Origin of the sequence: Arthrobacter sp. AL12 (assembly GCF_029960645.1) — a bacterium.
Taxonomy (GTDB): Bacteria; Actinomycetota; Actinomycetes; order Actinomycetales; family Micrococcaceae; genus Arthrobacter.
On the sequence record NZ_JASBQY010000003.1, the window covers coordinates 111,312 to 168,388 of the forward strand.

A 57,077-nucleotide genomic window follows, 5' to 3' on the forward strand; every position below is an offset into this window, starting at 1 on the left:
CGGCTCCCGACGCGGTCTTGTCGATCGAGGTGCTGTCCAAATAGCCTTCCGGGGAAGGGACTTGCGTGGCCTGGATGGTCTGGCATCCGAGGTGTCGGGGGCCGTTGGATAGTGGCGAGACGGCGATGCCGTAGGAGCAGACGTTGTAGGTGCCAGGTTGTGTGATGGGTATGGCGGCGGTGTAGCCGTGGTTGCCGGTGATTCGGAAGGCTGCGTTGACGTCGGACCGCAGTTGGTCTGCGGTGAAGGCGTAGCCCTGGGTTTTGCCATCGGGTGCTGTGACGTAGATGTGGACGGGGTTGGAGGTGCTGGTACTCCCCGGGTCAAAGGTCCATCCGCGGGCGGTTATGGCGGCTCCCGACGCGGTCTTGTCGATCGAGGTGCTGTCCAAATAGCCTTCCGGGGAGGGAGTACCGACAACGCTCACCGACTTGCAGCCGAGCTCAGGATTTGCGTATCGCCCAATTGCGTAAACGCAAGCCTTATAACTGCCGGCAGTTTCTGCCTTGAACGCCTGACGGAAGCCGTGGTTTGGGCCAACCTTGAATACGTCGTCCACATCTGTCCGCAATTCGTTGGCAGGAACGGCATAGCCTGTTGTGGACCCGTCGGGCCTGGTGATGTAGACATGCACCTGCGAGGCCACGGTCGGTTCCGACATGTCCACCGCCCATCCTGCAACCTGCAGCGAAGCCCCCGTGTCCGAACGGCTCACGGTGAGGGAGTCATAATTCCCCTTCGGGATCTGGAGCGCATCGATGGTGACTCCGGCAGCGGAACCCGAGATCCAGTCAATGGTCACCCGCGTGCCGGCGTGCGTAGTGAACGTCTGGCCGGCTTGCCATGCCTGGTTGTTGCTGTAGTAGCCGCTGAACGTCGTGGTGCTGGGCTGCAGGGCGATGGAACCTGCGCCTTGAGCCTGGACAACCTTGACCCCGCGGTTGCCGCCCACGGCCGTTGCTAGGTCGTTGCCCACTGGAAGGCGCAGCTCAAGGAAGTAGGTCTCCCCGCTGACGTTATCGGTGAACTTGACGGCGCGGTTCGCGTCGGCGCTGCCCCAGGCCTTCAACTCGTAGGAGTTCCTGCCGACCGCCCTCCCCAGGTTTCTGACCTCGGCGCCGGCGCCGAAGCCGCCGAACTCGTAGATGGGGGAGCTGACCACCGGCTGGCTGAGCTGTGAGACGCCCATCAGGTCCAGGTTGTCCTTGTACTCCTCGATGCCGCAAGTGGCGTTGGCAAACGTCCCGTCCGCGTTGCTGGCGGTGTCAACGGCCCCGTTTCCACAACGGAGCCGGTTGGCATGCATCAGTCCCAGAACGTGCCCGAATTCGTGGGTCAGCACGCTTTTGGTCAGGGTTGCCGGGAGCGGCATGAGGACGCGTCCGCTAGTTCCGTTGTAGCTCCAGCCGGCGCCATAAGCACCGTCGGACAACGTGGGAGTGGACACGAACACCACGAGTGCCGTAAAGGAACTGGGCACCCACCCGATTTCTGCGGCGATCGTATTCATCATGGAGGAGTAGCTCTGGGTGGAGGTTGCAGCGCTCGACCTGTTTTCGACAGTGGCGACGCTCATGGACAGCCGGCCGTTCGACATGGCCTGCCAATACTGGCTGCTGGTCTGGATTGCCGCCCGGGCGTCAGCCTCCGGGATGGTCGCTTTCTTGTCCGCCAGCTGGACCATGACGAGCTTCACTTTGATGTCGCCGCTCCGGGCCATGGAATAGGCCTCGGTCGCTGCCGTGTGCTGATCGGCACCCTTGGGCCCGTGTGCCTCTGTCCCGTGGCTGGAGGTGGGATTGCTGCCGCCGATGACCTCCGTGAACAACGGCTCCGGAGTCGTCAGAGTCTGCGACTCCACCGTTGCCGGAGACGCCGTTGTCGCTGCCGGACCTGGTGCCGGTACGGGCACCGTCGCCGTCGGCACCGTCGCCGTCGCCGTCGCCGTCGGCACGGGCGTCGGCGTAGCCGAAGGTGCCGTCGAAGTCGGGGCGGGCATGGCTGACGCCGTCGGCGTGGGTGGCGCCGCCGGATCGGCGAGAGCCGGCGGGAGCGCCACAGCGGTGAGCGAGCCAAGAGTAACGAGAAACGCTGTCAGCAGCGCCGTCGTCTTCCGTATTGAGTTCACGTTTTGTCTTTCATGAGGCCGCCGCCCCACTCAATGCTCAGCAGGACGGCCGGGAGACCGGGAAGTGAGGTCAGTCTATGAACGGCGCGCCACCAGATACGGAAACCTGCAACAATCCTTCGTCTTCAGTGGCGAATCGTTGCCCAATCCTGAGCAATGCCGGCGCTCGGCGCCAAAACAGTGTGCCCCGGCATGCGGCGGGCCCTACCGCGCGAGCTTCAGCTCCGGCGCGTTCGCCTCGACGTAGTCCAGGGCATGCCGGACGGCGCCGACGGTGACGATCGCATCGCCCAGGGGGGAGACCGTCACGCGCGGGGGAGTCGCCGTGAACCGGGGGAGCAGGGCCGTGATGCCCGGCAGGAGCGCGCCGGCGGATTCGGCCACCGCCCCGCCGATCACCACCTGCTCCGGGTTCATGAAGCTCGCCACGGACGCGATCACCCGTGCCATCCGGTCCGAGATGCGCGCCAGGATGGCCAGCGCGGCTGGATCCCCGGCTGCGGCATCCTCGAACACGCGGCGGGCGCTCGCCGCACCGCCCGCGGCGGGGCCGCCGCCGGCTGCGGACCACTGCCGGGCGAGGCTGGCGATGCCGTCGCTGGAGCCGACACCCTCGACCAGGTCCAGGTACCCCATTTCGCCGGCCGCGCCGCCGCGGCCGTGCAGCAGCCGCCCGGACTCCATCACCCCGGCGCACAGCCGTTCGCCGGCCAGCAGCACCACGAGATCGTCGACGCCGGCGCCGGAGCCCCGCCAGCGTTCGCCCAGGGCGGCCAGGTTCGCGTCGTTCTCCAGCAGCACTGTCCAGCCGTGCAGCTCCTTCAGTGCCGCGCGGAGCCCGACGTCGAACAGGCTCCAGAAATGCTGGGTGACCAGCACGTTGCCGGCACGGTTCACCGGAGCGGCGATGCCCGCACCGACGGCCAGGACCTTGTCCGGGCCGGTCCCGGCCGCGGACAGGGCCCGGCGGCAGGCACGGTCGACGACGTCGATGCGCTCCTCCGCGGGGATGTCGGTGGCCCGGAAGCTCTCGCTGGATCGTCCGAGGATGGTGCCGCGGAGGTCCGCGACCGCCGCGGTGGTGGTGGCCGCGCCGATGTCCAGGCCCAGCACATACCCGGCGCCGCTGTTGAGCTCGAAGCGCCGGGCCGGGCGCCCCTTGCGCGCGCTTCCGGGCTGTTCCTCGTCGCGCGCCTCCAGTTCACGGATCCAGCCGCGCCGGATCAGGTCCTCGCAGACGGCGATCACCGATGCCCGCGTCAGCCCGGTCCGGGCCATCAGTTCGGTCCCGGTGGCCACCTCCGTGGTCCGGATGACGCCGAGCACGGAGCGGGCGTTGACCCGGCGCAGCAGCTGGGGGGTGGCGGCGGCTGCGTGCGGCATCGGAATCTTGACCTCCCCATAACTACGGACCCATACTTGATCCGACAATATATTTAGCTTGTATCTAAATTATCAGAAGCACCGCTCCGAAACCGAAGGATCACCCCTTGACCAACACCGCCACGCTGGCAACCCTGTCCGGTTCCGATCGCGCCGCCGACCCCAACTGGTGGCGCCAGGCTTCCGTGTACCAGATCTACCCGCGCAGCTTCTCCGACTCCAACGGCGACGGACTCGGTGACATCAAGGGCATCACGGCGAAGGTCCCCTACCTGCAGCGGCTCGGGATCGACGCCGTCTGGCTGAGCCCGTTCTACCCCTCGGCCCTCGCCGACGGCGGCTACGACGTCGATGACTACCGCGACGTCGACCCCAAGCTCGGAACGCTGGAGAATTTCGATGAGATGTCCGCCGCCCTGCACGCCGCCGGCATCAAACTGATCGCCGACATCGTCCCCAATCACTCCTCGAACCGCCACGTCTGGTTCCAGGAAGCCCTCGCGTCCCCGCGCGGCTCCGACGCGCGGGAGCGCTACATCTTCCGTGACGGCAAGGGCGAGAACGGTGAGCTCCCGCCCTCGGACTGGGAATCCGTGTTCGGCGGCCCGGCCTGGGAACGCATCACCGAACCGGACGGCACTCCCGGCCAGTGGTACATGCACATCTTCGCCAAGGAACAGCCGGACCTGAACTGGTCCAACCGGGAGATCCGCGACGACTTCCTCAAGACCCTGCGCTTCTGGTCCGACCGCGGCGTGGACGGCTTCCGGGTCGACGTCGCGCACGCCCTGACCAAGGACCTCACCGAGCCGCTGCTGTCCAAGGTCGAGCTCAGCGAGGCCAACAGCGGCACCGACGGCTTCGACGACGGCTCGCACCCGTTCTGGGACCGCGACGAGGTCCACGAGATCTACGTCGAGTGGCGCGAAGTCTTCAACGAATACAACCCGCCGCGCACCGCCGTCGCCGAAGCCTGGGTCCACGCCAGCCGCCGCGGCCGCTACGCGAGCCCGCGCGGCCTGGGCCAGGCGTTCAACTTCGATCTCCTGCAGGCCGACTTCGACGCCGACGAGTTCCGCGAAATCATCACCCGGAACCTCGCCGAGGCCACCGAGTCCGGCGCCTCCTCCACCTGGGTGTTCTCCAACCACGACGTCGTCCGCCACGCCACGCGCTACGGGCTGCCCAAGGGCGGCGGCAAGCACGCCAAGGGCCAGGACGGGAAGGGCTGGCTGCTGGCCGGCGCCCCGCCCGAGGAGCTCGACGTCGACCTCGGACTGCGCCGTGCCCGCGCGGCCACGCAGCTGATGCTGGCGCTGCCGGGGTCCGCGTACCTCTACCAGGGTGAGGAACTGGGGCTCCAGGAAGTCGCGGACATCCCCGACTCCGAACGCCAGGATCCGACTTTCTTCCGCAACAAGGGCGTGGAGATCGGCCGGGACGGCTGCCGGGTGCCGCTGCCCTGGGCCGCCGAGGGCAGCTCCTTCGGCTTCGGCGACGGCGGGGCGCACCTGCCGCAGCCGGCGTGGTTCGGCCGCTACGCCGTCGCCGCCGAGGACGGCGTGGAGGGCTCCACGCTGGAGTTCTACCGCCAGGCGCTGAAGCTGCGCCGGGAACTGCAGACCTCGGAGGAACTGCAGTGGCACACCACGGCCAGCCCCGCGGTGCTGCACTTCAGCCGCCCCGGCGGCTGGCAGACCGTGACCAATTTCGGTGACGAACCCGTCGAGCTGCCCGCCGGAACCGTGCTGCTCAGCAGCGGACCGCTGGAGCACAACCTCCTGCCGGGCAGCACCACCGTCTGGCTGCGGTGAGTTCCCCGGCCGGCAGCGAGCCAGCCGAACAGCCAGCCGGTCGGCCCGCCAGCGCGGCGGTCCAACAGCCGGCCGCACGGCCCGGCCAGGAGCTGATTTACGGCTGCATGGGCCTGGGCGGCAGCTGGTCGCCGGAGCCGCATTCGTCCGCACACGTGTACGAGGCGGCTGCCGCCGTCGACGCCGCCCTGGCGGCCGGCATCACCCTGTTCGACCACGCCGACATCTACCGCGGCGGCAAGTCCGAGGCCGTGTTCGGCGAGGTGCTGGCGCAGACCCCGGGGCTGCGCGAACGCATCCGGCTGCAGACCAAGTGCGGCATCCGGCTCAATGAACAGGGCCTGGAGGGCTACTACGACCTGAGCCGGGACGCCATCCTGGCCCGGGTCAACGAGAGCCTGGCCCGGCTCCGCACGGACTACGTGGACGTGCTGATGCTCCACCGCCCCGACCCGCTGATGGACCCCGCGGAGGTGGCCTCCGCCGTCGGGCAGCTGATGGCCGAAGGCAAGGTCCGGGCGCTGGGCGTGTCCAACATGTCCGGGGCGCAGATCGAGCTGCTGCAGGACCGGCTCGAGACGCCGGTGGTCGCCAACCAGCTGGAGATGAGCCTGTTCAAACGCGCCTGGCTGGAGAGCGCGGTGCTGGTCAACCATGCCGAGGGGACGGACTACAGCTTCCCGCACGGCACCGTGGAGCACTGCGTCCGGCACGGCATCACTCTGCAGGCCTACGGCTCCCTGGCCCGGGGCCTTTACACCGGGGCGCCGGCGGCGGCGCCGTCGGCCGCGGAGGAGGCGACCGCCAGGCTCGTCGCGGAGCTGGCCGCGGAGAAAAAGACGACCGGGGAATCGGTCGTGCTGGGCTGGCTGATGAAGCACCCGGCGGGCATCGCCCCCGTGATCGGCACCGCCAGGCCGGACCGGATCCGCGCCTGCGCCGACGCCTCTGCAGTGGCTGCATCCACGACCCGGGCCGAGTGGTACCGGCTCTGGGTGAGCGCGCGGGGCAGCAACATCCCGTAGCCGCCCCGCCGTCATGCCCCCACCCAAGTAGCTCGCAGCAGGGGCCGTTCTGACAGCCGAGAACGGCCCCTGCTGCCCGTCAGATGGGCGGGGACGTGATTTTGGTCGTAATGGTCGCCCCCGAGGGCCGGATCGCTTAACCGCAAACGCCCCCGGGCGGATAGCGTAGATACATGACTTCCACCACCACTGCCGGGACCCTCCGGACCCAACGCAACATCCCCGCCGAAATCGCCCGTTCCTGGCTGCTGGTCAATGCCATGAAGACCGAGCTCTTCGACCAGTCGTCCGTCTCCCGCGCGGACGCCATCATCCTGGACATCGAGGACGCGGTGGACCCCTCGCAAAAGGACCAGGCCCGCGGACACGTCGTGGACTGGCTGACCGCCGGCGGCAGCGCCTGGGTCCGGATCAACGACGCCACGAGCCCCTTCTGGGCCGATGACCTTGCCGGGCTCCGCGGCACCCCGGGCCTGCTCGGCGTGATGCTGGCCAAGACCGAGTCCGCAGACCAGGTCACCGAGAGCTTTCACCGCATGGACGGCAAGACCCCCGTCATCCCGCTGGTCGAGTCCGCCGTCGGCATCGAGGAAGCCAACCACATCGCCAGGGCCCAGGGCGCGTTCCGGCTCGCCTTCGGCTCGGGTGACTTCCGCCGCGACACCGGCATGGCGGCCACCCCCGAGGCCATGGCGTACCCGCGCGCCAAGCTCGTCGTCGCCAGCCGCGTCGGGAACCTGCCGGGCCCCATCGACGGCCCCACCGTCGGCACCAACCACCCGATCCTGCGCGAGCAGACCGGGATCACCGTGATGATGGGCATGACCGGCAAGCTCTGCCTCGCGATCGACCAGACCCACGTCATCAACGAGGTCATCAGCCCCACGCCGTCCGACGTCGCCTGGGCCACCGACTTCATGGCCGACTTCGAGGCCAACGGCCGCGTCATCCGCGACGGCTCCGACCTGCCCCGCCTGGGCCGCGCCGAGAAGATCATGAAGCTCGCGGTAGCCTTTGGCGTGCAGCCGGCCCTGTAGCCGCCCCGAACCAAGGAGACCCCGTGACCGATACCTGCTATCTGGTCCACGGGGTCTTTTGGGATGCCGGACCGGCGCGGTCGTCGGACTCTGCCGTGCCCGACGGCGGGCGGCCGGCGATGCGCCTGCAGGACCCCGACGGCGGCTTCACCGACCTGCCGCTCGACGCCGGAACCCGGCTCGGCTTCCGGCTCGCCGCCGCGGGTAAGACCTGCCTCGGGCACCACTTGGTCCACGGGCCCGCCGACCGCGATCACGTCCTGTGCCCGGACCGGGCGCCAGCAGTGAAGGGCAGCCAGTGCGAGCGGTGCTTCGTCGTGGACGACTCGCGGCTCATCCACGACTTCCACCGCGGCGGGCGTGTGCCGCCCGGGCTGCGGGCCTACCTGATGCAGCCGCACTGGCTGTACATCGCCACCTTCGCCAACGGTGCCAGCAAGGTGGGCACCGCCGCGAACCTGCGCAAATGGCAGCGACTTGCCGAACAGGGCGCCGTCGCCGCCCGCTACGTCGCCCGCGCCGACGACGGCCGGGTGGTCAGGAACCTCGAGGACCTGGTGACCCGCGACGCCGGCATCCCTCAGCAGATGCGCTCCGCCGCCAAAGCCGCAGCCCTGGCCGGGCCGGCGCCTGCGGCCGAACTGGATGCCCGGAACAGCCGGCTGGCCGCGGACGTCCGCGCGCTGCTGGCCGGTGCCGGGGGCGGCGGCTTCGCCGTCGTGGATGAACAGTGGCAGCGGCCGGGCCTCTCGGATGCGGTCTGCGCGCCGGCTGCCCGGCACGCCTACCCGCATGAGCTCGGCACCGGAGCCCACGGATTCCGGATCGACTCGGTGAGCGGCAGCGTCGCGCTGGCCCGGCTGGACGGCGCGGATCTCGAATTCGTCGTCAACCTGGGGCAGCTGAAGGGGCGGACGATTGCGCTCGGGGACCATGGCTCGGGCGTCCCGGCCGTGCAGGAGGCCCTGTTCTGAGCTGCCACGACTTGCGGCTCGCAGGGTTGCCGGTGGTCCCCAGTAGACTGGCACGGTGCTGAAAGAATTCTGGGACTCCGCGCCAACCACCTACAAGGTGCTCGTTTTCAGTGCCATGGGCCTGCTCGGCGTCGGCATCGTGCTGAACCTGGTCGGCAACAGCTCCGGCAACCAGGACCTGGCGGTCGCGTCCCTGGCCGTGATCGGACTCGGCCTGGTCCTGCACATTGCCGGGATTGTGGTCCGCGGCCAGACGATCCGCAAAAACCTCAAACGTTAGCGGCGGCGTTCCGGAGCACATGGCTGCGGGCGTGCGCGACGGCCTCGGGCAGGGTCGTGAACAGGTGTTTGTGGTGCCGCAGGGAGCGGATCACCCCGACGTTGGTCACGAGCTCCAGGTGCTGCGGCTGGACACCCTTCAACAGGACCGTCACACCGCGCAGCTCCAGCGCCGAGATGACCTCCACCAGCGTGTGGGCCCCCGTTGCGTCGAGCATCCGCACCTGTGAGAGCCGGATGATGGCCACCTGGATGTCCTTGACCTGGCTGATTTCCTGCAGGACCCGTTCCGCAGCGCCGAAGAACATGGCCCCGTCCAGCCGGAAGATGGCGATGTGCTCATCCCCCTCCTCGCGCGGTCCCGGAATCTCCTCGCGCTTGACCCCGCTGAGCGAGGCGAATTTCCGCAGCGTGAAGATGGCCGCGGCGACCAGCCCGATCTCGATGGCCACAATCAGGTCGAAGGCCACGGTGATCAGCGCCGTCAGGACAAACACGAACGCGTCGGCGCGGGTGGAGCCCATAATGGCGCTGACCGTGCGCCGGGACACCATGCGTGTGGCCGTGACCATCAGGATCCCGGCCAGGACGGCCAGCGGGATCTTCCCGACCAGGCCCGCCGCCAGGTAGATGATGGCCAGCAGGACCAGGGCGTGCACAATCGCGGAGAGCCGGGTCTTGGCTCCGGAACGGACGTTGACCGCCGTCCGGGCGATCGCGCCCGTGGCCGGCATGCCGCCAAAGAACCCCGCGGCCACCGAGGCGAGTCCCTGCCCCATCAGCTCCCGGTCCGGGCTGTACGCCCCTGAGGGCCTCCCGTCGGGGCCGACCATGCCGGCGGCCACACGCGCGGAGAGCAGGGACTCGATGGCGGCCAGCATCGCGATGGACACCGCCGGCATCAGCAGCCCGCCGAGCAGAGCCGGATCCAGGGACGGGACCGACGGTGCGGACAGGGAATGCGGCAGGTCGCCGATCCGGGGAACGTCCAGCTGCAGCAGCTCGGCGGCCACTGTGGCCAGCAGCACCGCGACCAGGCTCGCGGGCAGGGCCTTGTTCAGCTTCGGGAGCAGCAGCATCACGGCCGCCACCCCGGCGACGACGCCGAGCGTCTGAAGAACGGTGGGCAGGGTGGCCTGGGAGGCGCTCTCGACGGCGGCCAGCAGGGTGTTGTGGCCCGGCACTGCCTCGGTGCCGGTGGCCAGGGGCACCTGCTGGAGAAAGATGATCGCGGCGATGCCGAGCGTGAAGCCCTCCACCACCGGCCACGGGATGAAGGCCACGGCCCGGCCCAGCCCGCTGATGCCCAGGATGACCACCAGCAGACCGGCCATCAGGGAGACCAGCGCGATGCTGCCGACCCCGTGGGCGGCGACGACCGGGGCCAGCACCACCACCATTGCGCCGGTGGGGCCGGAGACCTGGACGTGCGAGCCGCCCATGATGGCAGCAACCAGCCCGGCCACGACGGCGGTGATGAGTCCCGCTTCGGCGCCGACCCCGGAACTCACGCCGAAGGCCAGCGCCAGCGGCAGCGCCACAATCCCCACGGTGATTCCCGCCAGCAGATCCGTTTTCCAGGATGAGCGCAGCCCATCGTAGTCACGGCGCGACGGCAGGAAACGGGTGAGGGTGCCCAGAGCTGCACTCACAAGGCGGAACCCTGCAGATGCTCGCTGGGGAGTCCCTGGGCGAGTTTGAGCTGTTCGTTGGAATCGGACAGCGTGTCCAGGAGGAAGGTCCGGGCGATGGCCAGCAGCTCGGCGATCTTCGGATGGGCCAGCCGGTAGGTCACGGCGTTGGCGGTCCGGGACGAGGTCACCACCCCGTGCCGCCGCAGGGTGGCGAGGTGCTGGGACAGGTGGGATGCCTCGAGGCCCGTCTCGGCCAGCAGGTAGCTGACCGGCGCGGCGTTGTCCGGCGCTGCGGACAGCAGCTCAAGCACGCGGATCCGCGCCGGGTGGGCGAGGGCCTTGAACAGGTTCGCCTTGATCTCGTACAGAGGCGTTTGGGCTGGGGAAATCATCGCTGCCTGGGCTTTCTCGGCACTGCGGATCCGGAAACCCGCAGTGAATTGATGAAATGATGTTTTCATCATACCGCATGGCCGTCATCCTGTATCGTCCGCTGTCATCGGCGCGGGCGCCCGGAGGCCTGCCGTTAGGCTGGAACCCATGACTATCAATCCGGATCTGCAGGGGAACAGCTACCCTGCCAAAGAGGTGTACGACGTCGGCCGCGAGAAAATCCGCGAGTTCGCCCGCGCGGTCAAGGCCACCCACCCCGCCCACTTCGACGTGGAGGCGGCGAGGGCTCTGGGGCACAGTGACCTCGTGGCACCCCCGACCTTCGCCATCATCGTGGCGCAAAGGGCCGACGCCCAGTTGATCGAGGACCCCGCCGCGGGCATCGACTTCTCCCGCGTGGTGCACGCCGACCAGCGGTTCATCCACCACCGGCCCATCGTCGCCGGGGACCGGCTCGTTGCTGAACTGCACGTCGACGGCGTCCGGGCGATGGGCGGGGGAGCCATGATCACCACTCGCTCGGAGATCTTCGCCCTGCCCGCCGGTACCGACGCCGGTACCGCAGAGGACGCCGGGCGCGAGCCCGTCGCCACCGCCACTTCGTCCCTCCTGGTCCGCGGAGAGGGACAGTAGCCATGACACCCACACTTTCGGACCTCGCCGTCGGCCAGGACATCGGCAGCAGCACCGTCGTCGTCACCCGCACGGACCTCGTCAAGTACGCCGGCGCCTCCGGCGACTTCAACCCCATCCACTGGAACGAAACCTTCGCCACCAGCGTGGGGCTGCCCGGCGTGATCGCGCACGGCATGTTCACTATGGGCTCCGCCGTCCAGCTCGTCACCGACTGGGCCGGCGACCCGGCCGCCGTCGTTGACTTCCAGACCCGCTTCACGAAACCGGTCCCGGTGTCCGACACCACGGGAACGGCCGAGGCCGGCGCCGTGATCGAGGTCAGCGGCGCCATCGGAGCGATCGACGCCGACAAAGGGACCGCCCGGGTGGACCTGACCGTCACCTGCGCCGGCCTGAAGGTGCTTATGAAGGCGCAGGCCGTCGTCAGGCTGGCCTAGCCGCATGGCGATGCTGTGAGCGTAAGCACCGGCGAGGGCACGGAGGTCACGCACTGGCGGAACGCCGTCGTGGCCGCCTACGCGTTCAGCGGCATCGCCTTCGCCACCTGGGTCTCCCGGCTGCCGGCCATCCGCGACGGGCTGGACCTCACGCCCGGCAACGTCGGGCTGTTGCTGCTGTGCATGGCCCTGGGCTCCTTCATTTCGGTCTCGGCGTCCGGGCTGATTGTGCTGCGGTTCGGATCAAAGCGGACCATCCGGATCGGCAGCATCACGGTGGGCGCGGGGCTGGTCCTCACCGGACTGGGAACCTCGGTCCTGGTCAACCCGCTCGCCGTCGCCGCGGGGCTGGCCGTCATAGGCCTGGGCACGGCCAGTTGGAACACGGCCTCCAACGTCGAGGGGGCCGCGGTGGAACGCGCCGTCCGCCGGCACATCATGCCGCGGCTGCACGGATCCTTCAGCCTGGGCACGGTCGCCGGCGCAGCGGCGGGCGCCTGGGCCGCCGGGGCCGGTGTTCCCGTGTTCGGGCACTTCGCCGTGGTGGGGCTGCTGGTCGCAGGCTCCGTGGCCACCGCCGCCGCCTGGTTCCGTGCGGACATCACCCCGGTGGAGGCCGGGCCGGGCTTCCGGCCGGCCGGGCCCGACACCTTCGAGGACCCCTCCACCGGGCCCATCCCGATCATCGGGCCGCCCACGGACCGGCCCGAGGCCCCGCTGGACAACAAACGCCAGATCGCCGCGGCCTGGCGGGACCGCCGGACGCTCCTGCTGGGTGTGCTGGTGCTGGGGCTGGCCCTCGCCGAGGGAGCCGCGGGGGACTGGGTGGCCCTGGCGCTCGCCGACGGCCACGGCCAGTCCGACGCCGCGGGCGCCGCCGGGTACGGGCTCTTCGTCACGTTCATGACCGTGGGCCGCTTCGCCGGCACCGTGGTGCTGGACCGCTTCGGCCGGGTCCCGGTGATGCGCTGGTGCGCGGCCCTGGCCGTGCTGGGCCTGGGCCTGTTCGTCTTCGCCCCGGTGCCGTGGGTCGCGTACGTAGCCCTCGCGGTCTGGGGGCTCGGTGCCTCGCTGGGTTTCCCGGTGGGCATGTCCGCCGCCGCCGACGATCCGCTCAAGGCCGCCGCCCGGGTCTCCGTGGTCTCCACGATCGGCTACGGCGCGTTCCTCTGCGGACCGCCCCTGCTGGGCCTGCTGGCGGAGCACGTCGGCATCCTGCACTCCCTGCTGGCGGTGATGGTGATGCTCGTGGTCAGCTTCCTGCTCTCCCCGGTTGCCCGGAAAACCGGGTAGCCCGCGGCCCCGCTTAGGGGAGTCCGGCGTTACCCGGCTAGGCTGGTCGGGTGACCCAGACACTGCTTTCCGCCCTGACCACGGCCGCCGTCGGCGGCCCCGCCGGCCGCTTCATCGAAGCCCGCACCGAGGCAGAGATCATCGAGGCGGTCCGCTCGGCGGACGCCGCCGGTGAGCCCCTGCTGATCATCGGCGGCGGCTCCAACCTGCTGGTGTCCGACGACGGGTTCCCCGGCACCGTGCTGAAAATCGCCTCGGAGGGGTTCACTGTCAACGCGGAGGACTCCTGCGGCGGCGTTGCTGTCGTGGTCCAGGCCGGCCACAACTGGGACGCCCTGGTCGAGCACGCCGTGCGGCACGCCTGGTCGGGCATCGAGGCGCTCTCCGGGATTCCCGGCGCAACGGGCGGCACCCCGGTCCAGAACGTGGGGGCGTACGGCTCGGACGTTTCCCAGACCATCGCCGCCGTGCGGACCTGGGACCGGCAGCGCAACGCCGTGCAGACCTTCACCAGTTCGGAGCTGAAGTTCGGCTACCGCGATTCGATCCTCAAGCAGACCACCGTCAACGGCTCCCCGCGCTACGTCGTGCTCACGGTCGAGTTCCAGCTGCCGCTGGGCCGGATGAGCGCCCCCATCCGCTACGCCGAACTGGCCCGCGTACTGGGCGTCGACGCCGGCCAGCGCGCCTACTCCAACGAAGTCCGGCGTGAGGTGCTCCGGCTCCGGGCGTCCAAGGGCATGGTGTGGGACGCCGCGGACCGGGACACCTACTCCACCGGCTCCTTCTTCACCAATCCGATCGTGCCGGCAGCCGTGGCCGCCGGGCTGCCCGAGGACGCGCCGCGCTACCCGGCCGGCGCGGAGGGGCTGACAAAGCTCTCGGCGGCCTGGCTGATCGACCAGGCCGGCTACGGCAAGGGATTCGGGCTCGAGCCGGGCAGCGTCGCCGGCGGCCGGGCCTCGCTGTCCACCAAACACACGCTGGCCATCACCAACCGGGGAAACGCCAGCACCGCGGACATGCTGGCAGTCGCGCGGGAGGTGCGCCGCGGCGTCGTCGAACGCTTCGGGATTGAACTGCACCCGGAACCGTTGCTGATCGGCGTCGAGCTCTAGGGAACGGCGGGTCAGTTCCCGCCGCGGTGTCCAACGACCCTGCTGAAGAGCATAAACGTGAAGCCGGACGCGGCGGCGCCCAGGAAGAAGACCTGGCAAAACGCCACGGACTGGGCGCTGGGTCCGCTGCGGAGCACCAGGCCGGCGAGGGCGAAGACGACCGCCCCGGCCAGCAGGGCGACGGAGCCGAGCAGGAAACTCTGCACGGTGTCCGGGAACTCCCCGGGATCCCGGCGGTCTGGCGCCTCAGGTGCGTCAGCGGCGCCCCGCACTGGAGGACGCGGCTGCACCGAGGTGGCCGCGACGAAACTGGTCATCGCCACGGCCATCGACGCCACCGCCACGAGTTGCAGGGTGCTCATCATGGGCGACAGCCGCGTCCCGCTGGCAATGGCGACGGCGAGCCCGGCGCCCATGCCGGCGGCGCTGGAGGCCCAGCCCAGCAGGGCCAGTCTCCGGCTCAGCGGCCGCAGCTGCGGCCACATCTCACTCAAGGTCATCCATCAAGGGTAGGGAGTCCGGCTGGACGGCGGCTGGGAACGACCCGCCAGGAGTTCTAGCATGGGTGCATGGCAGCAACGGCGCGTGCCCGGCTCAGCCGGGGGATCCTGGGCCGGCTGCGGCTGGTCTCGCAGGGGCTGGCCGGGGCCGGATTCGGCAGCGTCCCGGCGGCTGTGCGCTGGATGACGGCGATGCAGGCGCAGGATCTGCCGTCGGCCCTCTGGGCTGTCGGCCAGCGGGTGCCGGGATCCCGCGTCGGCGATGTCCGCAGCGCCATTGACCGCGGGGAAATCGTCCGCTCCTGGCCGATGCGCGGCACGCTGCACCTGCTGGCACCCGAAGACCTCAAATGGATGCTGGCCATCACCTCCGATCGGCTGATCCGGGGCCTGGCCGGCCGCCACCGGGAACTTGGCATCACTCCCGCGGACGTCGACGCCGCAGCGGGAACCGCGCTGCAGCTGGTCGCGGGCGGGGCAGCGGCCAGCCGGGCGGAGCTGTTCCAAGCCTTCGAACGGGCCGGCCAGTCCGCGGCGGGCCAGCGCGGCATCCACCTGCTGGGGGTCCTGTGCCAGCGGGGTCTGCTGGTGCAGGGCCCGCTGGCCGGCAACCAGCAGCTCGTGGTGGCCTTCGACGACTGGATCACGGGGTCGCGGATCCTGGACCGTGCGGAGGGCACCGCCGAATGGCTGCTGCGGTATTTGCGCAGCCACGGGCCCGCGACGGAGCGTGACTTTTCCTGGTGGTCCGGCATTCCCCTGACGGAGGTCCGCACGGCCCTGGCCCGGGTGAAGGACCAGCTGGCTGAACTGACGTTCGAGCGGACCAGCTACTGGATGTCCCCGGAGACGGCGGCGCTGCTCGACGAGGGCGTCCCCGCGGGGCGCCTGGTGCTGGCACTGCCCGGCTTCGATGAGTTCCTGCTCGGCTACACTGACCGGTCGCTTGTGCTGCCGCCGGAGCATGCGGACAAGATCGTCCCCGCCGGCAACGGGTTCTTCCGGAAAACGATTGTTGCCGGCGGCCAAATCGTGGGCACCTGGGAGGCCTCGCGCAGCGGTAAGTCCGCGCTGGTGGTGCCTGAGCCCTTCGACGAGGTTAACGGGCTAAGGCCTGCCGCGCAAAGATCCTTTGAGCTGCAGGCCGCCAAGTACCGGCGATTTATCGGCACCTGAACGGGGGCGGTGAAGCCCCGTGTGGTTCCCTAAAGGTTCCCGGTGGCGATGTTGAGCATCCGGCGCAGCGGTTCGGCCGCACCCCACAGGAGCTGGTCGCCCACGGTGAAGGCGCTGATGTACTCCGGCCCCATCTCCAGCTTGCGGATACGCCCGACCGGGATGTCCAGGGTGCCGGAGGCCGCCACCGGCGTGAGGTTCGCCATGGAGTCCTCCTTGGTGTTGGGCACCACCGTGGCCCACTCGTTGTCCGCGTCCAGCAGCTTCTCGATCTCGGCGACGGAGAGGTCCTCGCGGAGCTTGAGCGTGAGCGCCTGGGAGTGGGACCGCATGGCGCCGATCCGGATACACAGCCCGTCCATGATGATGTGCTCATCACCGGAGGTGCCGAGGATCTTGTTGGTCTCCACCCCGGCCTTCCATTCCTCCTTGGACTGGCCGTTGCCGAGGTCCGCGTCGATCCAGGGGATCAGCGACCCGGCCAGCGGCACGCCGAACTGGGTGGCGTCGATGTCGGCGCGTTGGTGGGCCAGGACCTTGCGGTCGATTTCCAGGATGGCCGACGCCGGGTCGTCCAGTTCCGTGCTGACCTGGGCGTTGAGCGTCCCGAACTGGCTCAGCAGTTCGCGCATGTGCCGGGCGCCGCCGCCGGAGGCCGCCTGGTAGGTCATCGAGGTGCCCCATTCGACGAGGCCGTTCTTGAACAGCCCGCCCAGGCCCATCAGCATGCAGGAGACGGTGCAGTTGCCGCCGATGAAATCCTTGGTGCCGTTGGCCAGGCCCTTGTCGATCACGTCGCGGTTGATCGGGTCCAGCACGATGATCGAATCGTCATTCATCCGCAGGGTCGACGCGGCGTCGATCCAGAGGCCGTCCCAGCCGCGGCTGCGCAGCTCGCCGTGGACCCGTTTGGTGTAGTCCCCGCCCTGGGCGGTGACGATGACCGGCAGCTTCGCGAGCGTCTCGACGTCGAACGCGTCCTCGAGCCTGCCCGCCCCTGCAGCGAACGCCGGGGCGGCACCTCCTGCGTTCGAGGTGGAGAAAAATACCGGGTTGATGGTGGCGAAGTCGCCCTCGGCCTGCATGCGCTGCATCAGGACGGAGCCGACCATGCCACGCCAACCGACCAGTCCAACGGACGGAGTAGCTGCTGTAGTCATGGGCCCAGTTTAGACTTTGCTGGCTCCGGAGCGCAGACGGTTACGTCGCCGCTCAGTTCAGTTGCCGCGGGCTGGGAGCCGGAACGCCGCGTTCACGGCGGATCCGTCGCGCCCGGAACTCGGACCGCGCCAGCCGCACGGCGTAGACCAGGCCGGCGATCCCGCCGATGGTCAGCACGAGGGCTCCCCACAGCGGGTCCTGGCCGTTGGCCGCGGGAGCGGCGATCAGGAAGATCGAGAATGCCGTTACCGCGGCGAAAAAGAGGCCGAGCAGCAGCATTCCCGGTGCGGTGGTGACGATCGGTCCCGAGCCGGCCCGGGCAAAGCCGATCTCATCCGCGGCGTAGCTGTGCAGCCGGCCGCCGTCGACGGTCCGGGTCAGGAGGCGCTTCTCACCGGCGGCCACCGCCTGTTCGTGCTGGGCCCGGGTCTGTTCGTCCTCGCTGCGGCGGGCTGCGTCATTGTCCATCGTGTTCAGTCTTTCCGGATTGAGCGGATGCGGTCGAGCACCTGGTCGTCGGCGAGTCCGGAGATCTCCTGGATCGCGCCGGTGCCCGGGCCGCTGTAGCCGACGCTCCACGTGCCGCCGGCGCGCTTGAGCAGCAACTGCCCGCCGTCCGGGTCTTCGAGGCGCTTGAGGGTGGCCCCGCCGTCGGGGTGGTCTTCCAGGTGCTTGCGCATGATGAAGAAGTTGGCCTCAGCGGCGGATATTTCCGGGTCCTGCGCCATCGCGAACCAGCTCAGGTAGGCGCGGGGCTGCAGCAGGATCCGGAAATCCGGCGATTCCACCGTGAGGACGCTGTCTGCGGATTCCGGCGTCAACAACGTGATCTGCATGCGGCGATCGGCCGAGGTCAGGGCCCGGGTCACGGCAGCGACCGGGCCGCTGACGGACAGCGTTCCGTCGGACTCCACGGTGGCCGCTCCGCGGGCCACCAGTGAGGAGGCGCCAGCTGAAAGGATCATTGGATCCTTGAGTTCCCCGGCGACGCGGAGGGCTTCGGCGCTGGCGGTAGCCGCCGGCCCGTGCTGCAGGTTCAGCAGGGCAATCAGTTCGGCGAAGCCGAAGCCGATGGCGTCCGGGTAGACCTCCTGCCCGGGAGCGGGGGCAGTGCTTGTCTCAGTCACGTTGTGAATCTCCTCGTTGTTAGAAGCCAAAGAAATCGCCGACAGCCTCGGCGCTGTCGCTCACGGTGTCGGCCACGGCTTCGGCGCTGTCGCTCACGGAATCGGCCACGGCGCCGGCGCCGTCGGCGATTTGGCCACCGACATAGTTCACCGCGTCGTGGACGACCGGGACGTTGTCATATATGGCCAGTCCGGCGCTGGCGACCATGCAGACCGTCCCGGCGGGCGGCGGCAGGAACGAGCCGGCACCGATCAGCGCCTTGGCCCCGGAGTAGGCAGCTGAACCGTATTCGCCGTCTTTGGCCGCGTTGACGGCATCCAGGCTGTCCAGTCCCACGCCGAGGACGCCCAAACCCTTGCCGAGGCCGTCGAAGGCCTGGAATGCCTTGGTGCCCTCGGTGAGGTTGAAGGCTTCATGCCATTTTCCCTCGAACAACTGGTTCGAGACGTTGAAGAACTTGCTGAACTCGTTGGAGTTCTGAAAGCTGCGCCAGGCGCTGGCGTCTAGGAAGGCGCCAATTCTGGACTTATGCAGCATTGCGCCGATGTCGAACAGCCCGGAACGGAGATTGGGCAGCGCCTTGACCAGGTTGTAGATGTCCCAGCCGCCGCGGAACGGGGAGTCCGTGCCGGCCAGCCAGTCCGGACCCCAGGGGCCGTTGCGGGTGCCCTGTCCGCCCGGTCCCCCCGGAGTACCCGGCGCTCCGGGACCTCCGGGACTGCCCGAACCGGAGGCGTTGTTGCTGGCCTTCTCCTGCTGGTCGGCGTGGGTCATCAGCCGTTTGGATTCGGCTTTGAGCGCATGCGCGGTCTTCTGGATCAGGGCGCGGTGGCTGCTGTTCCACTCGGATGTGAAGCGGGCGCCGTCGGCACCCTTCCAGGACGCGTTGTTGTTGATCGCCGACGTCAGCGTGGTCGACTGCTGCAGCAGCGTCTCGGACGTCTTGCCGAACTGTTGCGCGAGTGTGCGCAGCTGGGCGACGTCGGCGCCCCACAAATTTCCTGCCATAGCGGCAATCCCCCTTGTACGTGCATCAGCCTAACCGGCTGCGGCGCTGACCTCGTGCATTCCGGCGTAAATGCCGAACGGCCACCAATCTAGCCGCAACCGCTAAAGCCCGCGATGGGTCGATCTCCCCATCCGCCCCCGGTCCAGGGCAGGCGCAGCGTCGGCTATTCGCCGCGGTGCTCCGTGAGCAGCGCGTGCTTCCGCTTCCGGAGGGCGTAGAAGGACCCGAAGGCACAGGCCTGGGTGACGACCACGAGCACGATGGCGCCGACGATCTTGTTGCCGCCCAGGATCATGGTCAGCCCCACGATCGCGGACAGCAGCGCCAGCAGCGGAAGCAGCATGTAGCCAAGGACAAATAGGGTTTCGGGTTTCTGAAGCATTCTTCTAGCCCTCCGTCCGGCGCCACACGTTGACGCGGTAGCGGGTGCCGTCGTCGGCGGTTTGCCAGCCGTCCGCCGGCAGGCTCGCGCCCATGGTCCAGTCGTAGCCCAGGTCCGGGGCGAAAGTGTCGCCCTCCGTCGTGGCGTCGATCGTGGTGATCACGGCGACGTTGGCGAGGTCCATGGACTGCGCATAGATGTTGCCGCCGCCGATGATCCAGACCATTTCGTTGCCCGGCGCGAACTGGGACTCCAGCAGCGCGTCGTCCAGGGACTTGACCGCGATGGCGCCTTCCGCCGCCGGTGTCCCGCCCCACTCCTCCTGCCGGGTGATGACGATGTTCGTCCGTCCGGGCAGGGGGCGGTACTGGTCGGGGAAGGATTCCCAGGTCCTGCGGCCCATGATCACCGGGTGGCCTGTGGTGAGCCGGGTGAAGTGGCGCATGTCCTCGGGCAGGCGCCACGGCATCCCGCCGTCCTTGCCGATGACACCGGTGCTGGTCTGGGCCCAGACGACGCCGAGCCCGGTCAGGGTGTCGAGCGTGTCGGAGAAGTCGGCGGGCTGTGCGCCCTGGAGGTCGTCGTTGCTCATACGGCTATTGGGGCCTTAATCGTCGGGTGGTGCTGGTATCCGACCACCTCGAAGTCATCGAGGGTGTAGTCGAAGATGGAGGCAGGCTTGCGGGTGATCCTCAGCTGCGGGTACTCGTAGGGCTCGCGGGCGAGCTGTTTGAGGACCTGGTCCATGTGGTTGTCATAAATGTGGACATCGCCGCCGGTCCAGACGAATTCGCCCGGTTCCAGGCCGGTCTGCTGGGCGACCATGCAGGTCAGCAGGGCGTAGGAGGCGATGTTGAACGGCACGCCCAGGAAGGTGTCCGCGGAACGCTGGTAGAGCTGGCAGGAGAGCTTGCCGTCGGCCACGTAGAACTGGAAGAACGCATGGCACGGCGGCAGGGCCATGTCCTTGAGCTCGGCGACGTTCCAGGCCGAGACGATGTGCCGGCGGGAGTCCGGGTTGCTCTTGAGGTTATCGATCAGCTCGGCGATCTGGTCGATGTGGCCGCCGTCGGGGGTCGGCCAGGAGCGCCACTGGACGCCGTAGACCGGGCCAAGTTCGCCGTCGGCGTCGGCCCATTCGTTCCAGATGGTGACACCCTGGTCCTGCATCCATTTCACGTTCGTGTCCCCGCGGAGGAACCAGAGCAGCTCCACGGCGACGGACTTGAAGTGCACGCGTTTGGTGGTGACCAGGGGGAAGCTCTTGCTGAGATCGAACCGCAGCTGGCGGCCGAACACACTCAGGGTCCCCGTCCCGGTCCGGTCTGATTTGTGCGTGCCGTGGTCCAGGACGTCGCGCAGCAGGTCTTCATAGGGCGTTGGAATGCTCACGGTCCCAGTCTACTGAGAAGTGGCGGCCGCTCCTTATCCGTCTTGCTGGCTGGGCGCGGCTCAGTCGTCGAAGGGCCTGAAGCGCTCGACCGCGACCACCTTGTTCTTGCTGTGGTGCGCCACATGGCACACGACGATCTCACCGGGGGCAAGGAACGGGTCGGAGTCAGGGAGCAGGGCCCGCAGCCGGGACCCCATGTGCTTGCCGAGCTGGGCGAACACGGTGGGGAGGGCCGGGCGGTGCGTGCACAGCGCCACGGCCCGCTGCTTGTCGAAGAGGCCCTCGACGGCGGCGGCCGTCTTGTGCGGGTGGCGGCCGTGCCGGTGCTCGGTGAGGGCTTCATTCAGCTTCACCTTTGCATCGGATGCCTTGGCGTACGGGGCGATGGTGGCAACACACCTCAGCCACGGGCTGGAAACGATGCGCATGGGCTTCCAGGCCTGCAGCAGCCGCCCCACTGCTTGCGCCTGCCGCAACCCGGTGACAGCCAGGGGCCGGTCCCCTTCTGCCTTGGACCAGGAGGAACGCGGCTTGGCCTTGGCATGGCGGACGATCACGAGCGGCCATGTCTTCAGTTCGCCGCGGGCGTGGGCGGCCGCCAGGTGCTCCAGCGGGACCACGTCGCTGGGGTTGGTGAGCAGGCGCTCGGCCTTCTCCGGCGAGCACCACATGACGCTGTCCACTTCCTTGCCGTCGGGCAGGAGGGCGGCCCCGTCGACGTCGACCGCCCAGTAATGGACGACCTTTAGCCCGACGGGGACGCGGTAATGGATGGCCGGCAGCGGGATGCCCAGGGGCGCCGTCAGCCCGATTTCCTCTGCGACCTCGCGGGCGGCACATTCGGGCACCGTCTCGCCGGGGTCGATCTTGCCCTTGGGCCAGGACCAGTCGTCATACCGCGGGCGGTGGATCAGCAGGACCTCGATCTGTTCCTTGTCGCCCGGGGCAACGCGCCACGGCACGGCCCCGGCGGCCACCACCACGACGGCTTCGCCGGCGTGGTCTGTCTGGTCGGCAACCAGTGAATCGCTACTCAATGCCAGAGCCCCTACCGCAGACCGGCGGATCGCTGCCGCGAGCGGGAGTTGAGCAGCCAGGACTGGATGTCCTCGAGCTCCTGCCCGTCTTCGGCGACGTGGTGGCGGGTCCATACCGCCTGGTTGTCCAGGTGCCAGCTGGCGGTGCCCGGATCCATATAGCGGCGCAGCAGGTCCATCACATACGTCGTGTCGTCCCCGCTGGTGAGCTGGACGAGGGCCTCCACCCGGCGGTCCAGGTTGCGGTGCATCATATCCGCCGAACCGATGTACACCACCGGGTCCCCGGCGTTGGCGAAGGCGAAGACGCGGGAGTGCTCCAGGAACCGGCCCAGCACGGAGCGCACCGTGATGTTCTCGCTGAGCCCGGGCACGCCCGGGCGCAGGGAGCAGATGCCGCGGACGATGATGTCCACGGGAACGCCGGCCTGGGACGCACGGTAGAGGGAATCGATGATGGCTTCGTCCACCATCGAGTTGACCTTGATCTGGACCCGGGCGGTGAGGCCTGCACGGGCGTTCCGGATCTCGGTTTCGATCCGGTCGATGAGTCCCGACCGCACCGAGCGGGGCGCCACCAGGAGCCGCTTGAAGGTCGACTTCGGGGCGTAGCCGGAGAGCTGGTTGAAGAGCCTGGAGAGGTCCTCGCCTACCTGCTCGTTGGCCGTGAGCAGGCCCAGGTCCTCGTAGTAGCGGGCCGTGCGTGGGTGGTAGTTGCCGGTGCCGATGTGGCAGTAACGGCGCAGGCCGTCCACTTCCTGGCGCACCACGAGGGAGAGCTTGCAGTGTGTCTTGAGGCCCACGATGCCGTAGACCACGTGGACGCCGGCCTGCTCCAGCTTCCGGGCCCAGGAGATGTTGGCCTGCTCATCGAAGCGGGCCTTGATTTCGACCAGGGCCAGGACCTGCTTGCCGGCCTCGGCGGCGTCGATCAGGGCGTCGACGATCGGGGAGTCGCCCGAGGTGCGGTACAGCGTCTGCTTGATGGCCTGGACCTTCGGGTCTGAGGCCGCCTGCTCCAGGAACGCCTGCACCGAGGTGGAGAACGAGTCATAGGGGTGGTGCAGCAGGATGTCCCGGCGCCGCATGGCCGCAAAGACATTCGCCGCCTTGGACGTTTCTGACTCGTTGAGGTGCCGGGAGGTGTGCGGGACGTGCTTGGGGTAATGCAGGTCGGCCCGGTCGATCCCGGCGATGACGGAGAGCCCCCGCAGATCCAGCGGTGCCGGGACCGAGTAGACCTCGGATTCCTCGACGCCGAGCTCTCGGATCAGCAGCGCCCGGATGTTCGGGTTGATGTCATTCGTGACCTCGAGCCGGACCGGCGGGCCGAAGCGGCGGCGCAGCAGTTCCTTCTCGAGGGCCTGCAGCAGGTTCTCGGCGTCGTCCTCTTCGACCTCGAGGTCCTCGTTGCGGGTGACGCGGAAGGTGTGGTGCTCCAGCACCTCCATCCCGGCGAAGAGCTGGTCCAGGTGGACGGCGATGACTTCCTCGAGGGCGATGAAGCGTGCCACGCGGCCCGGCACGGAGCCGGCGCGCGGGCCGTCGACCGAGATCAGCCGGGGGAGCTGGTCCGGGACCTTGAGGCGGGCGAAGAGCTCCTTGTCGCTGATCGGGTTGCGGACGACGACGGCGAGGTTCAGGGAGAGCCCCGAGATGTAAGGGAACGGGTGGGCCGGGTCCACAGCCAGCGGGGTCAGGATCGGGAAGACCTTTTCCGCGAACATGGCGCTGAGCTGGTCCTTTGCCTGGGAATCGAGTTCGTCCCAGTGCATGAGGTGGATGTGCTCGTAGGCCAGGGCCGGGCGGATCTGCTCGGCGTAGACGCGGGCGTGGCGCTGCTGCAGCCGGTGGGCCTCGTCGCCGATCTGCTCCAGGACCTGCACCGGGCTGAGCCCGGCGGGGGAGGGGACGGCCAGTCCGGTGGCGATCCGGCGCTTCAGCCCGGCGACGCGGACCATAAAGAACTCGTCCAGGTTGGACGCAAAGATGGACAGGAAGCTGACACGTTCCAGCAGGTGCAGGTCCGGGTCCTCGGCGAGTTCCAGCACGCGGGCGTTGAAGGAGAGCCAGCTCAGTTCGCGGTCCAGGAAGCGGTCCGGGCTGAAGTCGCCCTCCGGCTCCAGGTTGGGCGCGAATTCCGGAATGTCGATCCGGTCCTGGGTGGCACGTGAGGCAGGAACTTCGGAGGAGCCGAACTGTGCGCGCGCGGGTCGGACTTTTTTGTCCGACGTGGCGGCCTCAGACGTGGCGGTCCGGGCAGAATCCCGTTGCATGGTCTCTCCTAATGCTGGCTCGAGTTAGCTTCAACCTTACAAGCAATCATCCAGCGATCCGCTTTAGCGGAGTGCAGATTTCCCCGCCCGGAGACAAGATGTCCGCCGATTGGATTAAGGGCCCGCCAGCGGGGCATACATGACGTCGACGTCCCAGCGGGTGAAGCCCAGCTTCCGGTAGAGCGAGACGGCCGGGACGTTGTCCGCATCGACGTAGAGCATGACGGCGTGCAGGCCCTGGCGCTGCAGGTGCCGGATGCCGGCCACGGTCAGCGCCTTGCCCAGCCCGGTGCCCTGCGCCTGGGGGGAGACACCCACGACGTACACCTCGCCGATCGCCGGGTGGTCCCCGTGCCGGGGGTGGATCTTGGTCCAGTGGAAGCCGAGGATCCGGTCCGAGGCATCGACGGCGAGCAGGAAACCGGCGGGATCGAACCATGGCTCGGCCATCCGGGCGTCCAGATCGGTCCGGGACATGTTGCCCTGCTCGGCATGGTGCGCGAAGGCGGCCCGGTTAGCGGCGAGCCAGGGGTCCTCATCCCGGCCCGGGACAAAGGCGCGCAACGTCACCCCGTCGGGCAGCGGGACGTCGGGCAGCTCCGCCGTCGAACCAGCGAGCCGCATCTTCCACAGCTCCCGGACCGGGCCGTAGCCGTAGCGGGCGGCGAGGTCGGCCGCGGCCTCGTGGTTGCCGTGGGACCAGGCCTTCAGTCCGGCGAAGCCGCGGGTGGCTTCGAGTTCGCCGACCAGCCGGGTCGCCACGCCCTGGTTGCGGTAGCTGGGGTGCACGGCAATTTCCAGCACGCCCGTGCCGTCCGGTTCCCCGATCACGACGGCGACGCCGGCCAGATCCTGCGCCGTCGCCGGGTCGGAGCTCTCGTCGGGGCAGTACAAGGCGAGGGTCAGCACCGCGGGGGTGCCCGCGGACCCGCCGTCGTCCGCGGTCCGGAGCGTCACGAGCGTCTGCTCGGACAGCGGCGGATTGCCATCGGATTCCTCCGCGGCGGACGCGAGGGCTTTGATGTCCTTCAGGAGCTGCGGATCCGCGGCTCCCCGGGCGGCGAGGACGGGCCAGTTCTCAGGGTGCGCAGGACTCATGGTGCAAGGCTATACGGTGCCGCGCGGGCGGGGCCGATTTTGTGGTTTCCGGAACTGTTACGTATAGTCGATATCTCGTCCGGCTGCTCGGTCCAGAACTTGTTTCTGGGTCCCGCTGGCCGCGACACGAGGGGGATCCACCACTGGGGTGGCCTCGATACGTTCGACCCGTATGTCCTCCACTGCAGCAAAAGGAAAGCCCCGGACTGATGTCCGGGGCTTTCTGCATGCCTGCCGCAGTTGATCGGTGGCTGGACTGATCTGGGGCTGGACGGGAGGGGGCACCGGGGTGCCGCTGCCCGTCAGACCTCGGTGAGCTCTTCCTCCGGATGCCGGACCAGGGTCAGGCGGTAGCCCACGTTGCGGACCGTGCTGATCAGGTTCTCGTGGTCGGCGCCGAGTTTGGCCCGCAGGCGCCGGACGTGGACGTCCACCGTGCGGGTGCCGCCGTAGTAGTCGTAGCCCCAGACCTCGGTCAGCAACTGCTGGCGGGTGAAGACCCGGCCGGGGTGCTGCGCCAGGTACTTGAGCAGTTCGAATTCCTTGAAGGTCAGGTTCAGCGGGGCGCCGTTGACCCGGGCGGTGTAGCTGGCCTCATCGATGACGACGCCGGCGGCGCGGATCTCGGTCGGGGCGTCGTCCTTGTCCGGCACGGCCCGTGCGACGCCCAGGCGGATGCGGGCCTCGACCTCGGCAGGTCCGGCGGACTCCAGCAGGATGTCGTCGACCGCCCACGCCGAGGACACGGCGGCCATGCCGCCCTCGGTCAGGATCAGCATGAGGGGGGCGCTCAAGCCGGTGGCCTTCAGCAGCTGGGTCAGGGAGCGTGCGCCGACGAGGTCTTTGCGGGCGTCCAGCAGGACGATGTCGCAGGGGTCGGTCTCCAGCAGTGCGGTCGGCTCGGCGGGGAGAATATGGACCCGGTGATTCAGTAGTTCCAGCGCGGGCAGGACGTCCACCGACGAGCCGGTGCTGTTCGTCAGTAACAGGATGTGCGACATGTTTCCTCCAAGGGGTGTCCGCGCATCGTTGGGCGTCTGTAGCTGAGTCTGAGTATACCCAAAGGCCCCTTGCCGGACATGCCCAGGCCACCTGCGTCCGGTTCTTTTGCGACACAAAACGGTCACATAGGGCAGGATTGATCCGTCGGGGCCTGCCGCCCCCATGACGGAAGTTCAGGTCGAAGTGGGGTCCGCAGTGAGCGAAAGTGCAACGATGGCCGGAAGACGGATGACGGAAATACACATGTCTGGTAACAAGTGAGGGCTTGGTCCATCGGCGTCATCGGCCTGGCCGGACTCGCCGCGATCGTCGGCGCGTCCTACGCTTCGCCGGAGGCACTCCTGGCGGTGGGGGTGCTGACCGCCGCCGCCGTCGGAATCGGCTGGCCGCATTTCCTGGGCATCCCCGCCCGGAAAACCCTCGCCGTGCTGATCGGCCTGCCGGGTGTGGGCGCCGCCGTCGCCGCAACGTACCTGCCCGCCCCGGGTTTCCTGGACTGGACGCCGTCGTTCATGGCGGCAGGGTTGATGGCGATCTTCGTGATGCAGCTGATCCGCGGCACCGGCCAGTCGCAGCGCCTGGAATCCATTCTCGGTTCCTCCGCCGGCGTTCTGTTGTCCTGCCTGGGCGCCGGGTGGATCGCGTGCTCCCGCTTCAACGGCGTCCGCGAGATGGTCCTGGTCGCCGCGATCAGCGCCGCGGTCGCCCTGCTGGCGGGCCTGATCCGCTGGCCCGACCGTGTGGTGGCGCCGCTGGGCGTCGTCGCTGCCGGGCTGGCCGGACCGCTCGCGGGCCTGGTCTTCTCCGACATCGCCGTGATCCCGGCCGCGATCGCCGGGGTGGTGGTTGGGGCCGTGCTGGTAAGTTTCCGCAGGCTGGTCATCCTCCGCGGTGAATCGCTAAGCTTTCCGGCAGCGCTGGGAATCGGGCTGGGCCCGGTGTCCGCCGTCGGTTCGCTGGCGTACTTCATAGACAAACTACTCATCTTCTAAGGCGCTAGGATGGCATCATGTCCGTACTTGCATTTGAAATCTTCTTCCTTGTCCTCCTTGGCGTTGCCAGCCTGGCCATGGCCTGGTTTGCCGGCTTTGTGGTGTACCGCCTGTTCAAAGGCCAGAAGTAACAGCCAGAATTTCCTAGCCGTCGTCGTTTCCAGAGGTAGCTGCTGTGCCGATTGAAATACCTACAGATCTGACCCCGGAAATCGTTCCGCTGTCCTGGCTCATTGGTGAGTGGGAGGGCCAAGGCCGGCTGGGGGCCGGGGAAGAGGATTCCGGGCATTTCCTGCAACACGTCTCATTCATGCACAACGGCCTGCCGTACCTGCAGTACCGGGCCGAGAGCTGGCTGACCGACGACGACGGCACCAGGCTGCGTCCGTTGACGGTCGAAACCGGTTTCTGGGCCCTGGAGCGCAAGCAGCGCGAGGAAGACGGCGGCCCCGGGCTGGTCCCGGCGGACATCGTTCCCGTGCTCAAGAGCGCCGACGAAGTCGAGGCCCTGCGCAATAAGGACGGCGGCTTCGACATCTCCGTCTCGATCTCCCACCCCGGCGGGATCTCTGAGCTGTACTATGGCCAGATCAAGGGCCCGCAGATCCAGCTCAGCACCGACATGGTGATGCGCGGCAGCCACTCCAAGGAGTACACGGCCGCGACCCGGATCTTCGGACTCGTGGACGGCAACCTGCTCTGGCGCTGGGACGTGGCCACGGGCAAGGCTCCCGACGGCGGCAGCGGCCTGGAAGCCCACGCGTCCGCCATCCTCCACAAGGTCACCTGAGCGGCGGCACGCCGCACCGCCCAGCCGCCCGTAGTGGGGGCTCACTGATTTTCCTTTGTCCGTAGCGACCGCAGGGAGTACCACAGTGAATGCCACAACAGCCACGCCCGGAGTGCCTGAAAGGGCCGCCGATTTCAGCGACCTCAAGGCCGTCTATTTCAACGGCACCCTCAAGAAGTCCCCGGAGACCTCCAACACCCACGGCCTGATCGAGGTCAGCCGCCGGATCATGGAAAAACACGGCGTCAGCACCCGGGTCATCCGGACGGTGGACCACGACATCGCCAGCGGGGTCTACCCCGACATGCGCGAGCACGGCTGGGCGAGCGATGAATGGCCGGAGCTGTATCCGGCCGTGCGGGACGCCGACATCGTCATCGTGGCCGGGCCGATCTGGCTGGGCGACAACTCCTCGCAAACCAAGAAACTGATCGAACGCCTTTACGCGCACTCCGGCGAGCTCAACGACAAGGGCCAGTGGGCGTTCTACCCCAAGGTCGGCGGCTGCCTCATCACCGGCAACGAGGACGGCATCAAGCACTGCGCCATGAACGTCCTCTACAGCCTCCAGCACATCGGCTTCACCATTCCGCCGCAGGCCGACGCCGGCTGGATCGGCGCCGTCGGGCCGGGCCCGAGCTACCTCGACGAGGGCTCCGGCGGTCCGGAAAGCGACTTCACCAACCGCAACACCACGTTCATGACGTGGAACCTGCTGCACCTGGCCCGGATGCTCAAGGACGCGGGCGGCATCCCTGCCTATGGCAACCTGCCGGAGGCCTGGAAGACCGGGACAAGGTTCGACTTCGAGAATCCGGAATACCGCTAGCCCGTTAGGACTTCTACTTCATATGACTACCAAGAGCCCCCTGCTGGCGCGCCCCGGCGCCGTCGAAGCCGGCGGCGCTGACGCCGGCGTCGCCTCCCACTACGGCGAACCGCTGCGCGAACAGCGGGCGCTGGCCGCCGGCACCGCCGTCGTGGATCTGTCCCACCGCGGCGTCGTGACCGTCACCGGGCCGGACAGGCTGAGCTGGCTCAACACGCTGTCCTCCCAGCAGCTCACCGGCCTGGCCCCCGGTCAGTCCAGCGAGCTGCTGCTGCTCAGTGTGCAGGGCCGGATCGAATTCGACGCCCGCGTGGTGGACGACGGCGCGACCACCTGGCTGATCGTCGAGGCGGCCGAGGCCGCTCCGCTGGCCGAGTGGCTCAACAGGATGAAGTTCATGCTCCGCGTGGAGATTGCCGACGCCTCGGCGGACTGGGCCGTGCTGGGAACTACGCACCGGGTGCCGGAATGGTCCGGCCTGCTGGTCTGGGAAGACCCCTGGCCGCATGTCGGCGCCGGCGGCTACTCCTACGCCGTGGTCGCGGAGGACTCCCACCCCGGGCTGGAACGGCCCTGGTTCGAATACCTCGTCCCGGCCGCGGAGCTGGAAGCCACCGTCGGCGAACGCCCGCTCGCCGGAATCTGGGCCGCCGAGGCGCTGCGCATCGCAGCCTGGCGGCCGCGCTGGGGTGCCGAAACCGACGACAAGACCATCCCGCACGAACTGGACCTGCTCCGCACCGCGGTGCACCTGAACAAGGGCTGCTACAAGGGCCAGGAAACCGTCGCCCGGGTCCACAACCTGGGCCACCCGCCGCGCCGGCTGGTGTTCCTGCAGCTCGACGGCTCCCAGCACACCATGCCCGCCGTCGGCAGCGAGGTCCGCTCCGGGGCCCGGAAGGTCGGCACCGTGACCTCGGTGGCGCAGCACTACGAGATGGGGCCGGTGGCCCTGGCCGTGGTCAAGCGATCGGTCGCGCCGGAGGAGGTCCTGACCGTCCTCGACGGCGAGGAGCCCTACACCGCGGCGCAGGAACTCATTGTGGCCCCCGACGCCGGCCAGGTCGTGGGCCGCCAGACCGGCTTCCTGCGGGGAAGCCGATGACCCAGGACAGCGCCGCGCCGGACGAGGAGACGCTGGCCCTGGCGCACAAGCTCTTCGACGCCGCCCGCCAGGGGGACTCCGGGCTGCTCGCGGGCTACCTCGCCGCCGGGGCCCCGGCCACCCTCACCAACGAGGCGGGGGACACCCTGCTAATGCTCGCGGCCTACCACGGCCACGCCGACACCGTCCGGCTGATCCTGCAGCACGGCGGCGACGCCAACAGCGCCAACGACCGCGGCCAGACGCCGCTCGCCGGCGCCGTGTTCAAGGGCTACACGGAGGTGGCACAGGCGCTGCTGGAGGCCGGCGCGGACCCCGACGCCGGGACTCCCTCCGCCCGCAACGCCGCACAGATGTTCGAGCGCCAGGACATCCTGGCCCTGCTGGGCTGAGCCCATCCGCGGCTTAGGCCGCGCCGAACTCCCTAGAGTTACGAGCGCCATTCTTTCAATCGGTAAGGAATCCCATGGAAAACGTCGCCAGGCCGTGGCCGGCACTCTGGTCGCTGGTGATCGGCTTCTTCATGATCCTGATCGACACCACCATCGTGTCGGTGGCCAACCCCCGCATCATGGAAGGCCTCAATACCGACATCAACTCGGTGATCTGGGTCACCAGCGCCTACCTCCTCGCCTACGCCGTGCCGCTGCTGATCACCGGCCGGCTCGGTGACCGGTTCGGCCCCAAGAAGCTCTACCTGTCCGGTCTGGTGGTCTTCACCATCGCCTCGCTCTGGTGCGGGCTCTCCGGCGACGTCCAGACGCTCATCATGGCCCGGGTGCTCCAGGGCTTCGGCGCGGCGATGATGACGCCCCAGACCATGGCGGTCATCACCCGGATCTTCCCCCCGGACCGGCGCGGCGCCGCGATGGGCATCTGGGGCGCGACGGCCGGCATGGCCACCCTGGTGGGGCCGATCCTTGGCGGCGTCCTGGTGGACGGACTCGGCTGGGAATGGATCTTCTTCATTAACGTCCCCGTGGGCATCGTTGGCTTTGTCCTCGCGCTGCGCTTCGTGCCGACGCTCAGCACCCACCCGCACAAGTTCGACATCCCCGGGGTGGTGCTCAGCGCCGTCGGGCTGTTCCTGCTGGTGTTCGGCATCCAGGAGGGCGAGACGTACGACTGGGGAACCATCACCGGACCCATCACGGTGTGGGGGCTGATCATCTCCGGCATCGCCGTACTGGTGGTGTTTATCGTGTGGCAGAAGGTGAACAAGGGCGAGCCGCTGCTGCCGCTGTCCCTCTTCAAGGACCGCAACTTCTCCCTCGCCAACATCGGTATCACCACCGTGGGCTTCACCGTCACCGCGTTCACGCTGCCGTTGATCTTCTACTTCCAGGTGGTCCGGGGCCTGACCCCGACCCAGTCCGCACTGATGATGGTGCCGATGGCCCTGATCTCCGGCGGGCTGGCCCCAGTCGTGGGCAAGATCATCGACCGGGTCAACCCGAAGTTCATCACCGCGGCCGGCCTGGTCCTGATGTCCGTGGCGCTGTTTTGGAACTCCTACCTGATGCACCCTGACACGCCGATCTGGCTGTTCCTGCTGCCCAGCGCGGTGCTTGGCTTCGCCAACGCCGGCATCTGGGCGCCGCTGAGCACCACGGCGACCCGGAACCTGCCGCCCCGGCAGGCGGGAGCCGGCGCCGGGGTCTACAACACCACCCGCCAGATCGGGGCCGTCCTGGGCAGCGCCGCGATCGCAGTGCTGATCCAGGCGCGGCTCGCGGCGGAACTCCCGGCAGCCCCGGGCGGGGCCGGGGAGGCGAGCCCGATGTCCTTTGGCGGCGCCCTGCCCGGGGCTCTCCAGGAGGGCTTCTCGACGGCGATGGGCCAGTCCATGCTGCTGCCCGCCGCGGTCATCCTGCTCGGCGCGGCCGTGGCGCTGTTCTTCGCCAAGCCCCAGCCGATACAGGGCTGGGACCGTGCCCCCGGGCCGGCGGCCAAGGCCGCCGGCGCCCAGGGTTCCGGGGCACCGGTCCGCTGACGCTGTCCGGGCCGCGGGGGCCGGGGCCTGGCTGCCCTGCGGCTCAGCCCAGCAGGACGCTGGTCTGGATGCCGCCGGCGGTGAAGCCCAGGCTGCGGGCAATGGCCAGCGAGCCCTTGTTGCTGACGTCGGAGCGCCACTGCAGCGTCAGCCCGGAGGCGAGTGCCTCGTGGGCCGCAATCGAGGCTGCCAGGGAGCCGAGTCCCTGGCGGCGCCATTCCGGTGCCACCAGCACGCCCACCTGCGCCAGGAGGCCCTCCCACTCGGTGTAGGCCCCGCATGCCACCGGGGTCCTGCGGCCGTCCTCCGCGTGCAGGATGGTGAAGCGGTGTTCAAGTCCCGAGAGGCCCACCTCGTTGACGTCATCGGGCGGGCAGGCGGCTTCCAGCTCGATCGCTTCCGGATGGCCCTGCGAGACGGTCAGCTCCTCCGCCGGCTGCCGCAGGGGCAGGTCGTCCGCGAAGAACAGCGCGGCGGCGCCGAGCCCGTGGCCGCCGTGGTCCCGGGTGATGGTCAACAGGGTGACATGCTGCGCGAGTTCCTCGTCGGACAGCCCGACGGCGGCGTCCAGCACCCACTGCGGGCCGACCAGGGCGGAGTTGCCGAACAGCCGGACGAACTCGACGGCGCGGGCAGTGTCATCGGCGCGGGTGATGCGGGCCCCCGCGGCGGCCGCGAAGGCGCCGTCGTCGAGCCCCAGGCGGCGGGCCCATGCGAGCTGGATGATGTCGACCGAACCGGGCTCAAGTGTCATGCCTCCACCCTACCCACGGGCGCCCATGGGCGCCCACGGGCGCGTCGGGCTCAGTGCGGAGGCCTAGGGGGCTCAGCCGAAGAGGACCGCGGCCTCGTCGTAGCGGTGCTTCGGGACGGTCTTGAGGTTGCCGAGCGCGGCGTCGAAGCCCACGTGGACGATGTCGGTGCCGTTCAGGGACACCATGGTGCCCCAGCGTTGTTCCACGACGGAGTCAATGGCCGCCATGCCCAGGCGGGTCGCCAGCACGCGGTCGAACGCGGTGGGGACCCCGCCGCGCTGGATGTGGCCCAGGACGGTCGCCCGGGTTTCGATGCCGGTCATGGCTTCCAGTTCCGGGGCCAGCCGTTCTGAGATCCCTCCCAGCCTCGGACGGCCGAAGGTGTCCAGCCCGCGTTCGGAGTGCGGTGTTTCCTGGTCGTCCGGCACGAAGCCCTCCGCGACGACGAGGAGCGGGGCGCGGCCGCGGTCGCGGGCCGAGGTGACCCATTCGGCGATCTGCTCCATCGAGGCTTTCTGCTCCGGGATCAGGATGGCGTGGGCGCCCGCGGCCATGCCGGCGTGCAGTGCGATCCAGCCCACGTGGCGGCCCATCACCTCGGCGATCATGCAGCGGTGGTGGGACTCTCCCGTGGTGCGCAGGCGGTCGATCGCCTCGGTGGCAATCTCGACGGCGGTGTCGAACCCGAAGGTGTAGTCCGTCGCGTCGAGGTCGTTGTCGACCGTCTTGGGGACGCCGACGATCTTCAGGCCGGCGTCGGTGAGCCGCTTGGCGGCGGCCAGGGTGCCCTCGCCGCCGATGGCGATGAGGGCGTCGAGGCCGAGCCGGTCCATGTTGGCCTTGATGACCTCGGGCCCGCCGTTGTTCTCAAACGGGTTGGTGCGCGAGGTGCCCAGGATGGTCCCGCCCTGCTTGGCGATGCCGCGGACCAGGGTGCGGGGGATGTCGATGATGTCGGCCTCGACGACGCCGCGCCAGCCGTCCAGGAATCCCACGAATTCGTGGCCATGGACGGCGATGCCCTTCAGGACGGCGCCACGGATGACGGCGTTCAGTCCGGGGCAGTCTCCGCCGCTGGTGAGGATTCCAATTTTCATGTTCGGCTCAAATCCTGGCTCGAGGGGTTACAGGCAGAGCACCACGCTGAGCTCACCTAGAGTCTAATGGCGCATGTGCGGCAGGACACAAACCATGACAACGCCCGAGTGCCCCCGCCGGAGGCAGGGGCACTCGGGTCCTCGCGGAGCGGGCCTCAGGACCGGTTCAGGCGCTTCGCCAGGAACGACTCGAGGACGATGGCGTTCCGCTGGTCCGGCAGGAGCAGCCAGGCCGCGAGGTACAGCACGAAGGCCGGTCCGGGCAGCAGGGCGAAGAGCAGGAACGCGATGCGGACGAACGCAACATCGACGTTCAGCTTGGCGGCGATCCCGCCGCAGACACCGCCCAACCAGCGCTGCGGACCACGTTTCAGGCCAAGGCCCCGGACGGTGCTAAAGAACTTTTCCATGGCTCAAGACTTCCTTGTTCGTGCTGCTTTGTCACGCCCGCGTGCCGAGAGCAGCCCGCCGATCACCAGTGCCGCCCCGGCGCCAATCATCAGGCCGATCACGACATAGGTGCCGTTGAGCGCCACGATGCCGAGCTGGGCGACGATGATCAGGGCGGCGAGGGCCACCACGATCAGCCCCCAGACAATGGTGCCGACGCGGGCCGGGGATTCCGCCGGTTCCGGGGCATCGGACCGCGGGGGTGCGGCGGGGCTGCCGTAGTTCGTGCGGCCGGTCGGTGCGTCATGGCTGCTCATGTCAGTTCCCTTCCCTGATGGTGACGTTGCTGAAAGTGCCGTTGATCTCCACGACCAGCATTTCTCCCGGCTTGCCGGTGTGGTAATTGCTTACCTGTTTGGTCATGCCCCCGTGGCTCTGGCTGCCCTCATTGAGGTTGCCCATGGTCATATCGGCGCGGATCTGCACCGGAACCGTGTCCGGGATGACCACCGTGAGGTTGCTCGCGGTCGCGTCGATGGGGACCACCAGGTCGGTCCTCAGCGGCGGGTTGATCGCGAGCCTCGTCAGGTCCACGGTCCCGGTGCCCGCGGTGATGTCGAAACCGGCCCGGGCCTGCTCGGTACTCACCGGTGACCAGTCGGCGTTCTGCGGGCGGAAGCGGTCGCCGTTGGGAAGCACGTTGAAGATGCCGCCAACGATCAAGGCGACCACGGCGAAGAATCCGAGAATGCCTGAGGTGCGGCCCCGCAGGCCGGCGACGAGGATGCCAAGGCCCAGGACCACCGCGGCGCTTGCCCAGACGACAGCATTGCTGGAGGTGCCGAGGTCGATCACGTTGGCCAGGTCGAGGGCTTTGAGGCCGCCGCCCACCAGCAGGGCCAGACCCGCGGTGACCGCGACGGCGGGGGCGCCGGGGCCGAAGTTCCGGGTCTTGGCCTGCGGGACGGGCCCGCCGCCAGGCACCGGCTGGTAGCCGCCCCCGGAGGGAGGAGTGGGACCGGCGGGCGGAGGCGTACCCCAGCCCGTGCCCGGCACCGTTGACACGCCGTAGCGGGGCAGCGGGGCCGATGCGCCGTGGCCGGTGGTGGCGAACGGGGCCGTCGGCGTTGACGGGTTGGCCGGGTTCGGCGGATAGCCGGGGCTTGCCGGGCCGCCGGCCCGGGGGCTCGAGGACATCGGAGTGACTCCATTCCGGGACTTGTTGCGCTGTGTCAGGTAGTAGACGAGGTAGATGGCGCTACCTACCCAGAGGACAGTCCAGAGGAGGGGGCCGAAGCCATAGCGGTCCCAGCCCCAAACCCCGGTGCCCAGGCTGGGGAAGCCGAGGATGGTGGCGATCAGGGCACCGGTCATTCCGGACGACCAGCGGCCGGCGGCGGCCTCCTCGACGTGGATGCGGCCGTCGGGTTCGGGCAGGAGGGCCCAGGCGATGCCGTAGAGGAGGACGCCGACGCCGGCAAAGACTGCCAGGACGATCAGGATGCCGCGGACAACCAGCGGGTCGACACCGAGGCGCTGGGCGATGCCGCTGGCAACGCCCCCGACCCAGCGCTCGCGTCCCCTGTATACGCCCTGGCTTCGGATCCATTCGAAGAAACTCTCCGGCTGGCTGCCGGCCGCCGGGGGTGTCGGGCCGTAGTAGGGCGGCGGGGGCGGCAGCGTCCCTGCGCCGCCGGCGCCTGCGGAAAAGTCCAAGGGGAGAGTCGCGGAAGTGTCCAGCGGCAGGGTGGCGGAAGTGTCCAGCGGAAGGGTGGCGGAAGTGTCGGCCGTTTGACCGGCCGGCCGTGCCGCGGTTTGCCCGGTATTTGTGCCTGTATTTGTGCCGGCATTTGTCCCTGTATTGGTCCCTGCGGGGGGTCCGGCGTTACCGCCTGAAGGGTCGTTGCCTTCATCGGGGTGCTCAGTGTGCGGATTCATACTCCGATCCTCCCGTCCGCCGGGAATCCGCTCTACTGGGGAACACCCTGAACTGTCCCTGAGTCACCCCCGGTTGGGGCCGAAAACAGGTCCGGGGAACCCTGATCCGTGTTTGGATTGAGTCATGACAACCGCCGCTTCCCGCCCGCCGCTGGTTCGCGGCAGCGACCGGATGATTGCCGGGGTCTGTGCCGGCCTCGCCCGGCACCTGGGCTGGCCGGTGCGCATGGTCCGCCTCGGGATGGCGGTGGCCGCGCTCGCCGGGGGCGCCGGCGTCGCCTTCTACGCCTGGCTCTGGATCATGGTTCCCACTGCGGATGAAAGCGCAAAACGCAATGCCCGACAGCCGGCGTCGCCGATTGCCCCGGCGGTCGCACCGGCAGGGGCACCGGCAGCGGCAGTTCCTGCCGATTCCTGGTGGAGCAGCGTCACCGGCATGCGCTACGGCAAGGAAATCCTGCTCGGGGCCGGTCTGCTGCTGGCCGCCGGCATCCTGATCGCCCGCATGCTCGGCGTGGATGTGCCGCTCGGGACCCTCATCCCGGTTGCTGCCATCCTGGGCGGCGCGGCCATCGCCTGGATGCAGCTGGACGAGACCCGCCGGGCCGGCCTGGTGGACAAGACCAAGGCGGACCAGGCCGGCGGCTGGGCCCGCCTCGCGGCCGGGCTGGCCCTCGTGGTGAGCGGGGTCCTGGTCATGGTGTCCGGCTCCGGGTCCTGGGAACAGACCTGGCTTGCCCTGCTGTCTTCGGTGGCCGTGCTCGGCGGCGTGGCCCTGGTCCTCCTGCCCTGGGGGCTGAAATTCTGGCGCGACCTCGAGGCGGAGCGGGCCGGCCGGGTCCGCGCGACCGAACGCGCCGAGATCGCCGCCCACCTGCACGACTCCGTGCTGCAGACGCTGGCACTGATCCAGCGCCGCGCCGGCAGCGAGTCCGACGTCATCCGCCTGGCCCGGGCCCAGGAGCGTGAGCTCCGGGGCTGGCTGTACCGGGATCCGGGCAAGGACGCCGGTCAGCTCTCGGAGGGCATCAAAACCGCGGCGGCGGAAGTGGAAGACTCCCTGGGCCATGCCGTCGAGGTCGTCACGGTGGGCGACTGCGCCATGACCGAACGCCACGAGGCACTCGTCCAGGCCGCCCGTGAGGCCATGCTGAATGCCGCCCGGCACGGCGGGGGCGCCGTGTCGGTCTACTTGGAAGTCACTGACGGCGCGGCGGAAGTCTTCGTCAAGGACCGCGGTCCGGGCTTCGATCCGGATGCCGTTCCCGCCGACCGGCTGGGGGTCCGCGAGTCGATCGTGGGCCGGATGAACCGGCACGGCGGAACCGCCACCATCAACAGCACCCAGGACGGCACCGAGGTGCGGCTCAGGCTGCCCCTGCCGGCGGGAGCACCCGCCGGGACTGCCGCCACGAACAGCAACGGAGAGGCAAGACTGTGAGCAACACCGAAGCCGGGAGCCCGGCCCGGGGGATCCGCGTAGTGATCGTCGACGACCACGCCATCTTCCGGTCCGGCCTGAAGGCGGACCTGGACCCGGACATCGTCGTGGCGGGCGAGGCAGGAACGGTGGAGGACGCCGTCGCCGTGATCGCCGCCGTGCGTCCCGACGTCGTGCTCCTGGATGTGCACCTGCCCGGCGGGCTCGGCGGCGGCGGACGGGAGGTGCTGGCCGGTTCCGCGCCCCTGCTGGGCAGCACCCGGTTCCTGGCCCTCAGCGTCTCGGACGCGGCCGAGGACGTCGTCTCGGTGATCCGGTCCGGGGCCCGCGGCTACGTCACCAAGACCATTTCCGGAGCGGAAATTTCCGATGCCGTCCGCCGCGTCGCCGGCGGGGACGCCGTCTTCTCGCCCCGGCTGGCGGGCTTCGTGCTGGACGCCTTCGGGACCGCCCCGGCGGACATTGCCGACGACGAGCTGGACCGGCTCTCCGCCCGCGAACTCGAGGTGATGCGGCTGATCGCCCGCGGCTACAGCTACAAGGAGGTCGCCAAGGAGCTGTTCATCTCGATCAAGACCGTGGAGACCCACGTCTCGGCGGTGCTGCGCAAACTCCAGCTCTCCAGCCGGCACGAACTCACCCGCTGGGCCGCCGAACGCCGGCTCCTCTAGCCAAGGATGCGCTACCACTTAGGGTCCTTATCGCGCTGGCATAAGGACCCTAAGTGATAGCGCATCGGGGGTTTTAGGCCGCTATTTTGCCTTGCCGAGGAAGTCCTGCAGCCGGGCGACGCCGGTGGCGAGGTCCTCGTCGCCCAGGGCGTAGGAGAGGCGCAGGTAGCCGGAGGGGCCAAAAGCCTCGCCCGGAACCACGGCCACCTCGACCTCATCCAGGATCAGGGTGGCCAGCTCCGCCGAGGTCGACGGCCGGACGGGACCCTTCGCGGACGGGAACTCCCTGCCGAGCAGGGCACGGACGTCCGCGTAGACGTAGAAGGCGCCCTTCGGCGTCGGGCATTCCACGCCCTCGATGGCATTCAGTCCGGCCACGATGGCTTTGCGGCGGCGGTCGAAGGCGAGTTTCATCTCGTCGACGGCGGTCAGCGGACCGGACACTGCGGCGATGGCGGCGACCTGCATGATGTTCGAGACGTTGGACGTGGCGTGCGACTGCAGGTTGGTGGCGGCCTTGATGACGTCGGCCGGACCGATCATCCAGCCCACGCGCCAGCCGGTCATGGCATAGGTCTTGGCAACACCGTTGAGGATGACAACCTTGTCGCCCAACTCGGGGACGGCCGTGGCAATCGAGGTGAAGGGCACGCCGTCGTACGTCAGGTGCTCATAGATCTCATCCGTGACCACCCACAGTCCCTTGGCCGCGGCCCACTGGCCGATTTCCCTGACCTGCTCCGGTGAGTACACGGCGCCCGTGGGGTTGGAGGGGGAGACGAAGAGCAGGATCTTGGTGCGGTCCGTGAGGGCGGCCTCAAGCTGATCCACCGTGACCAGGTATCCCTGCTCCGGCCCGGCGAAGACCTCAACCGGCACGCCTCCCGCGAGCCGGATGGCCTCCGGGTAGGTGGTCCAGAACGGCGTGGGGACAATGACCTCGTCGCCCGGATCGAGCAGTGTCGCGAAAGTGTTGTACACGGCCTGCTTGCCGCCGTTGGTGACCAGCACCTGGGCCGCCTCGGCCTTGTAGCCGGAATCCCGGAGTGTCTTGGCCGCGATGGCCTGCTTCAGCTCCGGCAGCCCGCCCGCCGGTGAATAGCGGTGGTATTTGGGCTGGCTGGCGGCTTCGATGGCCGCCTGCACGATGTATTCGGGGGTCGGGAAGTCCGGCTCGCCGGCGCCGAAGCCGATGACCGGCCGGCCGGCCGCCTTCAGCGCCTTCGCTTTGGCATCAACAGCTAACGTGGCGGATTCGGCTATGGCGGAAATACGCTGTGAAATGCGGGCGGCAGGCATCGCGGGTCCATTCTTCGCTAGCAGCTTCGGCGGCTGTTTGTGGGATTCGACGGAACCTACTCTATGCTGTTCACCGGATCGTCCGCGGTGCCGGCGTGGAAATGTGACCGCATATTGGTCGGATGTTTTCGCAGCTGGTTTATCGTCTCGGTGTCTCTCTGTTTTCCCGGTGAGGCGGGAGGGTCCGGCGGGCCGGTTCGACGTAGGCGCAGTTGTTGCGTAGACTGGTTCTCCGGTGTTGAAAACACGATGATGGTCTGCGCCTCAGGGAAGTCTGGGGCAAAAGGGCCGGAACTGGTTTTCGCTCCATAGGGTAGTGGCGCAATTGGTAGCGCAGCGGTCTCCAAAACCGCAGGTTGCAGGTTCGAGTCCTGTCTGCCCTGCGCAAGCTGTTCCGGGTTCTCCGGAACAAGCGCAGCAACCATGGTTCAGTTCAGAGCCGGGTATCCGACATTGCGAGGATGAGTGAGGACCAGGTGACCGAAACGGCTGCAAGCAGCTCCAGTGGCCGCCCCGCCAAGAACGCCCCCAAGGCAGGTTTCTTCGCTCGAATCGCGCTCTTCGTCCGCCAGGTCATCGGCGAACTGAAGAAGGTCGTTGCACCGACCCGCAAGGAACTGATCAACTACACCCTCGTGGTGCTGGTGTTCGTGGTCATCATGATGCTCATCGTCACCCTGCTCGATCTGGCCTTCGGGATCGGAGTGGGCTGGGTCTTCGGCGGCACGGGCCCCACGGACAGCTAAGGCGACCGGTCCGCAGACTGCGTGGATAACCACCGGGATTCCGGGGGATCCGCGGGGTGTGCGGAATTGAGTCATTTAAATAGGCATGTTAGGCAATGAGGAAGCAGGAGACCAAGTGTCTGAGCAGGAGCTCGAGGTAACTGAGACTGAGCTGGATAAGAGCCAGGACGCCGCGGTGGAAACCGGGGAAGCGTCCGAGGCTGTGTCTGCTGCGCCCGAAACCGACGTCGCTGACGAGGCCGGAGACACGGCAGAGGCCGCCGCTGACGAGTCCGCCGAGGCAGACGCCGAGGCAGGAACAGTCGCCGAAGCCGGCGAGGAAGCAGCAGAAGGCGACGACGAGTCGGCAGACGCACTGGCCGCCGCTGCAGCCGCCGCCGAGGTCGATCCGGCCGACGAATTCAAGGCCAAGCTGCGCCGCCAGGAAGGTGACTGGTACGTCATCCACTCCTACGCAGGCTACGAGAACCGCGTCAAGGCCAACCTGGAAACCCGCATCCAGACTCTGGACATGGAAGATTACATCTTCGAAATCCAGGTTCCGATGGAGGAAGTCGTTGAGATCAAGAATGCTCAGCGCAAGGTCATCAACCGCGTCCGCATCCCCGGTTACGTCCTGGTCCGCATGGACCTGACGGATGCATCCTGGGGCGCCGTCCGCCACACCCCCGGCGTCACCGGCTTCGTGGGCAATGCCCACAATCCGGTCCCGCTGCGCCTCGATGAGGTCTTCTCCATGCTCGCCCCGGTCTTCGAAGAAGAGCAGGCCGAGAAGGGCAAGCCGGTCAAGCACGCCGCCGCGCAGATCGACGTCGACTTCGAAGTTGGCGAGTCCGTCATCGTCAAGGAAGGTCCGTTCGAGACCCTTCCGGCCACGATCTCCGAAATCAAGGTGGATTCCCAGACCCTCGTGGTGCTGGTCTCCATCTTCGAACGCGAGACCCCGGTCACGCTGGCCTTCAACCAGGTCAGCAAGATCTAGCTTTTCCCCACAGAATTCGCCCCGGGCTGCCCGCTTTAGCAGCCAGGTGCGGCCGGCCGCCTCGCCATGGCGGCCACCAACCTGAGGCACGCTCCTGTGTCCCAGGAAATATTTGAGAGAAGGACCCTACATTGGCTCCCAAGAAGAAGGTCACCGGCCTCATCAAGCTGCAGATCCAGGCAGGTGCCGCTAACCCGGCCCCGCCCATCGGTCCTGCGCTTGGCCAGCACGGTGTCAACATCATGGAATTCTGCAAGGCGTACAACGCTGCGACGGAAGCCCAGCGCGGCAACGTTATCCCCGTGGAAATCACGGTCTATGAGGACCGTTCCTTCACGTTCATCACCAAGACCCCGCCGGCTGCAGAGCTCATCAAGAAGGCTGCAGGCGTTGCCAAGGGTTCGCCCACCCCGCACACCGTCAAGGTTGCAAAGCTGACCCAGGCCCAGGTCAACGAGATCGCCACCACCAAGATGGAAGACCTCAACGCCACCAGCCTGGAAGGCGCCGCGAAGATCATCGCCGGCACCGCCCGTTCCATGGGTATCACTGTCGAAGGCTAATAGCCTTCCCCGCCGGGCAACCGGCACCACCTAAACATTGAGATGTTGGGAACCCGGACAAACCGTTCGGAATTCCAACTGTGGCAGGGCCCAGCGCGGTCCGCAGACCACAACTGCACAAGGAGAATAAGCAGCATGGCAAAGCGCAGCAAAGCATATGAGGCAGCCGCAGCCAAGATCGACGCGGAGAAGTTCTACGCGCCGTTCGAGGCAGTGACGCTGGCCAAGGACACCAACCCGTCCAAGTTCGACGCCACCGTTGAGGTTGCTTTCCGCCTGGGTGTAGACCCGCGTAAGGCTGACCAGATGGTCCGCGGCACCGTTATCCTGCCGCACGGCACCGGTAAGACCGCCCGCGTCCTCGTTTTCGCAACGGGCGACAAGGCTGAGGCTGCAATCGCAGCCGGCGCCGACTTCGTTGGTTCCGATGACCTGATCGAAAAGATCGCAGCCGGCTGGACCGACTTCGACGCCGCCGTCGCCACCCCTGACCTCATGGGCAAGGTTGGCCGCCTCGGCAAGGTCCTGGGCCCGCGTAACCTGATGCCGAACCCGAAGACCGGCACCGTGACCGCTGACGTCGCCAAGGCCGTCAACGACATCAAGGGCGGCAAGATCGACTTCCGCGTCGACAAGCACTCGAACCTGCACTTCATCATCGGCAAGGTTTCCTTCGACGCGCTGAAGCTGGCCGAGAACTACGCAGCCGCTCTGGAAGAGGTCCTGCGCCTCAAGCCGTCCGCTTCCAAGGGCCGCTACATCCAGAAGGCCACCGTCGCCACCACCTTCGGCCCGGGCATCTCGGTTGACCCCAACGTCACCAAGGTCCTGACCGAGGTCTAAGCTGCACCGATTCACAGCAGCAACAGGAACGGCCGTCCCGCATCCGCGGGCGGTCTTTTCTGCGTTCCGGGGGACCGGCTACGCCGTCCCGGTGACTGCCGAGCCGTACCGCATAGAACGCCTCCTGATTCCGGACGGATGGCTGCCCGGTCGTGGGTCCGCTGCGGGGTCCTGGAGAACCTCCGCAGCGCTATGGTCCACGTCGATGTGCTCGAGGAGTTCAGCGGCCGGGGGATCGGACAGGCCCTGCTGCGTCACGCGGAAGGGCTGGCGGCCGCGGCGGGCCGCACTATCCTCCAGAGCTACACGGAGCATCCTTCAGGCTTCGACCCGGACGGCCGGGACACCGTCGTGAGGCCGGCCACCGGAACCGGAGCGGTTCCCGCCGACGCGCGGGGTGTCCGCTTTGCGCTGAAGGCCGGCTACCGGCTGGAGCAGGTCTCGCGTTTCAGCGCCCTGGATGTTCCCGCTCGTGCCGCGTCCTGGGATGCCCTGGACCGGCAGGCTGTGGCCCGGGCGGGGGATGAGTACGAGCTGCTGTCCTGGAGCGGACGCTGCCCGGACGGGCACGCTGAGCAATTCGCGGTCCTGATGTCCCGGATGAGCACGGATGCACCAACCGGAGAACTAATCGTTGATGCCGAGCAGTGGGACGTGGCCCGGGTCCGGCACGTGGAGGACACCTGGCGGCACGCCGGCCTGGTGCCGCTCGTGGCGGTAGCGCGGCACCGGAGCAGCAGGGAGCTGGCCGCCTATTCCATCCTGCAGCTTTCGCCGGCGAAGCCCTGGCTGGCCAACCAGGACGACACCCTCGTCGCCGCCCGCCACCGGGGGCACCGCCTGGGCATGCTCGTCAAGATCCGCAACCTCCGCCGCCTGCTCGCCGAGTACCCGGCGGTGGAACGCGTCATCACGTTCAACGCCGCGGAAAACGACCATATGCTCGCCATCAACGTGGCGCTCGGATTCCGCCCCGCCGGCTACGACGGCGAATGGCAGCGGAGCGTCGACGCCGCCGGCCGCGGGGCGGAGCGGGTCCGGCGCACATCGGACGATGGAACGCCGACGCAAACCGGCATATGCTGACCGTGGAGCCCTGTTTATTGCAGGAATCCGGTACCCGTAGATGGCAGAACAGCTGGGGATGATGCCCGTTATGGCGAACGACGTACGGATTGAACAGCTGTGGATCCCCGATTCGCTAGACGGGCCGGACGCCGCCGACTTCATTGCCGCCGTCGAAGTGGGCCGCAAGGTGCGCATGCAAACCTGGGGCAGCGATGATCTCTCCTACGCGCCGCAGGAGAAACTGCTGGAACTGGCGGACCCCTACGAGCGCCAGGTGATTCTCGTGGCCAGGATCGGCAGGGAAATCGTCGGAACCGTAGACATTGCGTTGCCTCTCTCGGAGAACCTTGACCTGGCCGAATTCGCCCTGGACATCCTGCCGGAGTTCCAGGGCCGGGGCGTGGGCCGGCAGCTGCTCGAGGCCGCGGAGCACTTCGCCCGCGACGAGGGCCGCCACACCATCCTGATCGACACGAACCATCCGCGCTCCTCGCTGGGGGACAGCGAGGCCGGCCAGCTGGTCCCCGGCACCGGGCTCGGTTTCGTGCCGGTGAACAGCCGGGAGGTGGAGTTCGCCCGCCACAGCGGCTACACCCTCCAGCACATCGAGCAGTTCAGTGCCTGTGCGCTGCCGCTAGACAGCGGGCTCGTGGAGGAGCTACAGACCGAGGCGAAGGAAGCCAACGGCGGCCGCTACCGCCTGCACCATTGGACGGACCGGTGCCCGGAGCAGTGGCTTGAGGCGGTCGCGGCGCTGGAAAACAGCGCGGGCGAAGACGGCGTGCCCGGCGTCGACGATACGGACATGGTGTTCGACGGCGCCATCCTCCGTGAAGCGGAAGACGCCGCCATCGCGCAGGGCCGCCGGACGGTGGTCACAGCCGTCGAGCACATCACCAGCGGTGAACTCGTTGGCCTGACGACCATCAGCGTCCTGGCGTTGCGCCCCGACGTTGTGTTCCAGGACGACACAGTGGTGTTGCAGGAGCACCGCGGCAACAAGCTGGGCCTGCTGATCAAGGTCGCGAACATGGAGCGGCTCTCCGAGCAGTTCCCGGATGCCCGGGTGCTCTACACCTGGAACGCCCCCGAAAACCGGTACCTGCTCAAGGTCAACCAGCAACTGGGGTTCGCCACCGCCGGCGTGACGGGGATCTGGCAAAAGGAGCTGCCCAACTTCGGCCCCAGCACCAGCTGACCGGTGCCCCGGGCGCCCGATTTGGAGCACACGCCCCGACTCGCGTAAGCTGGAGGGACCAAAGACCGTCGGTTGTTGGAAATCCACTCTCCCAAGCAAGACTCAATTCTGCAGTCGCGCCGGGAGAGCCAGTGGATCTCCAGACGAAGGACCCTGAACATAGGGCGGCCGGCGCAGGTGAACGAAGCAAAGCTCCGCAGTCATGGACTGCGTCGAGACAAGCCCCGTGCATCTGCGCGGGGCGTTTTTTTGTTTTTAGCTCTTTTGAGCGGGGACCGGGAAACACCGGCACTATCCCCGGAAGGAGGGTTATGGCAACGCCTAGCAAGGTTTCAGCAGTAGCTGAGATCACTAACGATTTCAAGGAATCGAACGCCGCTGTCCTGACCGAATACCGTGGGCTCACCGTTGCACAGCTCAAGCAGCTGCGTGTCTCTCTCGGCCAGGACACCAAGTTCTCGGTCGTCAAGAACACCCTGACCGCTATTGCAGCCAAGGAAGCTGGTGTCGAAGCATTCGACGGCCAGCTCGCCGGCCCCACTGCAATCGCGTTCATTAAGGGTGACGCAGTTGCCGCTGCCAAGAGCCTGACGGATTTTGCCAAGATCAACAAGCAGCTGGTTATCAAGACCGGTTACTTCGAGGGCAAGGCACTGAACGCCACCGAGGTTGCTGCCCTGGCAGCCCTCGAGTCCCGCGAGCTGCAGCTCGCCAAGGTTGCAGGCATCCTCAAGGCTCCTGCCGCCGCGGCTGTGCGCATCATCGACGCGCTGCGCCTCAAGCTTGAAGAAGAGAACGGTGCTCCGGCTGAAGCCGAGGCGCCCGCCGCTGACGAAGCTCCGGCCGACGCAGCAGACGAAGCTCCGGCTGACGCTGCAGCTGAAGCTCCCGCCGACGCCGCAGCCCCCGAAGAGAACTAACTCTCTAAACCAGACTCCGGTGCGAAGGCACGGCTCCGGCCGCCGAGCACCACTATAGGAAGGACGCCACACCATGGCGAAGCTCACCAACGAAGAGCTCATTGCAGCTTTCAAGGAACTGACCATCATCGAGCTCTCTGAGTTCGTAAAGCTCTTCGAAGAGACCTTCGAAGTTACGGCTGCTGCTGTTGCAGTTGCCGGCCCCGCTGCCGGTCCCGCCGAAGAAGAAGAGCAGACCGCATTCGACGTCATCCTGGAGCACCCGGGTGACAAGAAGATTGCAGTCATCAAGGAAGTTCGCGCGATCACTTCCCTGGGCCTCAAGGAAGCAAAGGACGTTGTTGACAGCGCTCCGAAGGCCATCCTCGAAGGTGTCACCAAGGAAGCTGCCGAGAAGGCTGTTGCACAGCTCCAGGAAGCCGGCGCTCGCGTTACCCTCAAGTAACTCGCCGCTTCAGGAACTGTCCGGGAACCACGCGTTCCCGTTCCGCTCCGGGAAACCCCGTCCACTCCGGTGGGCGGGGTTTCCTGCGTTAAGGCCAACAGCAACGCGGGGTCACCTCCGGCCCATCCGAGGCGGTCGGATGGGCGCGGACTGACCCCGCGTTGCTTTGTTAACCCGGGGCAGGAGTTAACCCGGGCGGGCTACATGGTCGCGCCGGGTGGCCCGGGTGGCCCGGCGGGTCAGTTGGGTTCGGAGATGTCCGCGACGACGGCAGCGAGGGCGCCGGTCAGGGCGTCGGCGTCGACGAAGGCGCTGAAGCCGTGTTCCCCGGCACCCATGGATATCCTGCGCCCGGTGATGGTCCGGTCCGCGTACACGGGCCAGGCCGCGGTGCTGCCGAGCGGGGTGATCGTGCCGCGCTCATAGCCCGTGGCGGCCAGGGCCACGTCCGCCGACGGAAGGGAGAGCTTGTTCACCCCGATCAGGGCCCGGAGTTTCGGCCAGGAAATCTGCCGGTCGCCCGGAATCAGGGCGAACAGGAAGCTGCCGTCCTTGTGTTTGACCACCAGGGACTTCACGATATCCCCGGGCTCGATCCCCAGGATCCGGGCCGCCTCCTCCAGACTGTTCGCGGCCAGCCGCTCCACGAGCTGGACGCTGAGGCCCCGTGCGGCGGCGTCCGCCAGGAACCGCTCCCGGCCGGTGGTGGCGCCACCGGCGGCGCCGCCACCGGCACTTCCACCACCGGTGCCATCACCGGCCGGGTCGTGCCCGGGCATCACGGGGTCAGGCATGGCGCTCAGTCGCGGTACAGCAGGAGCGCTTCGCCCTGGCCGCCGCCGCCGCAGAGGGACACCGCGGCCTTGCCCGCGCCGCGCCGCTTGAGTTCGTGCGCGGCGTGCAGGGCAAGCCGGGCGCCCGAGGCGCCGATCGGGTGGCCCATGGCGATGGCGCCGCCGTGGATGTTGCACTTCTCCAGCGGGTAGGCGAGGTCCTTGAGCGACTGGACGGCGACGGAGCCGAACGCCTCGTTGATCTCGATGAAGTCCAGGTCCGCAGCGGACCAGCCGGCCTTGTCCAGTGCGCTCTTGATCGCGTTGGCGGGCTGGGAGTGCAGCGAGTTGTCCGGACCGGCCACCTGCCCGGGTTTCCCGACGACGGCGAGGTAGTCCAGGCCGTTGTCCTCGGCGAACTTCCGCGAGGACAGCACGAGGGCGGAGGCGCCGTCGGACAGGGGAGAGGAGTTGCCGGCGGTGATGGTGCCGTCCGTGACGAACGCCGCCCGCAGCCCGGCCAGCGACGTGACGGTCGTGTCCGGCCGGATCCCCTCGTCCGCGGCCAGCACGACCGGGTCCCCCTTGCGCTGCTTCACGCTGATCGGGGCGATCTCGCCGTCGAACACCCCGTCCTTGGCGGCACGGGCGGCGCGCTGGTGGGACGCGGCCGCCACCTCGTCCTGGGACGTGCGGTCGATGCCCAGAGTGAGGTTCTTGGTCTCCGTGGACAGGCCCATGGACTGCCCGTCGAAGGCGTCGGTCAGGCCGTCATGGGCCGCGACGTCGAGCGCCTGGATGGAACCGTAGGTCCAGCCCTGCCGGGAGCCGGGGAGGAGGTGCGGGGCGCGGGTCATCGACTCCTGGCCGCCGGCGACGACGACGGTGGCGTCGCCGCTGCGGATCATCCGCGCCGCGTCGATCACCGCGGTCAGCCCGGACAGGCAGACCTTGTTGATCGTCACGGTCGGAACGTTCCAACCGATGCCGGCGCCGATGGCGCTCTGGCGGGCGGGGTTCTGGCCGGCCCCGGCCTGCAGCACCTGGCCCATGATCACGGAGTCCACCTGCTCGGCCTTCACTCCGCTGGCGGCCAGCGCCGCGCGGATGGCGTGCGCGCCGAGCTCCACGGCGGTGAAACTGGCGAGCTGGCCGTTGAGGCGCCCCTGGGGCGTGCGGGCGGCGGCGAGGATGACAACATCATTGTTGTCTGCAGAGTTGCTCATGGTTTTCTCTTCCGATCTTGAACGATGTACAGCAAGGCTATCGTGACCCCAGTCACCGGGCCATCCGCCGCCCTCCCTGCCGCCCAGGCGGCGCCGCAATCCGCGGGCGTTAGACCCGGTCCGGGCGCCGGGGCCGGTGCTTGCAATCCCGGGCGAAGTGGGGTAGACAAGTAGGTTGCTTTGCCGTATCGTAGATATTTGCGTCTTCCCTGTTTACCTTCAGCCTTCATATAGCGGTGGGCTTAGCCTGGCAGCTGGGCCATCAATGTGCCGTCAACAACGGCACCAGCATGGCCAGCGCGGGTCCCGGGTCATATAGCGGAACCGGATTGGTAGCACTGCGGAGTCACTCCGCAGGGTGCATAACGGGGGAGATCTGAAAACGCCTGAAGGTCTGTGGAAGGATCCCTCTTGGTCGCCTCGAGCACCTCTAATGTAAACAACGCTGCAACCGCTATCAATGCCGACAGCACCGACGGTGCAACCCGCCGGCTCTCATTCGCAAAGATTCACGAACCTCTTGACGTTCCGAATCTGCTTGCCCTGCAAACGGACAGCTTTGACTGGCTGGTCGGAAACGAACGCTGGCAGGCACGCGTAGCCAAGGCCGTAGAAGAAGGCGACCTCAGCGTCGCCACCTCCTCGGGTCTGTCCGACATCTTCGAAGAGATCTCCCCGATCGAGGATTTCCAGGGCACCATGTCCCTGAGCTTCTCGGAGCCGGAGTTCGCTGATCCGAAATACACGATGGCTGAGTGCAAGGACCGGGACGCAACGTACTCGGCTCCGCTGTACGTCAAGGCCGAATTCATGAACAACAACACGGGCGAAATCAAGCAGCAGACCGTGTTCATGGGTGACTTCCCGCTGATGACCGAGAAGGGCACCTTCGTCGTCAACGGCACCGAGCGTGTCGTTGTCTCGCAGCTGGTCCGGTCCCCGGGCGCCTACTTTGAGCGCACCGCCGACAAGACCAGCGACAAGGACATCTTCACTGCGAAGATCATCCCGTCCCGCGGCGCCTGGTTCGAACTCGAAATCGACAAGCGCGACCAGGTCGGCGTTCGCCTCGACCGCAAGCGCAAGCAGTCCGTCACGGTGTTGCTGAAGGCCCTCGGCTGGACCGAAGGCCAGATCCTCGAAGAGTTCGGCCAGTACGACTCCATGCGCGCAACGCTGGAGAAGGACGCCACCGAAACCCGCGAAGACGCCTTGCTGGACATCTACCGGAAGCTGCGACCGGGCGAGCCGCCCACGGTCGAGGCTGCCCAGTCCCTGCTGGACAACCTGTACTTCAACTCCAAGCGCTACGATCTGGCCAAGGTTGGCCGTTACAAGATCAACCGCAAGCTCGGCATCGACCGCTCCCTTGGTGACAAGGAAGCGTCTGTCCTGCACGTTGAAGACATCGTCGCCATGATCAAGTTCCTCGTTGCCCTGCACGCCGGTGAGAAGACCCTCACAGGCAAGCGCGACGGCCAGGACCACGAGCTGCGCGTCGAAATCGATGACATCGACCACTTCGGCAACCGCCGCATCCGCGCCGTCGGCGAGCTCATCGAGAACCAGGTCCGCACCGGCCTGTCCCGGATGGAGCGCGTTGTCCGCGAGCGTATGACGACCCAGGACGTCGAGGCCATCACGCCGCAGACGCTGATCAACATCCGCCCCGTCGTGGCAGCGATCAAGGAGTTCTTCGGAACGTCCCAGCTGTCCCAGTTCATGGACCAGAACAACCCGCTGTCGGGTCTGACCCACAAGCGCCGTCTGTCGGCGCTTGGCCCGGGCGGTCTGTCCCGTGACCGTGCAGGCATGGAAGTCCGAGACGTTCACCCGTCCCACTACGGACGTATGTGCCCCATCGAAACCCCTGAAGGCCCGAACATTGGCCTGATCGGTTCGCTGGCTTCCTACGGACGGATCAACCCGTTCGGTTTCATCGAGACCCCATACCGCCTTGTGGCGGAGGGTGTTGTCTCCGATGAGGTCCAGTACCTCACGGCCGACGACGAGGCGGAGGTCCTGATTGCACAGGCCAACGCCCCGCTCGATCCGAACAAGAAGTTCGCCGAAGAGACCGTCCTGGTCCGCGCCCGTGGTGGTGGAGGCGAGCCCGTGCTCGTTCCCGCCGGCGAGGTCGAGTTCATGGACGTTTCCCCGCGCCAGATGGTGTCCGTGGCTACCGCCCTGATCCCGTTCCTCGAGCATGACGATGCTAACCGCGCACTCATGGGTGCCAACATGCAGCGCCAGGCCGTGCCGCTGGTCCGGTCCGAGGCACCGTTCGTCGGTACCGGCATGGAACGCGCCGCAGCCGTCGACGCCGGTGACGTCACCATCGCGAAGAAGGCCGGTGTGGTCACCGAGGTTTCCGCCGAGCTCGTCATCATGCTCAACGATGACGGCACGGAAACGAACTACCGCATCAACAAGTTCGCCCGCTCCAACCAGGGCAACTGCTACAACAACCGGGTTCTGGTCAGCGAAGGCCAGCGCCTGGAGGTCGGCGGCATCATCGCTGACGGCCCGGCAACGGACCAGGGCGAACTGGCCCTCGGAAAGAACCTGCTCGTGGCATTCATGTCATGGGAAGGCCACAACTTCGAGGATGCCATCATCCTGTCCCAGCGGATCGTGGCCGAGGACGTTCTGTCCTCCATCCACATCGAGGAGCACGAGATCGATGCCCGCGACACCAAGCTTGGTGCCGAGGAAATCACCCGTGACATCCCGAACGTGTCCGAGGAAGTCCTGGCAGGCCTGGACGAGCGCGGCATCATCCACATCGGTGCCGAGGTTGAAGCCGGCGACATCCTGGTCGGAAAGGTCACGCCCAAGGGCGAGACCGAGCTGACCCCGGAAGAGCGCCTGCTGCGCGCCATCTTCGGTGAGAAGTCCCGCGAAGTGCGCGACACCTCCCTGAAGGTTCCGCACGGCGAGTCCGGCACCGTCATCGGTGTCCGCGTCTTCGACCGCGACAACGACGACGAGCTGCCCCCGGGCGTGAACCAGCTGGTCCGCGTCTACGTCGCTGCCAAGCGCAAGATCACCGACGGCGACAAGCTCGCCGGCCGTCACGGCAACAAGGGTGTTATCTCCAAGATCCTTCCGATCGAGGACATGCCCTTCATGGCCGACGGTACCCCCGTTGATATCGTCCTGAACCCGCTGGGTGTTCCGGGCCGTATGAACGTCGGCCAGGTGCTGGAAACGCACCTCGGCTGGGTCGCCAAGACCGGCTGGAAGATCGAGGGCGAGCCCGAGTGGGTCAAGCAGCTGCCGAACCTGCCGCGCGAGAGTGGCTCGACCACTGTTGCAACGCCGGTCTTCGACGGTGCGCGTGAAGAGGAAATCACTGGTCTCCTCGATTCCACCAACGTCACCCGCGACGGTGTCCGCCTGATCAACTCCTCAGGCAAGACCCGGCTGTTCGACGGCCGCTCCGGCGAGCCGTTCCCGGATCCGATCTCGGTCGGCTACATGTACATCCTGAAGCTCCACCACCTGGTGGACGACAAGATCCACGCGCGCTCCACCGGTCCGTACTCCATGATCACGCAGCAGCCGCTGGGTGGTAAGGCACAGTTCGGTGGCCAGCGCTTCGGTGAAATGGAAGTGTGGGCGCTCGAAGCTTACGGCGCCGCCTACACGCTCCAGGAGCTCCTCACGATCAAGTCGGATGACATCCATGGTCGCGTGAAGGTCTACGAAGCCATCGTCAAGGGCGAAAACATCCCCGAGCCGGGCGTTCCTGAGTCCTTCAAGGTCTTGATCAAGGAAATGCAGTCGCTGTGCCTGAACGTGGAAGTTCTTTCCACGGACGGAACCACAATTGAAATGCGTGACTCTGATGACGCAGTCTTCACGGCTGCGGAAGAACTGGGCATCGATCTGTCTCGTGCAGAGCCCAGTTCCGTAGAAGAGGTTTAGCAGGTGGGGTACGGGGAAAAGCAAGCGGCCCCGCCGCGCTGTCTTTTCCCCGTGCACCCCCTCCCTCTTCCCGTAACCCAAGACTTCAGAATTTAGAGAACAAGAGAGAACAGGGACCATATGTCCAGCGAATCCTCCTTCGGCCTCATGCAGATCGGCCTCGCCACCGCGGAAGACATCCGTGGCTGGTCTTACGGCGAGGTTAAGAAGCCGGAAACCATCAACTACCGCACGCTCAAGCCTGAGAAGGACGGCCTCTTCTGCGAGAAGATCTTCGGCCCGTCCCGCGACTGGGAGTGCTACTGCGGTAAGTACAAGCGCGTGCGCTTCAAGGGCATCATCTGCGAGCGGTGTGGCGTTGAGGTCACCCGCGCAAAGGTGCGCCGTGAGCGCATGGGCCACATCGAGCTGGCCGCGCCGGTCACGCACATCTGGTACTTCAAGGGTGTTCCGTCCCGCCTGGGCTACCTCCTTGACCTGGCGCCGAAGGACCTTGAAAAGGTCATCTACTTCGCCGCCTACATGATCACGAGCGTCGACGCCGACAGCCGCCACGAAGAACTGCCCAACCTCCAGGTTGAGCACGACATCGAGAAAAAGCAGCTGATCGACAACCGCGACTCGGACATCGCCACGATCGCGCGCGACCTTGAGAACGAGCTTGCCCGTCTCGAAGGCGAAGGCGCCAAGGCTGCCGACAAGAAGAAGGCCCGCGACTCCGCTGACCGCCAGATGGCCAACGTCCGCAAGCGCGCGGATGCTGAAATCGAGCGCCTCGAGCAGGTCTGGGACCGCTTCAAGAACCTTAAAGTCGCTGACCTTGAAGGCGATGAAGGCCTGTACCGCGAACTGCGCGACCGCTACGGCATGTACTTCGAAGGCTCCATGGGTGCCGAAGCGATCAAGAAGCGTCTTGAGAACTTCGACATGCAGGCCGAGTCGGACATGCTCCGCGACATCATTGCCAACGGCAAGGGCCAGCGCAAGACCCGCGCCCTGAAGCGGCTCAAGGTGGTCAACGCGTTCCTGACGACCAACAACAGCCCGCTCGGCATGGTGCTGGACGCCGTCCCGGTGATCCCGCCGGAACTGCGCCCGATGGTCCAGCTGGACGGCGGCCGCTTCGCGACCTCCGACCTCAACGACCTCTACCGCCGCGTGATCAACCGCAACAACCGCCTCAAGCGCCTGCTTGATCTCGGTGCTCCGGAGATCATCGTCAACAACGAGAAGCGCATGCTTCAGGAAGCCGTTGACAGCCTGTTCGACAACGGCCGCCGCGGCCGTCCGGTCACCGGACCGGGCAACCGTCCGCTGAAGTCCCTGAGCGACATGCTCAAGGGCAAGCAGGGTCGTTTCCGCCAGAACCTCCTGGGTAAGCGCGTTGACTACTCCGGCCGTTCCGTGATCGTCGTCGGCCCGCAGCTGAAGCTGCACCAGTGTGGCCTGCCGAAGCAGATGGCGCTGGAGCTCTTCAAGCCGTTCGTGATGAAGCGCCTGGTTGACCTCAACCACGCCCAGAACATCAAGTCGGCCAAGCGGATGGTTGAGCGTTACCGCCCGCAGGTCTGGGATGTCCTCGAAGAGATCATCACCGAGCACCCCGTGCTGCTGAACCGTGCACCTACCCTGCACCGTCTCGGCATCCAGGCGTTCGAACCGCAGCTTGTTGAAGGTAAGGCAATCCAGCTCCACCCGCTGGTTTGTGGCGCCTTCAACGCCGACTTCGACGGCGACCAGATGGCAGTGCACCTGCCGCTGAGCCCCGAAGCCCAGGCCGAGGCCCGCATCCTGATGCTGTCCTCGAACAACATCCTGAAGCCGTCTGACGGCCGCCCGGTGACGCTGCCTTCGCAGGATATGATCATCGGCCTCTACCACCTGACCACCAAGCGTGTCGGTTCAGCTGGCGAGGGCCGGATCTTCTCCTCCGTCGCGGAAGCCATCATGGCGTACGACCTGCACGAGCTGCACCTGAACTCCCAGGTCAAAATCCGTCTTGAGGGCTTTGTCCCTTACGCCGGCTGGGAAGCTCCGGAAGGCTACGAGCCGGGTCAGACCGTGCTCGTCCAGACCTCCCTGGGCCAGGTCCTCTTCAACGAGACCCTGCCCGCGGACTACCCGTGGGTTGAGAACGTTGCCGACAAGGGCGAACTGTCCACCATCGTCAACGATCTCGCCGAGCGCTACCCGAAGGTGGTCACGGCGGCAACGCTGGACAACCTCAAGGATGCCGGTTTCTACTGGGCCACCCGGTCCGGTGTCACTGTCGCCATCTCCGACATCGAGGTGCCCAAGGACAAACCGCGGATCCTCGCCGGTTACGAGACCATGGCCGCCAAGATCCAGGGCCAGTACGACAAGGGCCTGATCGACGACGACGAGCGTCGCCAGGAACTGATCGAAATCTGGAACAAGGCAACGAACGAGATCGCCCAGGCGATGCGTGACAACCTGTCCCCGATGAACACGATCAACCGCATGGTGTCCTCCGGCGCACGTGGTAACTGGATGCAGGTCCGGCAGATCGCGGGTATCCGTGGCCTGGTGGCCAACCCTAAGGGTGAGATCATCCCGCGTCCGATCAAGTCCTCGTACCGCGAGGGCCTGTCGGTGCTGGAATACTTCATCGCCACGCACGGTGCCCGTAAGGGTCTGGCTGACACCGCGCTGCGTACCGCCAACTCGGGTTACCTGACCCGTCGTCTGGTGGACGTGTCGCAGGACGTCATCGTCCGCGAAGAGGACTGCGGCACCGAGCGCGGTCTGATGACCGCCATCGCGGTCGCTGACTCCAACGGCGAGCTGGTCCTGGACGAGAACGTCGAGAACAGCGCGTACGCCCGAACCCTGGCCGTGGATGTCGTTGACTCCAAGGGCAAGGTCCTGGCAGCGGGCGGCACTGACTGCGGCGACGTCGTCATTGCCGAACTGTTCGCCGCCGGCATCACCGAGGTCAAGGTCCGCTCCGTACTCACCTGTGAGTCCGGCGTCGGCACCTGCGCCCTGTGCTACGGCCGTTCGCTGGCCACGGGTAAGACCGTCGACATCGGTGAGGCTGTCGGCATCATCGCCGCGCAGTCCATCGGTGAGCCGGGTACCCAGCTGACCATGCGTACGTTCCACACCGGTGGTGCTGTTTCCTCCAGCGGTGGCGACGACATCACCCAGGGTCTGCCCCGTATCCAGGAGCTCTTCGAAGCCCGTACTCCGAAGGGTGTCGCCCCGATTGCTGAAGCAGCCGGCCGCATCACCATCGAAGAGTCCGAGCGCCAGATGCGCCTGGTCATCACCCCGGATGACGGGTCCGAAGAGATCGCTTACCCGGTCCTGCGCCGTTCACGTCTTCTCATCGAAGACGGCGAGCACGTCAGCGTTGGCCAGAAGCTCATCAACGGTCCGGTCGACCCCAAGCAGGTTCTGCGCATCATGGGCCCCCGTGCCGCGCAGAAGTTCCTGGTTGACGAGGTCCAGGGCGTGTACCGCAGCCAGGGCATCGGTATCCACGACAAGCACGTCGAGGTTATCGTCCGCCAGATGCTGCGCCGCGTCACGGTCATCGAGTCCGGCGAATCGGACCTGCTGCCCGGCGAGCTCGCCGAGCGCAGCCGCTTCGAAGATGCCAACCGCCGTGTTGTGTCCGAGGGCAAGACGCCGGCTTCCGGCCGTCCCGAGCTCATGGGCATCACCAAGGCGTCTCTGGCGACCGAGTCCTGGCTGTCCGCAGCTTCCTTCCAGGAGACCACCCGCGTCCTGACGCAGGCGGCCATGGAAGGCAAGAGCGATCCGCTGCTCGGCCTCAAGGAAAACGTCATCATCGGTAAGCTGATTCCGGCCGGCACGGGTCTCCCGCGCTACACCGAGGTCACCGTGGAGCCCACTGAGGAAGCAAAGGCCAACCTGTTCACCGGCCCCAGCGCGTTCAGTGACTTCTCCTACGATTCCCTGGGCGGCGACGGAGCTCCTGAGTTCCACGCCATCCCGCTGGATGACTACGACCTGGGCAGCGACTTCCGCTAACGGGCAGGGCGGGCCCTTTCGTGTCGCGTTCCGCGCCACGTAGGGACCCGGCCGCCCTGCCCTTGCAAGCAACGCGGGGTCACTTGCGGCCCAATCCGCACCTTGGATTGGGCTCAAAGTGACCCCGCGTTGCTGTTTAAGGCCGGCGCCGGACGGGCCCGGTCGCTGCCGCCCCCATCGACTGCTCCGCTACCGCCGTTATGAGGCCCCATAAGGGCGGTACCGGAGCAACCGATGGGGGTGGAGGGCCCCGGGTAACGCCGCCGGAGGGAGCCTGGTTCCGCGCCGATTAAGGGCCGGGACCCGACCGTGTTAGACTTGAGACTAATTGTTAGTGTGGCAGTGGATGAGTGCGCCGGTAGAAGCTGAAAGGCTGAACCAGGTCGACGTTTCCGGTTTGCAGGGTTCTTGTGCAACGTATGCCACATTTTCGCATGCCTAGGGGCACTCCAGGATGAAAGTCCGGGGGCCCGGCGTGCGGTCCGACTATTAAGGCTTCGCCTCAGCTGCTCTGGAGAGAACTTCAAAGCTCGAGCGGCGGGGCGCAGCGACAAGAGAGCGGCTGCCAACGGCCGCTCCGGATAAAACGGAGAACACGAGAGTGCCTACGATTAACCAGCTGGTCCGCAAGGGCCGCACGCCTAAGGTCAAGAAGACCAAGGCCCCCGCGCTTAACGGCAGCCCGATGCGCCGCGGTGTTTGCACCCGCGTGTACACGACGACCCCGAAGAAGCCGAACTCGGCTCTGCG

54 protein-coding genes and 1 tRNA gene (1 of these 55 only partly in view) are annotated in these 57,077 nt (G+C 67.4%); 31 read left to right on the forward strand and 24 right to left on the reverse strand.

All coding sequences use genetic code 11. From position 1 onward, the window contains the following. A partial coding sequence (locus QK291_RS04910; protein ID WP_282379677.1) for a M43 family zinc metalloprotease occupies nucleotides 1–1,720 on the reverse strand: 1,720 nt, incomplete at its 3' end. Between the two features lie 91 nt (nucleotides 1,721–1,811). Here QK291_RS04910 and QK291_RS04915 point away from each other — a divergent pair. Continuing rightward, nucleotides 1,812–2,144: a hypothetical protein gene (locus QK291_RS04915; protein ID WP_282379679.1), complete on the forward strand. Its 333-nt coding sequence runs from the start codon at nucleotides 1,812–1,814 to the stop codon at nucleotides 2,142–2,144. 188 nt (nucleotides 2,145–2,332) lie between these two features. Here the strand turns inward: QK291_RS04915 and QK291_RS04920 are convergent, their stop codons facing one another. Then, nucleotides 2,333–3,511 carry an ROK family protein gene (locus tag QK291_RS04920; RefSeq protein ID WP_282379681.1) on the reverse strand — a complete coding sequence of 393 codons (1,179 nt, stop codon included), beginning with the start codon at nucleotides 3,509–3,511 and terminating at the stop codon, nucleotides 2,333–2,335. 107 nt (nucleotides 3,512–3,618) lie between these two features. Between QK291_RS04920 and QK291_RS04925 the strand changes: the two genes are divergently transcribed. From QK291_RS04925 to QK291_RS04945, 5 genes are all read left to right on the forward strand, one after another. Beyond that, nucleotides 3,619–5,325 (forward strand): glycoside hydrolase family 13 protein, encoded by a 1,707-nt coding sequence (locus QK291_RS04925; protein ID WP_282379683.1) that lies wholly within the window; start codon nucleotides 3,619–3,621, stop codon nucleotides 5,323–5,325. A 92-nt stretch (nucleotides 5,326–5,417) separates the two neighbouring features. Further along, the gene (locus QK291_RS04930; RefSeq protein WP_282379998.1) at nucleotides 5,418–6,350 is read left to right on the forward strand and encodes an aldo/keto reductase; all 933 of its coding nucleotides are present in this window, start codon (nucleotides 5,418–5,420) and stop codon (nucleotides 6,348–6,350) included. Between the two features lie 173 nt (nucleotides 6,351–6,523). Next, nucleotides 6,524–7,387: a CoA ester lyase gene (locus tag QK291_RS04935; RefSeq protein ID WP_282379685.1), complete on the forward strand. Its 864-nt coding sequence runs from the start codon at nucleotides 6,524–6,526 to the stop codon at nucleotides 7,385–7,387. Nucleotides 7,388–7,410: 23 nt separating this feature from the next. Further along, the gene (locus tag QK291_RS04940) at nucleotides 7,411–8,361 is read left to right on the forward strand and encodes a DUF2797 domain-containing protein (protein ID WP_282379687.1); all 951 of its coding nucleotides are present in this window, start codon (nucleotides 7,411–7,413) and stop codon (nucleotides 8,359–8,361) included. Between the two features lie 55 nt (nucleotides 8,362–8,416). Further along, entirely contained in the window at nucleotides 8,417–8,641 is a 225-nt protein-coding gene (locus QK291_RS04945) for a DUF3188 domain-containing protein (RefSeq protein WP_282379689.1), read from the forward strand. Here QK291_RS04945 and QK291_RS04950 read toward each other — a convergent pair. Continuing rightward, a complete protein-coding gene (locus tag QK291_RS04950; protein ID WP_282379691.1) occupies nucleotides 8,631–10,292 on the reverse strand; it encodes a SulP family inorganic anion transporter in 1,662 nt (553 codons plus the stop codon). The genes QK291_RS04945 and QK291_RS04950 overlap by 11 nt on opposite strands. Next, a complete protein-coding gene (locus QK291_RS04955) occupies nucleotides 10,289–10,666 on the reverse strand; it encodes a metalloregulator ArsR/SmtB family transcription factor (RefSeq protein ID WP_282379693.1) in 378 nt (125 codons plus the stop codon). Before QK291_RS04955 ends, QK291_RS04950 begins: the two co-directional genes overlap by 4 nt. A 148-nt stretch (nucleotides 10,667–10,814) precedes the next feature. Between QK291_RS04955 and QK291_RS04960 the strand changes: the two genes are divergently transcribed. The 4 genes from QK291_RS04960 to QK291_RS04975 are packed head-to-tail and all read left to right on the forward strand — an operon-like array spanning nucleotide 10,815 to nucleotide 14,151. Next, on the forward strand, nucleotides 10,815–11,300 hold the full coding sequence (locus QK291_RS04960; RefSeq protein ID WP_282379694.1) for a MaoC family dehydratase N-terminal domain-containing protein: 486 nt from the start codon (nucleotides 10,815–10,817) through the stop codon (nucleotides 11,298–11,300). 2 nt (nucleotides 11,301–11,302) lie between these two features. Continuing rightward, nucleotides 11,303–11,740 carry a MaoC family dehydratase gene (locus tag QK291_RS04965; RefSeq protein ID WP_282379695.1) on the forward strand — a complete coding sequence of 146 codons (438 nt, stop codon included), beginning with the start codon at nucleotides 11,303–11,305 and terminating at the stop codon, nucleotides 11,738–11,740. A gap of 15 nt (nucleotides 11,741–11,755) precedes the next feature. Next, nucleotides 11,756–13,033 (forward strand): MFS transporter, encoded by a 1,278-nt coding sequence (locus tag QK291_RS04970; RefSeq protein ID WP_282379697.1) that lies wholly within the window; start codon nucleotides 11,756–11,758, stop codon nucleotides 13,031–13,033. Nucleotides 13,034–13,083: 50 nt separating this feature from the next. Further along, nucleotides 13,084–14,151: a UDP-N-acetylmuramate dehydrogenase gene (locus QK291_RS04975; RefSeq protein WP_282379699.1), complete on the forward strand. Its 1,068-nt coding sequence runs from the start codon at nucleotides 13,084–13,086 to the stop codon at nucleotides 14,149–14,151. Between the two features lie 11 nt (nucleotides 14,152–14,162). On the opposite strand, the gene QK291_RS04980 is transcribed toward QK291_RS04975, so the two are convergent. Beyond that, nucleotides 14,163–14,651: a hypothetical protein gene (locus QK291_RS04980; RefSeq protein ID WP_282379701.1), complete on the reverse strand. Its 489-nt coding sequence runs from the start codon at nucleotides 14,649–14,651 to the stop codon at nucleotides 14,163–14,165. A gap of 69 nt (nucleotides 14,652–14,720) precedes the next feature. Between QK291_RS04980 and QK291_RS04985 the strand changes: the two genes are divergently transcribed. Then, nucleotides 14,721–15,827: a winged helix DNA-binding domain-containing protein gene (locus QK291_RS04985; RefSeq protein ID WP_282379703.1), complete on the forward strand. Its 1,107-nt coding sequence runs from the start codon at nucleotides 14,721–14,723 to the stop codon at nucleotides 15,825–15,827. A gap of 29 nt (nucleotides 15,828–15,856) precedes the next feature. On the opposite strand, the gene asd is transcribed toward QK291_RS04985, so the two are convergent. From asd to QK291_RS05040, 11 genes are all read right to left on the reverse strand, one after another. After that, a complete protein-coding gene (gene asd / locus QK291_RS04990) occupies nucleotides 15,857–16,987 on the reverse strand; it encodes an aspartate-semialdehyde dehydrogenase (protein ID WP_282379705.1) in 1,131 nt (376 codons plus the stop codon). Between the two features lie 52 nt (nucleotides 16,988–17,039). After that, nucleotides 17,040–17,456, reverse strand: a complete 417-nt coding sequence (locus QK291_RS04995; protein ID WP_282379707.1) for a hypothetical protein — start codon at nucleotides 17,454–17,456, stop codon at nucleotides 17,040–17,042. Between the two features lie 5 nt (nucleotides 17,457–17,461). Then, nucleotides 17,462–18,115, reverse strand: coding sequence for a hypothetical protein (locus QK291_RS05000; protein ID WP_282379709.1), 654 nt, complete (start codon nucleotides 18,113–18,115; stop codon nucleotides 17,462–17,464). Nucleotides 18,116–18,134: 19 nt separating this feature from the next. After that, nucleotides 18,135–19,124 carry a WXG100 family type VII secretion target gene (locus tag QK291_RS05005; RefSeq protein ID WP_282379711.1) on the reverse strand — a complete coding sequence of 330 codons (990 nt, stop codon included), beginning with the start codon at nucleotides 19,122–19,124 and terminating at the stop codon, nucleotides 18,135–18,137. A gap of 164 nt (nucleotides 19,125–19,288) precedes the next feature. After that, nucleotides 19,289–19,507, reverse strand: coding sequence for an NF038396 family protein (locus QK291_RS05010; RefSeq protein WP_282379712.1), 219 nt, complete (start codon nucleotides 19,505–19,507; stop codon nucleotides 19,289–19,291). A gap of 4 nt (nucleotides 19,508–19,511) precedes the next feature. After that, a complete protein-coding gene (locus QK291_RS05015; RefSeq protein ID WP_282379714.1) occupies nucleotides 19,512–20,099 on the reverse strand; it encodes a dihydrofolate reductase in 588 nt (195 codons plus the stop codon). Continuing rightward, the gene (locus QK291_RS05020) at nucleotides 20,096–20,899 is read right to left on the reverse strand and encodes a thymidylate synthase (protein WP_282379716.1); all 804 of its coding nucleotides are present in this window, start codon (nucleotides 20,897–20,899) and stop codon (nucleotides 20,096–20,098) included. The genes QK291_RS05015 and QK291_RS05020 overlap by 4 nt, the downstream gene beginning before the upstream one ends. Before the next feature lie 60 nt (nucleotides 20,900–20,959). Continuing rightward, nucleotides 20,960–21,937, reverse strand: a complete 978-nt coding sequence (locus tag QK291_RS05025) for an NUDIX hydrolase (RefSeq protein ID WP_282379718.1) — start codon at nucleotides 21,935–21,937, stop codon at nucleotides 20,960–20,962. Nucleotides 21,938–21,948: 11 nt separating this feature from the next. Further along, nucleotides 21,949–24,213 (reverse strand): RNA degradosome polyphosphate kinase, encoded by a 2,265-nt coding sequence (locus QK291_RS05030; protein ID WP_282379720.1) that lies wholly within the window; start codon nucleotides 24,211–24,213, stop codon nucleotides 21,949–21,951. Between the two features lie 114 nt (nucleotides 24,214–24,327). Further along, entirely contained in the window at nucleotides 24,328–25,311 is a 984-nt protein-coding gene (mshD, locus tag QK291_RS05035) for a mycothiol synthase (RefSeq protein WP_282379722.1), read from the reverse strand. 302 nt (nucleotides 25,312–25,613) lie between these two features. After that, nucleotides 25,614–26,312 carry a response regulator transcription factor gene (locus tag QK291_RS05040; protein WP_282379724.1) on the reverse strand — a complete coding sequence of 233 codons (699 nt, stop codon included), beginning with the start codon at nucleotides 26,310–26,312 and terminating at the stop codon, nucleotides 25,614–25,616. 258 nt (nucleotides 26,313–26,570) lie between these two features. Here QK291_RS05040 and QK291_RS05045 point away from each other — a divergent pair, with 258 nt between their 5' ends. The 6 genes from QK291_RS05045 (at nucleotide 26,571) to QK291_RS05070 (ending at nucleotide 32,022) form a co-directional block, all read left to right on the forward strand. After that, entirely contained in the window at nucleotides 26,571–27,305 is a 735-nt protein-coding gene (locus tag QK291_RS05045; protein ID WP_282379726.1) for a permease, read from the forward strand. 175 nt (nucleotides 27,306–27,480) lie between these two features. After that, complete coding sequence (locus tag QK291_RS05050; RefSeq protein WP_282379728.1) at nucleotides 27,481–28,095, forward strand: FABP family protein; 615 nt, start codon at nucleotides 27,481–27,483, stop codon at nucleotides 28,093–28,095. 85 nt (nucleotides 28,096–28,180) lie between these two features. Next, nucleotides 28,181–28,924, forward strand: coding sequence for a flavodoxin family protein (locus QK291_RS05055; RefSeq protein WP_282379730.1), 744 nt, complete (start codon nucleotides 28,181–28,183; stop codon nucleotides 28,922–28,924). A 22-nt stretch (nucleotides 28,925–28,946) separates the two neighbouring features. Beyond that, nucleotides 28,947–30,029: a folate-binding protein gene (locus tag QK291_RS05060; RefSeq protein WP_282379731.1), complete on the forward strand. Its 1,083-nt coding sequence runs from the start codon at nucleotides 28,947–28,949 to the stop codon at nucleotides 30,027–30,029. Next, nucleotides 30,026–30,421 (forward strand): ankyrin repeat domain-containing protein, encoded by a 396-nt coding sequence (locus QK291_RS05065; RefSeq protein WP_282379733.1) that lies wholly within the window; start codon nucleotides 30,026–30,028, stop codon nucleotides 30,419–30,421. Before QK291_RS05060 ends, QK291_RS05065 begins: the two co-directional genes overlap by 4 nt. 74 nt (nucleotides 30,422–30,495) lie before the next feature. Then, a complete protein-coding gene (locus QK291_RS05070; RefSeq protein ID WP_282379735.1) occupies nucleotides 30,496–32,022 on the forward strand; it encodes a DHA2 family efflux MFS transporter permease subunit in 1,527 nt (508 codons plus the stop codon). A gap of 43 nt (nucleotides 32,023–32,065) precedes the next feature. Here the strand turns inward: QK291_RS05070 and QK291_RS05075 are convergent, their stop codons facing one another. From QK291_RS05075 to QK291_RS05095, 5 genes are all read right to left on the reverse strand, one after another. Beyond that, nucleotides 32,066–32,776, reverse strand: coding sequence for a GNAT family N-acetyltransferase (locus QK291_RS05075; RefSeq protein WP_282379737.1), 711 nt, complete (start codon nucleotides 32,774–32,776; stop codon nucleotides 32,066–32,068). Between the two features lie 72 nt (nucleotides 32,777–32,848). Then, nucleotides 32,849–33,874 carry an ATP-dependent 6-phosphofructokinase gene (locus QK291_RS05080; protein ID WP_282379738.1) on the reverse strand — a complete coding sequence of 342 codons (1,026 nt, stop codon included), beginning with the start codon at nucleotides 33,872–33,874 and terminating at the stop codon, nucleotides 32,849–32,851. A 155-nt stretch (nucleotides 33,875–34,029) separates the two neighbouring features. After that, nucleotides 34,030–34,284, reverse strand: a complete 255-nt coding sequence (locus tag QK291_RS05085; RefSeq protein WP_282379741.1) for a PspC domain-containing protein — start codon at nucleotides 34,282–34,284, stop codon at nucleotides 34,030–34,032. 3 nt (nucleotides 34,285–34,287) lie between these two features. After that, nucleotides 34,288–34,581 (reverse strand): hypothetical protein, encoded by a 294-nt coding sequence (locus tag QK291_RS05090; protein WP_282379743.1) that lies wholly within the window; start codon nucleotides 34,579–34,581, stop codon nucleotides 34,288–34,290. Between the two features lies 1 nt (nucleotide 34,582). Beyond that, nucleotides 34,583–35,980, reverse strand: a complete 1,398-nt coding sequence (locus QK291_RS05095) for a PspC domain-containing protein (protein ID WP_348994557.1) — start codon at nucleotides 35,978–35,980, stop codon at nucleotides 34,583–34,585. A 346-nt stretch (nucleotides 35,981–36,326) separates the two neighbouring features. Between QK291_RS05095 and QK291_RS05100 the strand changes: the two genes are divergently transcribed. After that, complete coding sequence (locus QK291_RS05100; protein ID WP_282379746.1) at nucleotides 36,327–37,643, forward strand: ATP-binding protein; 1,317 nt, start codon at nucleotides 36,327–36,329, stop codon at nucleotides 37,641–37,643. Beyond that, a complete protein-coding gene (locus QK291_RS05105) occupies nucleotides 37,640–38,314 on the forward strand; it encodes a response regulator transcription factor (RefSeq protein WP_282379748.1) in 675 nt (224 codons plus the stop codon). Before QK291_RS05100 ends, QK291_RS05105 begins: the two co-directional genes overlap by 4 nt. A gap of 81 nt (nucleotides 38,315–38,395) precedes the next feature. On the opposite strand, the gene QK291_RS05110 is transcribed toward QK291_RS05105, so the two are convergent. Beyond that, nucleotides 38,396–39,613 carry a pyridoxal phosphate-dependent aminotransferase gene (locus tag QK291_RS05110; protein ID WP_282379750.1) on the reverse strand — a complete coding sequence of 406 codons (1,218 nt, stop codon included), beginning with the start codon at nucleotides 39,611–39,613 and terminating at the stop codon, nucleotides 38,396–38,398. 310 nt (nucleotides 39,614–39,923) lie between these two features. Between QK291_RS05110 and QK291_RS05115 the strand changes: the two genes are divergently transcribed. The 9 genes from QK291_RS05115 to rplL all read left to right on the forward strand — a co-directional run bounded on the left by QK291_RS05115 (nucleotide 39,924) and on the right by rplL (nucleotide 46,378). Then, nucleotides 39,924–39,996: transfer RNA gene (locus QK291_RS05115), tRNA-Trp, on the forward strand. Between the two features lie 78 nt (nucleotides 39,997–40,074). Continuing rightward, nucleotides 40,075–40,359: a preprotein translocase subunit SecE gene (gene secE, locus QK291_RS05120; protein WP_282379752.1), complete on the forward strand. Its 285-nt coding sequence runs from the start codon at nucleotides 40,075–40,077 to the stop codon at nucleotides 40,357–40,359. A 115-nt stretch (nucleotides 40,360–40,474) separates the two neighbouring features. After that, entirely contained in the window at nucleotides 40,475–41,341 is an 867-nt protein-coding gene (gene nusG, locus QK291_RS05125; protein ID WP_282379754.1) for a transcription termination/antitermination protein NusG, read from the forward strand. Between the two features lie 131 nt (nucleotides 41,342–41,472). After that, nucleotides 41,473–41,904 carry a 50S ribosomal protein L11 gene (rplK, locus tag QK291_RS05130; RefSeq protein WP_024365990.1) on the forward strand — a complete coding sequence of 144 codons (432 nt, stop codon included), beginning with the start codon at nucleotides 41,473–41,475 and terminating at the stop codon, nucleotides 41,902–41,904. A gap of 135 nt (nucleotides 41,905–42,039) precedes the next feature. Then, entirely contained in the window at nucleotides 42,040–42,747 is a 708-nt protein-coding gene (gene rplA, locus QK291_RS05135) for a 50S ribosomal protein L1 (protein WP_024365991.1), read from the forward strand. A 138-nt stretch (nucleotides 42,748–42,885) separates the two neighbouring features. Next, nucleotides 42,886–43,833: a GNAT family N-acetyltransferase gene (locus tag QK291_RS05140; RefSeq protein WP_282379756.1), complete on the forward strand. Its 948-nt coding sequence runs from the start codon at nucleotides 42,886–42,888 to the stop codon at nucleotides 43,831–43,833. A gap of 70 nt (nucleotides 43,834–43,903) precedes the next feature. Next, on the forward strand, nucleotides 43,904–45,013 hold the full coding sequence (locus tag QK291_RS05145) for a GNAT family N-acetyltransferase (RefSeq protein ID WP_282379758.1): 1,110 nt from the start codon (nucleotides 43,904–43,906) through the stop codon (nucleotides 45,011–45,013). Between the two features lie 311 nt (nucleotides 45,014–45,324). Then, on the forward strand, nucleotides 45,325–45,933 hold the full coding sequence (gene rplJ / locus QK291_RS05150; RefSeq protein WP_282379760.1) for a 50S ribosomal protein L10: 609 nt from the start codon (nucleotides 45,325–45,327) through the stop codon (nucleotides 45,931–45,933). 73 nt (nucleotides 45,934–46,006) lie between these two features. Continuing rightward, entirely contained in the window at nucleotides 46,007–46,378 is a 372-nt protein-coding gene (rplL, locus tag QK291_RS05155; RefSeq protein ID WP_282379762.1) for a 50S ribosomal protein L7/L12, read from the forward strand. A gap of 239 nt (nucleotides 46,379–46,617) precedes the next feature. Here rplL and QK291_RS05160 read toward each other — a convergent pair whose 3' ends face one another. Further along, nucleotides 46,618–47,172: a YbaK/EbsC family protein gene (locus QK291_RS05160; protein WP_282379764.1), complete on the reverse strand. Its 555-nt coding sequence runs from the start codon at nucleotides 47,170–47,172 to the stop codon at nucleotides 46,618–46,620. 5 nt (nucleotides 47,173–47,177) lie between these two features. Beyond that, the gene (locus tag QK291_RS05165; RefSeq protein ID WP_282379765.1) at nucleotides 47,178–48,377 is read right to left on the reverse strand and encodes an acetyl-CoA C-acetyltransferase; all 1,200 of its coding nucleotides are present in this window, start codon (nucleotides 48,375–48,377) and stop codon (nucleotides 47,178–47,180) included. Nucleotides 48,378–48,788: 411 nt separating this feature from the next. Between QK291_RS05165 and rpoB the strand changes: the two genes are divergently transcribed. From rpoB to rpsL, 3 genes are all read left to right on the forward strand, one after another. Next, nucleotides 48,789–52,307 (forward strand): DNA-directed RNA polymerase subunit beta, encoded by a 3,519-nt coding sequence (rpoB, locus tag QK291_RS05170; RefSeq protein WP_282379767.1) that lies wholly within the window; start codon nucleotides 48,789–48,791, stop codon nucleotides 52,305–52,307. 120 nt (nucleotides 52,308–52,427) lie between these two features. Next, on the forward strand, nucleotides 52,428–56,327 hold the full coding sequence (locus QK291_RS05175; protein WP_282379768.1) for a DNA-directed RNA polymerase subunit beta': 3,900 nt from the start codon (nucleotides 52,428–52,430) through the stop codon (nucleotides 56,325–56,327). 601 nt (nucleotides 56,328–56,928) lie between these two features. Next, nucleotides 56,929–57,077 carry the start of a 30S ribosomal protein S12 gene (gene rpsL, locus QK291_RS05180; protein ID WP_011692814.1) on the forward strand. The gene runs 226 nt beyond the window's last position, so the window shows 149 of its 375 coding nt (coding positions 1–149); it begins with the start codon at nucleotides 56,929–56,931; its stop codon lies beyond the right edge, outside the window.

Bases quoted from the DNA above. Each gene is read 5' to 3' on its own strand.
- rplA (WP_024365991.1), top strand. From the start codon at position 42,040: ATGGCAAAGCGCAGCAAAGCATATGAGGCAGCCGCAGCCAAGATCGAC.
- QK291_RS05070 (WP_282379735.1), top strand. From the start codon at position 30,496: ATGGAAAACGTCGCCAGGCCGTGGCCGGCACTCTGGTCGCTGGTGATC.
- QK291_RS04995 (WP_282379707.1), bottom strand. From the start codon at position 17,456: ATGGACAATGACGCAGCCCGCCGCAGCGAGGACGAACAGACCCGGGCC.
- QK291_RS05145 (WP_282379758.1), top strand. From the start codon at position 43,904: ATGGCGAACGACGTACGGATTGAACAGCTGTGGATCCCCGATTCGCTA.
- QK291_RS04955 (WP_282379693.1), bottom strand. From the start codon at position 10,666: ATGATTTCCCCAGCCCAAACGCCTCTGTACGAGATCAAGGCGAACCTG.
- QK291_RS05075 (WP_282379737.1), bottom strand. From the start codon at position 32,776: ATGACACTTGAGCCCGGTTCGGTCGACATCATCCAGCTCGCATGGGCC.
- QK291_RS04965 (WP_282379695.1), top strand. From the start codon at position 11,303: ATGACACCCACACTTTCGGACCTCGCCGTCGGCCAGGACATCGGCAGC.
- QK291_RS04960 (WP_282379694.1), top strand. From the start codon at position 10,815: ATGACTATCAATCCGGATCTGCAGGGGAACAGCTACCCTGCCAAAGAG.
- QK291_RS04985 (WP_282379703.1), top strand. From the start codon at position 14,721: ATGGCAGCAACGGCGCGTGCCCGGCTCAGCCGGGGGATCCTGGGCCGG.
- QK291_RS04915 (WP_282379679.1), top strand. From the start codon at position 1,812: ATGACCTCCGTGAACAACGGCTCCGGAGTCGTCAGAGTCTGCGACTCC.
- asd (WP_282379705.1), bottom strand. From the start codon at position 16,987: ATGACTACAGCAGCTACTCCGTCCGTTGGACTGGTCGGTTGGCGTGGC.
- mshD (WP_282379722.1), bottom strand. From the start codon at position 25,311: ATGAGTCCTGCGCACCCTGAGAACTGGCCCGTCCTCGCCGCCCGGGGA.
- QK291_RS05010 (WP_282379712.1), bottom strand. From the start codon at position 19,507: ATGCTTCAGAAACCCGAAACCCTATTTGTCCTTGGCTACATGCTGCTT.
- QK291_RS05080 (WP_282379738.1), bottom strand. From the start codon at position 33,874: ATGAAAATTGGAATCCTCACCAGCGGCGGAGACTGCCCCGGACTGAAC.
- QK291_RS05140 (WP_282379756.1), top strand. From the start codon at position 42,886: ATGGCTGCCCGGTCGTGGGTCCGCTGCGGGGTCCTGGAGAACCTCCGC.
- QK291_RS05090 (WP_282379743.1), bottom strand. From the start codon at position 34,581: ATGAGCAGCCATGACGCACCGACCGGCCGCACGAACTACGGCAGCCCC.
- rplJ (WP_282379760.1), top strand. From the start codon at position 45,325: ATGGCAACGCCTAGCAAGGTTTCAGCAGTAGCTGAGATCACTAACGAT.
- QK291_RS04920 (WP_282379681.1), bottom strand. From the start codon at position 3,511: ATGCCGCACGCAGCCGCCGCCACCCCCCAGCTGCTGCGCCGGGTCAAC.
- QK291_RS05065 (WP_282379733.1), top strand. From the start codon at position 30,026: ATGACCCAGGACAGCGCCGCGCCGGACGAGGAGACGCTGGCCCTGGCG.
- rplL (WP_282379762.1), top strand. From the start codon at position 46,007: ATGGCGAAGCTCACCAACGAAGAGCTCATTGCAGCTTTCAAGGAACTG.
- QK291_RS05040 (WP_282379724.1), bottom strand. From the start codon at position 26,312: ATGTCGCACATCCTGTTACTGACGAACAGCACCGGCTCGTCGGTGGAC.
- QK291_RS05060 (WP_282379731.1), top strand. From the start codon at position 28,947: ATGACTACCAAGAGCCCCCTGCTGGCGCGCCCCGGCGCCGTCGAAGCC.
- QK291_RS05110 (WP_282379750.1), bottom strand. From the start codon at position 39,613: ATGCCTGCCGCCCGCATTTCACAGCGTATTTCCGCCATAGCCGAATCC.
- QK291_RS04980 (WP_282379701.1), bottom strand. From the start codon at position 14,651: ATGACCTTGAGTGAGATGTGGCCGCAGCTGCGGCCGCTGAGCCGGAGA.
- QK291_RS05175 (WP_282379768.1), top strand. From the start codon at position 52,428: ATGTCCAGCGAATCCTCCTTCGGCCTCATGCAGATCGGCCTCGCCACC.
- QK291_RS05085 (WP_282379741.1), bottom strand. From the start codon at position 34,284: ATGGAAAAGTTCTTTAGCACCGTCCGGGGCCTTGGCCTGAAACGTGGT.
- QK291_RS05100 (WP_282379746.1), top strand. From the start codon at position 36,327: ATGACAACCGCCGCTTCCCGCCCGCCGCTGGTTCGCGGCAGCGACCGG.
- QK291_RS05160 (WP_282379764.1), bottom strand. From the start codon at position 47,172: ATGCCTGACCCCGTGATGCCCGGGCACGACCCGGCCGGTGATGGCACC.
- QK291_RS05030 (WP_282379720.1), bottom strand. From the start codon at position 24,213: ATGCAACGGGATTCTGCCCGGACCGCCACGTCTGAGGCCGCCACGTCG.
- secE (WP_282379752.1), top strand. From the start codon at position 40,075: ATGAGTGAGGACCAGGTGACCGAAACGGCTGCAAGCAGCTCCAGTGGC.
- QK291_RS04935 (WP_282379685.1), top strand. From the start codon at position 6,524: ATGACTTCCACCACCACTGCCGGGACCCTCCGGACCCAACGCAACATC.
- QK291_RS05015 (WP_282379714.1), bottom strand. From the start codon at position 20,099: ATGAGCAACGACGACCTCCAGGGCGCACAGCCCGCCGACTTCTCCGAC.
- QK291_RS05005 (WP_282379711.1), bottom strand. From the start codon at position 19,124: ATGGCAGGAAATTTGTGGGGCGCCGACGTCGCCCAGCTGCGCACACTC.
- QK291_RS05165 (WP_282379765.1), bottom strand. From the start codon at position 48,377: ATGAGCAACTCTGCAGACAACAATGATGTTGTCATCCTCGCCGCCGCC.